The organism is Wolbachia endosymbiont (group A) of Sturmia bella (genome assembly GCF_964030905.1).
GTDB classification, from domain to species: Bacteria; Pseudomonadota; Alphaproteobacteria; order Rickettsiales; family Anaplasmataceae; genus Wolbachia; species Wolbachia pipientis.
In genome coordinates this window covers 114,765-172,435 of record NZ_OZ034988.1, presented here as the reverse complement: position 1 = coordinate 172,435, position 57,671 = coordinate 114,765, and the positions used below count along the sequence as shown (strand labels likewise).

Here is a 57,671-nt window from a genome sequence, read left to right as displayed (position 1 = left end):
TCAGGAAGGACACGGAGTAAAAGTAAAGTGGCAAGGTAAACCAGTATTCATTCGTAGACGCACAAAGCAAGAAATTGAGGCTGCAAGAGCTGTGAATGTGAAGAGCTTGAGGGATCCTCAATTAGATGAGCAGAGAGTATACGAAGGAAAAGACGAATGGTTAATTATGCTTGGAATATGTACACATCTTGGGTGTGTACCGGTTGACCACGCTACAAGAGATGGTAATGGTTGGTTCTGTCCTTGCCACGGTTCATATTATGATACATCAGGTCGAGTAATTGGGGGTCCTGCACCGAAAAATATGGCTGTACCTGATTATTTTTTTCTCAGTGAGAATGTTGTGGTAATTGGCAAGAAGGCTTAACGAATATAAATAAACTCGTTAAAAAAAACTCACAGGATCAACATCTATTATCACTGCAATACTCGAATTCAAGTTACAATTTTTAATCCAATATTTCAGCTTTTTTTGTATGGATAGACTATGCTTATTGTGTATTTTTAATAATACCCTATACCGATACTTATTATTTAAAAAATTTATCGCTGCTGGTGATGGGCCAAGAATTTCAAATTCCTTTTTGTCTACACCTACATTTTTTTCCTGGATACAAATAGTTGAGCTACTTGAATGACAGAGAAGAGATTTTACTATTTCATTCGCTGCTTTTTGTGTTGCAATCTGATTCTTACCACAGATTATAAGCGCTATTAATCTGCTAAATGGTGGCATTTTGGCTTCGCGTCTTGACTTAAGTTCGATTTCATAAAATGAGTCTCTTTTTTGATGCAGCAATGCTTTTATTATTGAACTTTCAGGATTATTGGTTTGCACTATTACCATTCCTTTTTCATTAAACCTTCCTGATCTGCCTGCAACTTGGTGCAATAATTGATACGTCTTTTCCGCTGCTCTCAAATCAGAATTTTCGAGACTCAAATCTGCATTCATTACTCCAACCAAAGTTAATTTGGGAAAATTGTGCCCTTTAGCAATTATTTGTGTGCCGATTATAATGTTCACCTCTTCTTTCAATATCAAGTCAATTACGTTACTAACCGACTTCTGATCGCTGCTTATCATCGCAGTTTTTGCGTTTGGTATTAATTTCACCATTTCTTCAAGCAACCTTTCAATTCCTATGCCGTAGAGGGACAATGGCTGTTCACTTTGGCAATTAGAGCATTTCTCTGGAAATTTTAATTGATAAGAGCAATGATGGCACAAAAGAGCATTTTTTTTCTTGTGATATGTAAGCCAAACAGCACAATTTAAGCAGGAAATTTTATATCCACACTTTTTACAAATTGCCAGTTGTGCATACCCTCTGCGGTTTAGAAAAAGCATAACCTGCTGTTTTTTCTCTATGGTTTGTTTGATGCTTTCAAAAAGCTCAGAGGAGATCCATTGCTTGTTGTTCCTCATATCTACTACTTTAATGAGTGGCAATTCTGCACCACCAAATCGTTTAGTTAGCTTTACATGATTGTAATTCCCGTTTTTAACATGATGAATCGTTTCAAGCAGTGGAGTAGCTGATGATAAAATAATCGGAATATTTTCAAATTTGGCTAAGATTATCGCCATATCTCGAGCATTATATATAATTCCCTGTTCTTGTTTAAAAGATGAGTCGTGCTCTTCATCAACGATAATCAATTTTAGGTTTTTATAAGGCAAAAAAAGTGCTGATCGTGCACCAGTAATTATCTGCGCATTTCCACTTGCTATATTGAGCCAATTATTCCGGCGAGTTTTTGGAGTGAGTCCTGAGTGCCATTCAACTAAGTTTTTTGATATCTGACCGCGAACACGATTTACCAATTGTGAAGTTAAAACAATTTCAGGTAGGAGGATTAAAATTTGTGTATTACCTTCTCCTGATGTCATTTCAACATATTCTGGTGTCATACTAGTACGTGGCAAAGACGGTATGCTAAATGTTACAGTGGGTTTTGCCTTGAGTATAAAGGTGTCATTCCAGCGCTTGACACTGGAATCCAGGAATTTTGATTGTAAATTAGGTATTGGTTTTAAGTTAAAATAAACATTTGTAATGAGGTTATATGAAAAACTGGATCCCAGTGTCAGGCTACTCGGATAACACCCTCTTGGTAGACCCAAATCACAATGTTCGTACAGTTGTGTCTCTGGGCACTGGGATGGTAAAGTCTGAGCAGCATTTGGAACGGCAGTGTAATTCTTAATCAATTGTGCAATCACAGAGAGATAAACTTCCGTTTTTCCAGATCCTGTCTCACCATCAAGCAAAGTCACTGAATACTCATTCAAACTGCTGATTATTTTATCACTAGCTACCTGCTGTTCAGGGCTTAATTGGCAACTTATTTCACTTATTTCCTGCTTCTGCTTAGCACAAACCAATTTATCTATGTGATTTACTTTTAACACTCCTCCCATTATCACTTTGGCAAGCATACCAACAGGTATTAAGTTATACTGCGCAACCCACTCTGCAAATGCGATCAATTTTGGTCTAATATTTGGTAAATCAATTTTTTGCTCAATAAATTTTAATTCTCGGTTACTTTTATCACTGTATTTCCAAACTATTCCGATTAAGCGTTTTTTGCCAAATGGCACCACTACGTAATCTCCAAGTAAAATCTCAGTATTTTCCTCAATTGCATATGAAAATAACTGATCAATTGGAAGTGGTAGTAATACGTCAACTGTTTTTGCCATAGTGATTGAGTTTAACATTGTTTTAAAGAGCTTGTAACTTTATTAAGCTTGGCAATATAGATGAATCGGTACAGAGAAAATCTTAACGTTTAACACATTTTTCATAGTACAGACCGTATGATTGATAAATAAAATGATTTATAGAATTTGTGGAGGCTACCAATGGTCAACGACAAGATTACTTTGAACTTTGAAATAGAAAAAGGCGAACCTATAGATCGATACTACTTTTCTGCACATATAAAGCTTACAGATGAAAGCAAAAATCTTTTGCGCGAGAAGCTTGGCAGTACAATTCAATTCGATAATCTAGATGATCACTTCAATCTTAACCATGAGAATTTTTATATCTACTACAACAAATATAGTGAGCACAATGGTAGAAGTGAGCTACACGTTAGGGATGATAACGGTAAATATTTAACCTCCAATCTTCCACTTAATTACTATGGATTCTCAATGGAACTATCACCTGACGGAGCGTCAATTGCAGATTATGGTTTTTATCCTCTGTATGCAATCTATAACCCAAATCACTATGATAAAGCAAAGGAAAAAGTATTTGATGATCACGGTGAATTGTCACCAATTGCATCAAATGTGTTAGATAATTTTTTAAGCAACACAAATAGCTTAACCACACAAGATATATTACAAAATGTATTCTCACAACTGCAGAAGAAAGCTGATGAAGAAGCAGAAAGATTGGCAAGAGAGAGAGAAGCAGAAAGACAAAGGGAGGAAGAGTTAAATGAAAAGAACGAGGAGTTAAAAGAACTTGTAGAAAAGGATGAGATTAAAATATTCAAAGTGGTAAAAGGTAATGATTTAGGTAATGGGCATTCAGCAGTAGTTTTACAACTTGATGGGGAAGAAGGTGACAAGATACCTCTCGACTCTAGTAAATACTACATAGCAGAGTATAGACACCACCCAGAATGGGAAGGCGATGAATATTTAAATTTTGTTAGCCCTGATAGTGATATGCTGGTTAATTATGAAAACTTATTTTTTGTGCTCAATCAAAGCTCCTACTCAGACTTTGAAAGTGGGTTTTATTCAGAAAACAGAACCGATCCCCATAATTATGCTAAATATTCAAAGGAACCATATTTGAGTGGTGACCAGCTATCTGAAAAATTATCTAATGAATTGGAGGAAGATAGCAATCAGATAGGTACTGAATTTACAATTGATGATGAGCAAGTAGACGAAGAAGTTGTGGTAGAGAGTGAAGCCAAGTCTGGGGAGAAAGGAACGGTTGGTGAGGATAACGCAAAAAATACTATACAGGAAGAAGAATCTAACTATATAGATCAAATGCAAGCGGATGATAGCAGCAGTTATAAACCAGCTTTGCAAAGCAATCGTGATGATTATGCTGATACGAAAAAAGCTCTGCAGGAAAAATTGCATGGAGATGAAATACACAAGCAAAGTAATGAGAAAGCTCAAAAAGATATAGAAGTAAAAAAAGTAACTGTGGAAACTGACAGTAGCAGTAATAAGACTGAAAAACAAACAAAACCAACAGAAGATAAACAAGAAACTGTTATGGCAAGTGTGATAGAAAATATGGATAAAAATTCTGATATTGAAGCAGAAACTTCTAACAGTGTTGCAAATTCACAACATCCCTTAAAAATAAAGACAGGAAGTCCTCTTGAAGTGGGAAAGTATAAGGTGGAGCTGCAAGTGACATATGATGATGTAAAGAATTTTTATGATACCGTACGTGGTAAATATCATGCTGGCGATGGATATAACTACGAACAAGTAATGGTTTTATATAATGAAATTGTTAGGCCCGCTCACAATCATCATTACGAGCTGTTTACTCTTGATGAAGCACATGTTGCTAATGATCACCTGTTTATCAAGGGTCAGGATTTTGGAACTCTAAATGATTTTAATGAGATGTTCTATAAAAGTGATGAGTTAATGTGATGTAAAAAGCAAGATTCAATCTGGTGAACGAGAGTTAACTGACAGAGGAGATTGACACGTATGCCTTTATCTTTAAGATTGTTTATCAAGTATAGACATCAGCTCGCCCCATTCTCTTTTACCAATATTACTTTCTTCTCTAGTAACGTTTTCCCCTTTAATTAATTTGCGAATTATTTCTAGACCAGTTCTTGAAATACAGGCTGATTCTAGGCAATATTCAACAAAGGCATTGTAGGCCAGTGGAACCCATTTTTTTATTATATCCAGCATAACTTCTGCATAAACTCTGATTTCATATTGGGCATGCTTATCAGCTCTAAGCTTCAAAAAATGAAGGAGATTATGCAGATCTATTTTCCAATAAAATTGCGTGTAGTAATTAAGCATTAGGTTAGTTCTGGCAATTTCTCTTGCAAGCCCCTGCTCAATAAATTTTTCATAATGAGAATATACTAAATTAGAGTCATTTATTAGAGAATCTATTATTTCCTTTGAGGTATCTGGATCAAAAGCTTCCCCGCTACCTTGTTTATTATTGTCAGATTGTTTTGCAACTTGTTCTGGTTTAGGTGTATAAAATTCATTATCAAGTATTGAATACCTTGCTGAATATTCATTCACATTTGCAGTTCTATGCCTTACCCATTGCCTTGCAACAAAAATTGGAAGTTTCACGTGAAACTTAATTTCACACATTTCAAATGGAGTTGTATGATGATGTCTCATTAAATACTTTATAAGTGCTTCATCCTGACTTATCTGTTTTGTTCCCTTGCCATAAGAAACACGAGCAGCTTGAACTATAGCGCTATCAGAGCCCATATAATCCACTACTCGAATAAATCCATGGTCTAATACCTTATGTTCTTCATATAAGATTGCATCTATTTCTTTTACTATAGTTCGTTTGGTTGCTTCATTCATAAAATATCCTCAAGACGAAATGGAGATATCAGCTCCACATGAATTGAGTTTTTCATGCATTGCTTCATATCCTCTCCATAAATGATGTGAATTGTTTATTATAGTTTCTCCACCGGCTACCAAAGAAGCAAGCACCAAAGCTGCTGTTGATCTTAAGTCAGTAGCATATAGATTAGCTCCAGATAAGCTTTTTATTCCACTTATAGTAGCTTTGCTTTTCTCGATGCTGATATTAGCACCTAACTTTCTCAATTCATCTGCATGTGTAAATCTGTTTTCAAAAATGTTCTCTTCAATTACTGATATCCCATCAGCGATGCACATTGCAGACATCAGTTGTGGTTGCATATCACTGGGAAAATTGGGGTATGGATCTGTCGCAACGTTAGCAGACTTAATAGAGCCATTTTTTCTGGAAATAACAATGCCTCCATCATACAGTTCAACCATAGCTCCTATAGTCTCCAACTCATTTGTAATACACCTTATATCAGATAGATTTATTCCTTCCAACTCCAACTTACCACCGGTTATTATAGCAGCTAGTGCATAGGTGCCTGCTTCTATGCGATCTGGTATTATTTTATGAACACATCCATTTAGTGCTTCAACTCCTGTTATTATGACCTTTGTATTATCAATTTCAATATCAGCACCCATTTTCTTCAGAAAATCTATTAAATCAAGAACTTCCGGCTCAGTTGCAGCATTGTTTATTGTTGTCACTCCTTCTGCAAATGTTGCTGCCATTATTACATTTTCTGTTGCGCCAACACTTATTTTCTCAAATGTGATTTCTTTTCCTTGTAGCTTTCCTTTCACTGTTGCAATTATATTATAGCCGTCAATTTCAATTTTAGCTCCCATTTCTTCTAATGCTTTAATATGCATATCAACGGGACGCTTTCCAATGTTGCATCCACCAGGAAATGCTGTTCTCGCTTTGCCAAATCTGCTAAGCATTGGACCCAATATTAGAAAAGAAGTTCTTAGCTTACTTGCGGTTTTATATGGCATCACGTGATTGTTGATATTGCTGCAGTCAATTTTCAAAGTATGGTTCGCTTTATAATTTTTATTGTGCATAAAGTTCACTTCTGCTCCAAGACTTTCAAGCAACTTAGACATTAGATGCACATCAATTAAATCAGGTACATTATGCAAAATTACCGGGGAGCTACTTAATAGACTTGCTGCCATTATTGGTAAAACAGCATTTTTTGAGCCATTAATCTTGATTTTTCCGACCAAAGGTTTGTAGTTATTTCTTATTAATATCTTGTGCATTTAATTAGATATAAAGTATAATTCATTAGTTTATTGAAGTCTTACTAAGTATAATAGATTGACCGTAAAAGGCAAAATTTGCTTTTTCTTCCTCATCATCCCAGTGTCATGCTACCTGCATGACACCTGATGCGAATTGCCCCCGAAATTTTATACTATGAATTACTTAAATGACGCTCTCGAGCTTTATCAAACCAAATAACACCAATTGCAACAATGAAATAACCAGCTGCTCCTAATGTAAGGCGAATTACTGCATCGAAAGTTGACAGAGGAGGAGACGGCATTAGAATGCTCAAAACACTATACACAAGATTATTTGTTGCATGAGCAATAGTTACTGGCCAAATCGAGTTGTCTTTTTCAAACAACTAGGTAAACATTATAGACATTGCACAAATATAAAGGGTATAAGCACAAATAGTCGGGAATGTAAAGCCATCCTTCCACAAAGCTGAGCCAGCAACCACATAAGTTGGTATGTGCCATACTGACCAAATAATACCGACAATAATTGCTCTGATATAAAAATTTGATATTTTGCTTTTAAGATTTTTCAAAAGATAGCCACGCCAACCGATCTCTTCACCAAGAGACATAATGATCCACATCACAAAGGTTGATAATAAAACAAATAACATCACTAATGGACTCAAAACTGCACTCAAATCCTTTACACGGTCTAACGTAAAAGACTCTCGGAAAAATGAAAAACCGCAATAAATTGACAAAAGACCATTGGAAATTAGCATACTTACCAGAATAAGTATAAACCCTAATAGACAGTTTTTTGGCGAACTAAGTTTAAAAAGATCCCTTACCTTCTGTTTATTATAAATGGTTAGCAAAATTGCAACTGAAGCCGGAACAAATGTTGTTAATAATGTTATGTCTTTGAAAGGTAAGCACCAAGCTATAATGCACGTCAAAAAATATGTAATTACAACAAATAATGTACAATTAATAGTGGTTAAATTCATGCATACGCCCATCAATTCCTTTTCTGCATTATTGATCTTTATTCATAAATTGTCAATAAAATACTTCTTCAGGGATGAATAGAATATTTTTTCTTTTTGAATTGCTATTGATAGTTTAATTTTTATATGTATTCCCTTTCACAACCGTTTGTCATCCCAGTGTCACGTGCTGGGATGACAGTAGGAGAGCTGCTTGCATGACAAGAGGAGGGTACTGGAATGACAAGAGGAAGACACTGGGGTGACATCAACTAAACTTGTCCAAATATGAGCGATGCATTAGTGCCACCAAAACCAAACGAATTAGAAAGTGCATATTGAATTTTATGCTCCTGAGCTTTAAACGGTACAAAATTTAAATCACATCCTTCTGAAGGCTTGTGTAAATTTAAGGTTGGCGGAATAATTCCATTATTTAACGCAAGAATACTGAATATTGCTTCAACGCTCCCTGCAGCACCAAGTAAATGTCCTATAGAAGATTTAGTTGAAGAAACAGGTATTTTATAAACGTAGTCACCGAATAACTGTTTCATTGCTATTACTTCAATTTTATCTCCAAGTGGCGTTGAAGTTCCATGTGCATTGATATACCCTACTTGATTGGGATTAATTTGTGCGCTCTTTAAAGCAAGCTGCATTGCCTTAAATGCGCCTCTTCCTTCTGGATGTGGTGCTGTAATGTGGTGCGCATCTCCTGTGAGTCCGTACCCAACCAGTTCAGCATGTATTTTTGCCCCCCTTTTTTTCGCATGTTCGTATTCCTCCAGCACCAATATACCTGCTCCTTCACCCATAACAAAACCATCGCGTTCTTCATCCCATGGCCTTGAAGCTTCTTCCGGTTTATCGTTAAATTTAGTTGATAACGCCTTCATAGATGCAAAACCTGCAATTCCAACTCTACACAGTGCACTTTCTGCTCCACCTGCAATCATAACATCCGCTTCACCAAGTTTTATAGTTCTTGCTGAGTTTATGATTGCATGCGCACCTGTTGCACATGCGGTTACTGCTGAATCGTTTGGACCTGTAAATTCGTATTTAATAGAAATATGGCCAGATATCAAATTTATTAGACTTGCAGGGACAAAAAATGGACTGACACGTCTGGGCCCTTTTTCCTGCATGGTAATAACATTTTCCTGAATTGACGGAAGACCACCTATACCAGAGCCAATAGTCACACCAACACGTTCCCGATTGATATTTTGGCTTTCCAAAATTAATGAATCATCTACTGCCTGAATAGCTGCTGCAATACCGTAATGGATAAAACGATCTGTCCTTTTTGAGTCTTTCTCAGAAATATAATCTAGTGGATTGAAATGGTGCTCAATGTTGTCTGATTGCAACGGCACCTGCCCTGCAATTTTGCAAGCAAGATCAGAAGAGTCAAATCTATCCGTATTGATTGCTTTTATGCCAGACTCACTTTTTATTAGCCTTGACCAAGTGTTGTCAACATCTGCCGCTAGTGGAGTGATTAAACCAACACCAGTGACTACTACTCTTCTGCTCATTTAACACTAACTATTAGCCTTTTTTATTATTAATGTACTCAACTATTTGCTCCATAGTTTCCATTTTTTGTGCGTCTTCATCTGGAATTTCTATTCCAAACTCTTCTTCTGCTGCCATGATGATTTCAACTGCATCTAAGCTGTCTGTACCATGCTCCGAAAGCTTTGAAGAGCTGTTGAATTTCTCTACATCCTTACTAATATGCTCTAGTATAATCTTTTTCACTTTTTCTTCTATGTCTTCTCTAGTGCTCTTTGCTAGTTCGCTATTCACATTTCTTACCAAAAAAATAACCTATTCTTTGATGTTATAAAAAATTTTTATGTTTGCAATATCTTTTATAACTGGTAAACTACAGTAAAGTTTTCTACTGCCCTAGCTGGCTAGCGTTACGTGCTAAACAATTAACAATTCAAAAATGCTAGACGAAACAACAAAAAATTTGCTTATTGTAGAAGTAAATAAACTCTTACCCGAAAATAGCGAGAATAAGCTTATATCAGCTATGCGTTATATACTCCTTGCTCCTGCAAAACATATACGCTCCTTTTTAGTCGTAGCTTCATCGCGAGTGTTTAACGCGGAAGCTAAAAAAGTAATATCAGTTGCTGCAGCAATTGAATTTGTTCATGCTTACTCTCTAATTCACGATGATTTACCGTGCATGGACAACAGTGATACTCGCAGAAGCCAGCTAAGCTGCCATAAAAAATTTGATGAAGCAACAGCAGTGCTTGCCGGAGATGCACTACTTACTCTGGCTTTTGAGGTATTATCTTCGTTAAATGAGAAACGCTGTGAGATCATAAAAGTTCTTTCTCAGGCAATAGGAATTAGGGGAATGGTGGGAGGACAGGCTTTAGATATTAACAGTGAGCATATAGATTTTAGCCCCCAACCCTCTGTCATTCAAGTAGCGGACACTGGGATCCAGAAGGCTTTGCCTACAAGCATTTCGTGCAAAAAGCCATGCGATAGTGGAGCTGAACATGAAATGGATTCCAGTGTCAGCTACTTGCATGACACCCTTTCTACCTTAAAACTACAACATTCGTACGGCTGTATGTATGACGCTGGAATGACGTCGGGCCAAGCTGATAAAATAAAAGAAATTCATTTGATGAAAACCGCAAAACTATTTGCAGCTTCATGTGAAATAGGTGCTATAATAGGGGGTGCTACAGACAAGCAACGTAAAGCGTTATATAACTATGGAATAAATCTAGGGCTTATCTTTCAAGCTAAGGATGATATTGAAGACTACGAACAAGATAAAACAAATAATCTTATGTCTGTGCTTGGTAAAAGTGAAGTAGAGGACTATATAGACGGCCTCTTTAAACAAAGCTTGGATAATTTGAGTGCGCTTTCAGGGGATACTAATTATTTATATGATTTATTGAATCAAGTAAAGAAAGATGGTTAGAAAAATTATATTACAAATGCTTATTTCCGTAGTAATGATTCTCACTTTAACTTCTGCTTTTGTGTTTACTATTGTCTATATAAACAAAGGTAAACCGGAAAAAAAGGACAAGCTTTATGAGATAAATGCCACGCATGGTGGTTTGATACAGACGATAGCACATTACCTAGTGAAGCCAATACTTGAATCAGCACTTGACCGCTATATTGAAAAGCATGGGCTGACAGAATATTTAGAAGAAATAACGCAGCAAAAGGAAGAAGATTCAATAAATTTTTATGAAATTACTGAAGGCAGTGGCAGCAAGGCTTTTTGTGGCCTGGAAGTCCTATTGCAAATATATAAAATTTCTAATAATAACTCAGCAACACTCCCTAGCAAAGTTTCTGATGTTACTTTGAAAATAGGTCAAGATGACCTAAAAGAAGTGAGTTTAGGGGTAATAGGTATGAAAGAAGGCGGAGAGCGTGTAGTTACTATTGCCAATGAGAACAAAATGAATTTTAATTCTTATTACGTCAAACTGATCGAAGTAAAGGATAAATATCCCGACTCAGTAAATAATCTGATGGTTTTTAATGACTTAATTAACAAGACTGGAAAACAAGTAAGGTGCGGTGATGAGATATCGGTTAAATATAGCGTAAAGGAGCATAATGGGGAATATATAGTCAAAGATCAAACAGTGCAATTTAGGGTTGGCGATAAAAAAATACCACTTGCTATAGAGCTTGGAGTTGTGGGAATGAGAGCTGGTAATAAAAGAACTATTCTTTCTCCGCCTGACCTTTTGACTATTACTGACGATATGTTAATAAAAGACATAGATTATGATGAAGAAAATATCTCAATAATTGACTTAAGCTTAGATGTTAAGCAAGAGGTCGCAGCACACCATTCTACTGTTGAAAAACAGCCTAAAGAATATAGCTGAAATTTTAGGTCTACTGGCTAATCTTCTGAACACTCTCTATACTACTTAAAGTAGGCTTTTCGTTTTTCCTAAAGTATAAACTTAGATAAATCAAGCTGCTTCGAAATTGACTCAAGTTTATCTTTTACATACTTGCTGTCTATAATGAATTTTTCGCTATTTTTCTCAGAAGCAATGAAACTTATTTCATCTAAAAGCTTCTCCATGACAGTGTGAAGCCTTCTTGCGCCTATATTTTCCACTTGCCTATTAACTGTAAACGCTATTTCAGCTATAGTTTTTATACCATCATCAGTGAACTCAAGTGTCACATTTTCTGTTTTCATTAAAGCTATGTACTGCTTTAACAAACTAGATTCTGGTTCCTTTAATATTCTTATTAAATCCTCTTGAGTAAGTGCCTTAAGTTCTACCCTGATCGGTAATCTGCCCTGCAATTCCGGTAAGAGGTCAGATGGTTTAGACTGATGAAAAGCACCAGATGCAATAAATAATATATAGTCTGTTTTTACATGGCCATACTTAGTTGTAACAGTTGTTCCTTCAAGTAATGGTAACAGATCGCGTTGCACTCCTTCTCTGTTTACTTCACCTTTTACTTCTGTACGCGCTGCAATTTTGTCTATTTCATCCAAAAATACTATACCGTCATTACTAACAAGATCAATGGCTTCTTTGATTATCTTATCTTCATCCATTAGCCTTTCACTTTCTTCATTAATTAATATTTCACGCGCTTCTTTTACCTTCACCGTAATAGTTTTTGTTTTTTTGCTCCCGTTAAACATCTTGCCCATTATTTCTGTTACATTCATCACACCAACTTGCCCACCTGGCATGCCTGGTATATCGAAAGTAGGTAACATACTCTTGCTCTCTCTGACGTTAATAGAAACTTCTCCGTCCTCAAACTCTTTATTCCTCAACCTTTCTCTAAAATTTTTTTTACTCTCTTCGGTTGCATTTTCGCCTACCATAGAGTTTACTATTGTTTTCTCAGCTAAAATTAAAGCCTTTTTAGCTAAGGCTTTACGGGCTTTCTCTTTAACTAAAACTATTGCTGCATCAACTAAATCGCGTATTATCGAATCAACGTCACGTCCAACGTACCCTATTTCAGTAAACTTCGTTGCCTCAATTTTTATGAACGGTGCACCGGCAAGTTTTGCTAAGCGACGAGCTATTTCAGTTTTACCAACCCCTGTATGACCGATCATCAATATATTCTTAGGTATGATTTCATCACGCAATGGAAATGGAACCTGATTGCGACGCCAACGATTTCTGAGCGCAATAGCAACAGCACGCTTTGCATCATCCTGTCCGATTATGAATCTGTCCAATTCTTTAACTATCTTCTGTGGTGGCAGGTCATCTAACAAAACTTGAGTGCTGTCATTAACTTGAACATCGCTGTCATTTGAATCAAAACCACTCTTAGTATCTTTATAGAGGTTATCTTTTTCATCGTAGGTGTCGCTACTACAAGACCGCCCTTCTGAAAGGGTTATGGGCTGATTGGAAAAATTGGTGCATAAAGTTTTTTGCTTGGAAGACATATCACTCCTCTATCTTTTCAATAACTACATTATGATTTGTATAAACACATATATCGCCAGCTATCTTCATAGCCTTTTTCGCAATTTCCTCTATTGATATTCCTTTAATGTCAATTAAAGCTCTTGCTGCAGATAGAGCAAAATTTCCCCCAGAGCCAATAGCTGCGACTCCATCTTCAGGTTCAAGAACATCACCTGTTCCCGTAATTACTAATGAAATAGATTTATCTGCAACGATCATCATAGCTTCTAATTTCCTCAGATATTTATCCATTCTCCAGTCTTTTGCAAGTTCAACACATGCTCTCATTAATTGCCCTGGGTGCTTGTCAAGTTTAGATTCTAATCTTTCAAAAAGAGTAAATGCGTCGGCTGTTGCCCCGGCAAATCCAGCAATTACGGAATCACCAGAAAGACGCCTAACTTTTTTTGCTCCAGATTTTATAACAGTGTGGCCCAGTGAAACTTGTCCGTCACCTATTACTACTACACTTTTATCTTTTCTAATTGATAATATAGTAGTGCCATACATTTTATTGTTATCGTGTTGAATCATTTTTCTATCACTTTAAATAAGAATCTCATTATACTTTAATCTTTAGTCAAATTTACTAAATATGTTCAACTATAGCTTATAATATAATACCTTCCTTATAACATTTAAAGTGCAGATGCAAAACATAATTCACCCAGATTTGGAAAAAAGTATAAATAATTGGTTCGAAGCAAAATTTAATGGCCTTACATCGCCATTTTATAGCTCTATAGATCTTAGAAACTCTGGCTATAAAATCGTTCCAGTAGACGCTAATTTATTTCCTGCGGGGTTCAATAACTTAAGTGAAGAATCAAGAACGATGGCAGCAAGATTGATAAAAAGCTATTTTAAAAGACATCAATACAAAAAGGTTCTTATAATACCGGAAAATTATACACGCAATAAAATGTATATAGAAAACGTATTTGTTATAGAGAAAATACTACAACTCGCAGGTTTTGAGACTAGAATTGGCCTTTTATATAATGAAGTATACAATTTAATAGAACAGTATGAAACTGTTGTGAAAGAAAACTCTCTGCTAAAGACAACTTCAGGATTTGTGCCTGATGTTATTATACTGAACCGTGATATGACGAGCCACATTCCAGACACGCTGAAAGACGTAAAGCAAGATATAGTACCAAGCCCACTATACGGTTGGCATAGCAGGCAGAAATTTAAGTATTTTGAAATCTATCAAGAATTAGCATCTGAGTTTTGTGGCAAATTTAAAATAGACCCATGGCTAATTTCTGTGCTTACAGAGAGCTGTGATGGAGTTGATTTTGATGATGATTTGTCACTAGGAGCAGTAGCAACTAAAGTTGACCAAATATTATCTCTAGTGCAAAAAAAATACGAAGAATATAAAATAAAAACACAACCTTACGTTTTTATCAAAGCAAGCAATGGCACATATGGGATGGGCATTATAACAGCAACAAGTGGAGAGGAAATATTAAACCTCAATAAAAAAAAGCGTCATAAAATGAAAAAGATAAAAGAAGGAATAGCAATCAATAGCGTTATTATACAAGAAGGTGTACCAACCATTGACATGTTTAAAAGCAGTTCTGCAGAACCGCTAATATACTATATAGGAGATACTTCAACATGTTACTTATACCGATGTAATAGCAGAAAAGATGTATATTCTAGCTTGAATGCCACTGACTGTGAGTTTCATGATGTTAGCCAGGTTGTAGAAGGTAAAATTCTATCACTTTGGAGTATTGTTAGCAAATTAGCAGTACTAGCGTTGGCAGTAGAAATAAAATCTTTTCATCCCTAATTCTTATACCTCTACAGTGCTGTCATTAGAATGACCGTTTATATTATGAACATCATCAAGTTCAGTGGAAGGATCATCATTGACAGGTTGATTAAACAACTTATCAAGTTGAACTGCAAGAAATACTGCACTATATATTATGCTGACTGTTACGCTTAAGTTGAAATTATAGATTATACCACTACCCAAGTTTATTGGTATAGTTGGAGTTTCTATCCTTCTTAATATGAAGTTTAATAAACCTAACGACAAAGTTAATGTGCTGATAATAAGGTCCTTCTTACACTTAGCAGACTTTTCAGGATCCTTATTATCCAGATATTTCTTGCATGTATAATAATAGCTTATAGGTTCTGAAATGAACAAAAATAGGATCGTTGATGTTGAACTAATATAACTTGTTACATCTGCATTACCTCTAGCCAAAAAATGGATGACTTTCAACATCATCAATTCTTCTATGTTGCTGCTTGCAAGATTAGCCGATTTACCCACAATTTTTGCCAGCTCTTTTTTACTCTCAGGGTTTCTGTAATCCTTAATTAGATCCTGTAGAGTAAATGCAGAATGGGCAATGTATAGAATAGATGTCGGAAACTTTACTAGTCGAGCAACATTCCGTATAAGAAAGATATTGGATCTATTATTGTCAATGAACTCGCAGCAAAATTGCAGTGAAATCTTACACAATAGGGCTGTTAAACCTGTTGTGATGCAGATTACCTTCCTGAAATCATGATCATAAATATCATGCACCCTTTGTGCGAGTATGTTAGATTTCTTTTTTAGCTTGTTTGGCATGAAATAGTTAATAACTTCCTGTTATTCTATCACATAAAATCCTAAAAGAAAAGCCCTATGAATCAGGACTTTAAGGGAGATTTATGCACAAATCGGCTAAGCATTTTATAAACAAGGGATCGGTACTGAGAGTTGGCACACGAAAGTAATATCCATCCTTGATAATTGCTTTATATTCTATATCAAGTTCAACTAGAGTTTCTGAATGCTCAGAAACAAAAGATATAGGTGATAGAACTACAGGTACACCATCAGCTTTTGCGCGTAATAGCTCACTTTCAGTGCTTGGCTCTAGCCATTTTACAGGACCAATCTTACTCTGATAACATATTGACCAATCTAAGTTATTGATAGCTAACTTTTCTACTATTAACTCTACGCTTCTTTCTACCTGTGAAGCGTAAGGGTCGCCCTTTTTAATGATACTAAGAGGTAAGCTATGGGCTGAAAATAGGACTCTTGGTTTACCGATTTTTCTAGCCAATTTATAGTACTTAGCTATCAGATTAGTGTGAGCTTCAATAAAATCTTGGTTATCATAATAACGGTGAATCATTTTTGTATTGCATTTTAGGCCATACCGTTTAGCATTTTTTTGCCAATTCTCGATGGATGACAGAGTTGTGGTAGTTGAATATTGTGGATACAGTGGCAGCAGAATTACTTCGTCAGGATCAAACTGTTTTACACTTTCAATAACTTCGTCAGCAAATGGACGCCAATAGCGCATGCAGATGAATACCTTGTGTACATGGTTTCTATTTTCGTTTAATTTTAGTTCTGAAGCATTAGCTTGCATTTTTGTATTCTCTAGAATTGGCGATTTACCTCCAATTTCCTCGTATATTTTTCGTGCAGTATTTTCTCGTTTCGCAGATATAAACTTTGCTAAAAGAAACCGAAAGGGATTCGGTAGATTGATTATTCTCCTGTCATAAAAAAGGTTGAATAAAAAAGGACGGACCGCATTTAGTGAATCAGGCCCGCCAAGATTAAATAAGATAACTGCCTTTTTCACCTACGCACTACTACAACAAGTTACTTCTGGGGTGCCTATAAAATTAGCTACACACTCATCAAATTTAGTTATAGGCACTAAATTTCTTACACTGGCATACAATAAGTGGCCTGATCTCTTCAGGTTACTCTTGGTGGATGTGAAGTGCCAATCGAAAAATGTATCGACAAAAAGACTTGGTACCGTTTCAAGAAGTTCAACAGCAGCTAAAGATAGCATTATACAACTTTGCAGGACATTCAGAAGAACCTTGAGGGGAAAAAGTAAAACTTTAACGAAAAGAGAGGTGCTACTTGTTTCATCCAGTAGTCGCCCTGAGTTAGGCGAATTATACTCGGTGTGTTTTCTATTTTGATCAAAGATAGGAAATTTTATAGTATCTTTCTTAAATTCCGCGTCTATTTCTTTTCTACTATGGTTAGTGATTTTTTCCATTAACTTCTCACGCAGATGAAAAGTTCTGACAATAAAACATGTGGCAATCATTAAGGAAGCACATAAAAGTGCGCATTGCATGAGGCTCATACTGCCTAGCATAGCTGGCAGTGCAAAACAAACAAGCGGTGCTATGATTGTCATTTCAAGAAATGGAATAGTGTTTCTTTTCATTGCAAAGGCAGCACCTTCTTTTAATTTTGTATTATGATGTGAACTATATTCCAAATAACTTAAAAATGCCAGACTAAAAGTCAAAAACCCTTTTGTTCCACAAAAAAGTGATGACTTAAAGTTACTTACTAATTTTTTAGTAGTAGATTTAGCTTGTTTTTTAGTGGTAGGCTCAGCTTGTTTAGTAGTGTTATTTTTACAACATTCACCCATACAATACCTCCTTGATGGTTTATTCTTAACTATAAATAAAAAACTGCTTTTATCAAATCAAAATTTACAATAAAATAAATCCATAAATATACTATTTTATATAAGGAAATAATATGGCAATTGAGAGAACACTTTCGATATTAAAACCTGATGCAGTAAAAAATAATATTACAGGCAATATAAATTCCTACATCGAACAATCTGGGCTGAAAATCACAGCACAAAAAATGATGTTACTAACAAAAAAACAAGCAGAGCTGTTTTATGAAATTCATAAAGATAGGCCTTTTTTTGGGGAATTAGTAGAGTTTATGACCTCTGGTTCTGTGGTAGTTCAAGTTTTAGTTGGTGAAAATGCAGTAAGTAAATACAGACAAATCATGGGAGCTACCGATCCAAAGCAGGCAGATAAAGGCACAATCAGGGGTGATTTTGCTGATGATATTAGTGAAAATAGAGTTCACGGCTCAGATAGTCTAGAAAATGCTCGTAAGGAGATAGCTTTCTTTTTTGCTGAATGTGAGTTGGTGTAGTCAACTCAGATTGGCGTCATCCAAGTAGCTGACAACATAGAAACGAAAAAACTTCCTTGACAAACCTCGCCAGCCCCCTTATCATGAAACTGAAGCTATTGTATTTGCTTTCGCCAATCTGCAGATTAAAAGGTAAGGATTACTTAATGTATCGGCGTCTTATGTTCAATTTTTTGCAGTATATAGATACTGCATGTCTTTACAAAACTTCATCTACATCTAGATTTTTATCTAAATAAGCTGAACGCGCTTATAAAGCGTTACAAGACATCAAAAAATGCCAATACTCGACAGAGATAGTAAAAGACTAGCTAACTCGGGGATTCTTTGTCTTTTTTTCTGCTTAGTAAATTTCTTAAACATTTGCAGCGTAAGTTAGTTGCAATTAAAAGCGGCTGAATCTCGCTTGTCAAGCGTTTAAAACATAAAAAACGCCAATATTTTAAAGCGGATAATAACCCCAGGGCTTCTTTTGCCTTTTTTTTCATTTGGTAAATTTCTTAATATTTATAGCTAAAGTAATTTAAAAGTCCGTGAAGGGTGTCATGCCAGTGCTTGACACTGGCATCCAGTTTTCCATATAATCTCATCAAAAATGTTTATTTTCTAGCTACTTTTATACTTATCAACCCAGTATGCTTACTTACAATTAAAATTTCTGGATCCCAGTGTCTGGGCACTGGGATGACAGCTAGCCTGACAACCGTCATCCCGCTACGTGTTAGCGGCTAAGAGATACCGCGAATGAATCGCGGTATGACGGTTCGCGGCAGTATGAGGTAGAGCTCACGTTAGCTATACTTTTATGCTTACAAACTTAATAAAATTCCTGGATCCCAGTGGGCTTTGTTGCATCGCTACTTATGAAAGGCTAACTATAATTAGGATTATAAGCAACTTATTGAAAATCTTGTTTTTTTTGCAATCAATCTGATCAAATTTAAGAATAGTAACTTGTTATTTATATTAATAAATTTAATTCTATTGAAAATAGCTAAAGCATTGAAATTCTTGAATTTTAGCCGGATTAGTGAGTGGTAGTGAAATTTCTTTTACTCAAATTTAGGTATTCACTGACCGTTCTTGTTATAAATACCAGAATAATAAGCTACTGATATTCTCCACCTTTTTTATCTTTAATCCATCATAGCTAGCGATGCAACAAAGCCATCCCAGTGTCTGGACACTGGGATGACAAAAAAGGAGGCACTAGGATGACAAAGGAGAGCTACTCGGATGATACCTTTTTTCTACTTAGTTTGGATTATGCAAGAAGTCTATTATAATCAGGCTTTAAGTGTGCGGAAGTAATTTTTTGCGTTAGAGTAAAAAATTTTTTCTATAGCTAATCAAAGTGGGATCAAGAGAAACTTACCACTTTCTTTACAAAGGGTTTGATGTTACCATTTGACTGCCTATTCTGAATTTATTGAATGAACGTTAACATAAAGAATCTAGTTCATGCTTTCTCTAAATTGCCAAGTTTAGGGCCATCATCATCACGCAGGTTAGTTATACATTTACTCCAAAACAAAGAAAAAGTTATGCTACCACTTGCATCTTTGATTAAAGAGCTAGCAGATCTTATAATAGAGTGTGAAGTTTGCGGAAATCTAGATACTAAGTCACCTTGTTCTATTTGTACTAACCCAAAACGTGACACTAAGTTACTGTGTGTAGTAGAAGAATTAGGTGATCTATGGGCGTTTGAAAAAGGAAATATATATTCAGGTTTATACCATGTTTTGGGTGGCAGATTGTCTGCAATAAATGGCATAGGTCCAAAAGAACTCAACCTTGACACTATTCTGAAAAGAGTGACAGAGTCTAAAATTGAAGAGATAATTATCGCAATTAATCCGACATTAGAGGGCCAAGTTACTGCACAATATATAATTGAATTGCTAAAAAATTTGGATGTGAAAATATCACGCCTTGCTTGCGGCATACCAATGGGCGGAGAAATTGACTATCTTGATGAAGGAACGCTGAGGATAGCACTTACTTCAAGACAAGAATATGAGTTAAATATAAAATAAGACATGTGCTTAAAAAAACTTATATCGCTAATAACATTCAAAAAGAAAAAAATAGTGCCACCACTTAAAGTGGTGGCTTGGGAAAATAACCACCTAAACTATAAGCAATTTTCAGGTAAATTCAACACTATAATTAAAACAATTGATCAGTCTTTTACAATAATATCTTTGGAAGGATATGATGGATGGGGCAAGACGTTTTTTTTGAAAGAATGGGTAAAAGAGTTAAAACAGCAAAATGAAATTGCAGCTTATTATAGTGCATGGGATATCAATGCATTGGACCAACCACTGCCTTCTTTTTTAAATTTCCTATTTGAAGATTTATTTGTATCGTATAAAGTAAAAAGAAGTGTTATACAACAGTTCAAGAACATAAACCAAGAGCTATTTTCTCTAAACACACTAGGAAAGCTGATCAGTAAATCTCCACTTGCTATGCTTTCAGTATTTCTTGATGCTGCAAAAGAGGCTGATAAAAAAGACATAGGTTTTGTCTTGAGTGAATTAAGTCTTCTCCAAAGAAGAAAAGAGAGTACTAGAGATTTTAAAACACAGTTAGCGGATGTGGTTAATAAAATCAGAAAAGACAAAAACATTTATATAATGGTGGATAATCTTGATGTGTGCCGTCCTAAATTCGTTGTCGATTTTTTGGAATCTATAAAGTATATGCTTGATGTGGAGGGGCTGGTTTTCATTATTTCTGTAAGTAAAGATAAGAGTAATGTACAAAGAGCAATCAGCACAATACTTGGACCAAATTTTGACCTAAAATCTTTTACTGATCTCTCTTTACATTTGCCAAAACAACCGATAGAAAAATTTACAAAAGAACTATTTGAAAATATTAAATTACCGAAAAAGTCAAAAAATTTGATTGTAGATAGTTTTATATTTTATGCAGAAAGCCTGTCACTATCGTTAAAAACAATAGAATACTGCGTAAAAAAAATAAAGCTGTGTCTTCTGAATCACACAAGAGAAGAATTACCTGATCCGAATTTGTTTTCATTTTTGGTAATACTGCAATCGATAAATATTGATATATATGAGGAATTAGGTTTTTCATATCAAAGAGCATTGGAAAAAATTGAAAATAAATATAAATCTTTAGTTCTAAATGGTCAAGAAGAATGGGAAAAACTTAAAACCTCTCTAGAAACTGCTTTTGCAGAGAGGGAGTCAAAAATTAACAAAGCTATAAAGGATATACTATTTTGAAAAGATACCCTACCTTTACATATACAAAGATAGGGTAACATTTGATTAACGCCCTTTTACTATGTCATTACCTTGTTCAAACTTTCTGATTAATTCGCTTACATTGACATTAGATAATTTTTTACCTGCAGATTTGTCATTATGTGAAGCATCAGGTTTACGAAGGTCTTCCTTACTGTTACTCCTAGTAATATTACATCTAACAATGTTTGAATTATTAGACTTATCGCTTACATCTGAAATATTGCTTTTTTCACTACATGAAGACGAATTACTCGACATATTGCCTAAGCTAAAGAGCTTTTTACCTTGATAGATTGGATTCCAATCAAGTGGATTATAAGTTTTTTTGCTAGTCTCAACCTTTTGGTTATTTTGCTGTTTAGGAGAAAAACCAAGTTTTTCTCTTTCTTTCTTGCTTAGCGTTTTGAGAAATTTTACGGTTTCTAATTCATCAGTTGCTTGTACTTTATGTAAATCAAAGCTTTTTTGATGGTTATCCTGCTTAACATTTTCCATCATTTTATCTTTTATTGTTCTATCCTCATCATCAGAAGTGCTGCTACTAATACCACTGATACCACTATCCCCTGAATTGCGGCGTTGTTTGTTAGGAGTGCTATGAATGTTGTCTTCCATGAGTTTTTGCATTGTTGGGCCAAATGTTCTTCCAAGATTGCTACTCACTGTTTTATTACTATCATTTGCTTGAGAATGAGGTACATTTCGCTCAAAAATTGCTTTTATTCCAGCAAATTTAGCTTGGGAAGATTTCGGAGGAACAGGTGGGGCAACCATGCCTTTTGAGTTAATCTTTCCTTCATTTTGAGGAAAAATTTTTGGATTATTTTTTTCTACTGTAGTATTCATTTTTTTACCTCTAAACCTATTAACTAATAAAAGTATAAACTTAGAGGTATTAATTTTGTAATAACAATGCTAATAGATTACCGCAGTTTCAATAAGCATCACCAGAGGATTCTCTATATAATGCTTAAAGGCATTTAAAAACTTTGCTCCGAGTGCCCCATCAACTGCTCTATGGTCAACAGAGAGCGTTACTGTCATTATTTCTGCTATTTCTATTTTCTCATTCATAACAATTGGTTGTTTTTTAGATGCACCAACTGCCATAATGCAAGATTGCGGCGGATTGATTATAGCACTGAAGGCTTTTATACCAAACATCCCTAAGTTGGAGATAGTAAACCCTCCTCCTTGAAACTCTTCAGGTTTCAATTTTCCAGATCTTGCTCTGCTTACTAAATCTTTCACTTCTTTTGATATAGATAAAATACCCTTTTTATCAGCATTTTTTACTATAGGAGTAATTAGCCCATCTTCAAGTGCCACAGCGATTGAAATATCTATATTTGAATATCTCAGTATTTTATTATCTATCCACGAAGAATTTATATCAGGAAATTTTTTCATGCTGAAAGCTGCAGCTTTTATGATTAGATCATTAATTGTTACTTTATTGTTTTCATCTGCTGAGTTAATCTCGTTTTTTAACGATATTAACTTATCAACCTGGCAGTCTACAGTTAAATAAAAATGTGGAACATTCTGTTTTGATTCAGTCAGGCGCTGTGCTATCACTTGGCGCATGTTGCTTACTTCAACTATGGTATCTTTCTCAGGACTTTCAGTATGTATACCACTGCCTAAAAACTCCAACACATCAGCCTTAATTATGCGACCATATGGTCCTGTACCTTTTAATTGCTGCACATTAACCCCTTCATTTTGAGCTATTTTCTTAGCTAATGGGCTTATTTTTGTTCTACCTTCTGCATAACCCTCTGTCATCTGAGTAGCTGACACTGGGATCCATTCTTCTTTTCTAGATCCCAGTGTCAAGCACTGGGATGACATTGAGGGGTTGGATTCCAGCGTCACGCGCTGGAATGACACCGAAGAATGACTTATTGGCTTTCCGTTTAAATCTTGGTGTTCTGATTTTTGATTATCAACAGCACTTTTTGTCACTTCCTTTTTAACTGCACTATTGATGGAAGTTGAAGTATAGTTGTTAAGTGCACTTTCATCTTCTCCTTCTTCCAGCATTAAAGCTATTGGTTGATTTACAGGCACGCCACTTGTTCCTTCTGTTACTAAAATTTTTGCTAAAACTCCTTCATCTATAGATTCAAACTCCATTATGGCTTTATCAGTCTCTATCTCAGCAATTACGTCGCCTACTTCAACTTTGTCTTGTTCTTTTTTATGCCACTTTACAATTTTTCCTCCAGTTTTGCTCATTGTTGGTGAAAGAGCAGGTATTAATATTTCTATAGGCATTGATTTTGCATTTAAAGATCTATTCAATTTTTAATTTACTCTTTATCTTATGTCAACCTAATCGTGAATTATGATGAATAAGTCTGTTACACTATCCCTCACGTTATCCCAGTGCGTGACACTGGGATCTTGGTTCAGTACTATTATCCTATTGTTTTTATTATTTAGCCATAGCTTGTTTGCTAACAACTTTGTTTCAACCAAATCAAATAAGATCAACATGAGAACGGGGCCAGGGTTTCACTATCCTGTAAAATGGATATACACTTGCAAAAATCTGCCCCTGAAAGTGATAGAAGAGTTTGAGAGTTGGAAAAAGGTCTGCGATATAGATGAAGACTGCGGATGGATAAAAGGCAATCTTCTTAGTGATAAGCGCTACGCGATTGTAAAAGAAGATACTTATGGATATCAAAAACAGAGTGTAGACAGCAAGATTACTATGAAAATAGACAAGTTTGTTGTGATGAAGATAGAAAAATGCAACGAAGAATGGTGCTTTCTTTCCACCCCAAAACGCAAAGCATGGGTACAAAAAAAACATATATATGGGGTTGATTAGGTTGACAAAAGATCTGAATTAACACTAGTTTCTGGGCCTTCTGTAGCATGCTCTTCAGATGAAGCAGAGGGTTCTTGAGGCTCTGGAGACTGTACAGGGCTATCACAGAAACTCCTTAACATCTCCTCAGCGGATGAATCTAAAATTTGTACAATAGACTTTTCACTCTGCTCTTTTAGCGATTGATCCACTCTAGAAATCAACTCAGAAAACTCGCTACCTGATTTTTCAGCTTCACTTTTTATTTTACTTTCTATGCTTGCAATATTACCTTGGTCAATTTCTTCTTTTGTTATGTTGAATGACTTTGCAACATCTTGATATCCAATCTTGCAATTTCCACAACCAATTATGCAAAAAGTAATAGAATCAGATATTTCGCTTGCAGCCCAATTATGTATAGTGTAAGCCAAATAATTGTCATGGTATTTAATGCTAAATTGTTGTTCTATTAACTCAGAAATTTTATTCTTTAGAGACATAAAGCACCCTCCTACATTCGTTATACCTTTTTGTTAAGATACAGCAATTACACCATTTACTACATGCTTTACTTTAATTAATTATTAAAACAAGAGCATCATTTCCAAAGCTATATCTTTTTACCTTGATAATTCTTTTTTGACTTCCTCTTTAATTATCCCTCTTATATTCACGTTAAGATCCCCTACCCAAAAATCAGTCATAGTTTCAAGATCGTATAGATCCTCTATTACTTTTTTAATAGCAGCATTTATTTCTTCTTCGTCAAATTCCTTTATAATAGGTCTAATCTTCACATACCCTGGAGAGCCTTTACCATAAATTCCTTTGCTTTTATTAATGCAGCCACCTGCACCAGATCTACTGCTTCTCAAACCACTTCCACACTCTACTGTTTCATACTTGATTTCACCATTTTCTATATATGCTATTTGATTGTCTTGTGTAGACTCCAGTTTATCTGCCTTTACAATTTTCTCCTCTAGCTTTAAATCTTGCTTATGAATTACTGTTTCCTCATAACCCTTACCACCGTATGTTCTATACTCACCTCCACCTGCAACAGTAATCAGTTGCTGGCAATGTTGCTTCTGCGAATTGCACATTTCTATGAAAACAGGTCCCCGTCCTTATCTGAGAAGTTACTTTCCTGGTTACCCCCTCCCTCTGTGACTTGCACCTTAATTATAGGATAATTAGGATCGATTTTCAGTTTAGCTTTAATATAATCTCCTGGCATCCCTACTCTGCTTTCAGTAGAATGGCATTTTTGATTGTCACAGCCACTACCTTGTATATGACCTGCTTCACCACTTCCCCACGCTTCTATTTTAATACGATCAAATTTTATTGATAAGTCATCTGTATAAACATCTTTATTTTTATGATCATAGGATTTTTCATTATTTTTTTCAAGATCTGGTTTCTTATTTTTCAGATGTTCCTTGATTATCTCTTTTAATTTTTCTTTTAATTTCTTTTTGAGACCTTCTAAATCGAACCTACACAATTTATCAGCGTAAAAAACCTCTGTTCTGTTTGCTTTAATCAGTTGATCTTTTAATTGTGTACACTTTCGTACTTCATTTTTTTCATCTCTTAATACTTTACCATCCTTATCTTTACAATCCACTTCCTCATACCTTAAGTAGAATGGCTTATCATCTTCATTTTTATTCAAATATTGTTTTGAACGGCTACACTTTCCATCAAAGCAGATGCAACCATCATCACCTTGCTCACATCCTTCTTTATGCTCTACATCCGTCAATTTGTATACTACTTTCAGTCCTTCACCAGATTTTAATTTTTCGTCTATTTTGCTATCTTTCTTCACACAATAACTGCATTCTTCCTTCTTCTGCTCATTTTCATCAGGGAAGAAACCATACTCTTGCTTATTAAATATTATTTTATCCAACCTCTCTTGAGTTTCTTTCAAAGGGTAAACTATTTCCTTGCTTGGAAGATAATAGAACTGATTTGATTCCTTGGAGTAAACAGCATTGTATTTAGTATATCTTGTTCCCATTAATTTTAGTGGTATTATTTTATTTTCTCTTTTAAGAACAAACTCCTCTGGTTCTGGCTGCCATCCAGAAAGACAAAGCATTTTACTGTTAGAATTTCCTTTATACTTTACTTCTATTTCCGGCTGCCCAGAGTTATTAAATTCACATTGAATAGATTTGTCTTTTAACTTTTTCTCAAAATCATTAAAACTATAAAAACTTCCGCCTTTAGAACATTTAATTTGCACATCAGGAACATAGCCATATTCTTTCAGAACTTTAAATTGTTGCGGATTACTTTCTAATATACCTTCTATAATATTATCAATATTACTATCAGTTGTTTTTGCTACTATTGCTGGTTTTACTACTTTTAAAGATAGGGGGCCAATGTTTATAGGATGGTTGAGGTCAGTATTAACATTAAAAGTACAGGAACCATTACTATAGGTTCCATGTGCTTTAGCACAAGTGCTCTCACTCATCTTCATTTCTACTTTCAATGTATTTGCATTTACTATCTCCACTATCTCAGGTTCTGGAGCAGGTGGTGCAGGAAAACAGCGGATGAACTGTGGATTGTTTTCATCTATACTTTGAGTTCCAAGGTATTCAGCGCAGAGCTTATCTTTTTCTCTATAAGTTTTGAAGTAGTACGTGATGCCATCTTTGTCTAAAATAGAGCGCCACTCAGCTTTATTTTCTCCATACCCTTTAGGGAAATCTAATTTTTCTCCAATCTCTCCGTCTCTTCCTTTCAGATCACCAATGATTACCTTAACCTTAGGATTAAAGTAATCATTGTCTTTATCTGTTATAGGAACAATTCTAACTTGTGGAAGCGACATTGCAAGTTGTTCACAAAATGGAGGGGGGCCAGGTGCAAGTGGAACAGGAGCACATTTTACTGCCGTTTGGTAGCAGGTATCACAGACTTTTTCCATCTCCCCAGGACGGAAAATATTCTCACCCGAAAATACTCTAGAACCCCATGAAGAAATTCCTGACATACAAGCCACTTTTTGACTGCAAGCACATATTTTAGGAGAGTTAGCGAATCTTCTTTTTTCCTCATCAGTAACACCGTCTGCCCATTCCCATTTAAGACCCCGAGCAATTTCTCCTCCAGCTTTTGTTTTATCTCCTTCCCAGTCGATAAAAGCTGCAGCAGAAACTCCAGCTCCTGTACCTTGCGTTCCATATATCTGGCGGCAGGATTCCCCACTTTGTAAGTCATAACAATAACTTTGTCCATCATAAGCACATACTCTAATTTTGGGATTAAAGTAACCATCAACTCCTTGATCTTTTATTGCTTGCACCTTAATTTCCTTTACCAAATCTCCACCAACTATTGCTTCCCACCAAGTATTACTTTCTACAAATGTTGGACAATCAGCATATCCTTGATACGAAAGACCAAGTATCAAAAAAAATATCAATAAGAAATTAAGCCTTACACTTCTCATAAAATACCGGTAACCACTCATTAACTTCTTCTCCTTTTTCTTTTATTGCCTCATACATATACTTTATAGTCTCTTTGTTAGCTGAAAGTACATGTATTTCTTGCATATCCTTCAAATCCAGATTTAAGGTTACTAATCCTTTGTACTGTTTTATCAAAAATAAACCTTCCTGTGTTGGCGTCTGCAGAATTATATTCAGCTCCTCTTTCGATAGAGAAAATGCCTTCATGTATAATCTATTTGCATTGACGTTCGGCATCAAGATTCTTGTATCAACATGTTTATCTAAATATTGAGTAAATTTGCTAGCAAATGCGAGATTTAAATTCTCAGTACTTAGGATTACTACAACATTTAGTTCCGTCATTCTTTGCATCCAGTTATCAAACTCTTTCTCTGTAGGAAAAATATTACTTATCTCCCATGCTTCATCCAAAACAAGTATTGCAGGCGAGCCATCACATTTTGCCTCAAAAGAATATAAAAAATAGTAAAGTATCACGGACATACATTCCTTTTGTTTTGTAAGGTTTGCGGTGTTGAGAGATATAATTTTTGTTTCCCAGTCAATATCTGATTCATCACCATCTTGAAATAAGTAAGCAAAGTCACCATCGTCACACCATCTACTTATCTTACCCCCAAGGAGCAAGAGCACCTCAGAAATTTGTGAAATAGAACGTGATTCCTTGGGTATAGCAAATATAGAATCCACAATTTTTCTTATCTTTTCTTCTACGTCCACCAAGCTCGTATCGGCTACCATTCTTCTGATCAGTTCAACCAACATATTGCGATTGGAAGCACTATCTTCAATGTTTAGTGGATTAAATTTTAGGCTTTTGTCCTTATATTTTGGATCGATTATGTAATATTTACCACTCACTGCTTTAGTAAAAATTATTGATTTTCCAGTGTTATCCAATATGACAATTCTTGGGTTAAACTTTCTTGATTCTGATAATAGAAAATTAATGAGTGAAGTTCTGCCTGAATTTGGAGCTCCGAGTATCGTAGTATGGCCATTATTTCTTTTTCCATGAAAATTAAAGAAGTAAGGATTTCCTTTTTTTGAAAAAAAAATCATTACCGCTTCTTTCCACCTTCTTCCTTTTAATGTACCTGACGTAAAATCGTGCAGAATAGCAAAGCTGCAAGCGTATTTTGTCAAGATATTTTTCGGTTGCGTAATAAAAGCAAAATTGCCTGGAAGTTGTGCCCAAAAATGACTTTCCATATGTAAATCAGTTCTAAACATCATGAAGCCAACTAATGACATTATAGAAGATAAATCACTAATACTTTCAGCTAACTTATTCCTATCATCTGCAAATATTGTAAAAATAATTTTCTGTTGGCAGAAGTCTATACTAGAGGTCTTTTCAAGCTCTATTATTTCTTCAATTCCTGAGCTTTTAAGTAAGGTATTATCCTCACTAATTTGCAGCATGTTGATTTGTTTTTTAAATTCTTTTATTGCTTTGTTATTACTAGTAAATATCATTATTTCTGTAATGATAAATTCAGATTCAAGCTGCAAGCATCTATCTATATTACCTAAAGAGATTTCCCGGTATTCTTTTATGCTGAAAATAGAGCCAAATTTCTGTTGATTTTCAAATATTGTTTGAAACGTATTGAAACCAAAAGCTATTTTAAAATTTCTAATATATTGCGACAGGTCCCTTTCATGTATTGGATAATCTTTGTGCGTTAATGTAACAATATAGTGGAGAAATTCTATCATTTCAGAATATATTTTACCTTCACTAAACCTTAGACTCAGTTTTTTAGCTCCAAAAGGTCCTAAATCATTTTGAATTACGTCAGTTATCTTTTGCAACTCCTGATGGCTTTCTTGTAAAGACAACTTATGCTTATTCTTTATTCTATTGAAAAAAAACGAATTATTAGTATGCTTGCCAAAATCGCTAAACAATATTACAATGTATAGTTCATTTATATACTGTAATTTACTATCAGTTAGTTTATTAAACCACGTTGAATGTAGGTTGTCAGAGAAGTCTTCAGTTTTATTCCATTTCAAGCTCAGTTTATTGCGCTTTCTAACGGTATGAATCCAAACGGTAAAACACAGGCTATTAATATTTTTTGATATGCTTTTTCTAATTTCAGTTCTGAGGTCGCTGTAGTTATCAACAGAAGAATAATCTTCTAACTTGATTATTTTTAACAATTCTCCCTGTTTTGTTAGTATGGTTTCTTCATCGTAATGACAAGCATAAGGAACAAAATCTAAATCAATGCTTTCTAGTAATGCTAAGTTGTTCTTTTTTTTAAGCTTAGAGTTAACTGTTGGTACTTTTAACTGCATATGCGTATTCAATAAAGATAATTAAAAAAGATAAAAATACTATCTTAATTTTTATCTTTTTTTTCGCTATCGGATTGTAATTTTATATCTTTTGCAAAGTTAAATTTTTCTTTTAAGTAGTCTGTTGCCTTTTCTGTACTACCGAACATCAGGACCAATACACCAAACATTATCATAAAAAAGATTAGACCTCTGAACACTACTGCAAGTATCACTGCAGCTATACACAACCCTATGATTGTTGAAGGACTCATATTTTCTACAGTATCTTTAACTGAAAATGAAGAAATAAAATTTTTTACCGTTTCTTGTATACCCTTTAATTCATCACTCGCCGAACTTGCTTCGCTAGAATATGATGCAAAAATGAAACTTAATAAGGCTATAAAAACCAAAACTTTATTCAATTGAATGCGCATCAACTAAATACCTTTTAAACATTTCTTAAATATAACAACTTTTATATCAATAGGCAAGAACTGAATTCACTTATCCACTACAAGTAACACATATTTAATTTTTACAGACGTGAACATGCTGTAAGCTCTTTATCATCAACAAGAGGACTCACATTAATGGATGTTAATTTACTTGATAGGAAGTTTGAATGCAATTCAGCTACTGCTGCTATAGCAAACACTGCAGCCATAGCAAGTAGTCCTGCTCCTATCAATCCTGATGTCATTGCTCCTGCAACAATGCACCCTATTGTGGAGAGAGCACAACCTGCTACAAGTGCAACGTGAAGATTTCTGTTATTGGGTTGGTTTTTAAGTAGGATATCTTTCTTAACTTGATCTGGATTTGCTTGACCATCTGAGTTTTCATTTTCTTGCATTTTTGGCTCTTTTTTTACAGTCTGCTCTGGCTGCACTTGAGTCTCGTTTTCTTTTGGGGATTCCAAATTTGATTCTAATAACTCAGTTTTTTCTCCACCCTCTGGTTGTAAGCCATTATCTCCTTCAACAGAGCTCAATGTTGAGTTTAAACTTTCCTCAGATGAAGTGCTTGTTACTAAAGTTAAACTGCTCCTTCTGCTACTTACTGGTGATTTCAAACTTTCTTTACTCGTTCTAGGTGAGTCTATTCCACTATCTGAGTCATTGCCACTACTGAGTTTAGAAGTTTTCTTCTCCTCTATTTCTTTCACAACCTTGCTATATTTTTCAAACACTTCCTCTGCAACATCTGAATTACTAAGTATTTTATTATCACCACTTTTTTTCTCAGCTACATTCAAGGGTATTTCTTGTGTGTTGTTTTGCTCTTCAATATGTTTTAGCTGCATTTGATCTTCAATATTTTCTTCAACAGCATTTGGTATTGAGCTTACACTGCTGCTCCTGTTAGTAATATCCAAAATTGTTTTTACTATTTTTCCTCTTATTGTTTGTGGTCTTTGTGATTGTTCTCTTTCATTGTTAAATACTGTAGGTACAGCTAGTTCTTCTGATTTTATTACTTCATCTTTCAATGCAGGAAGAAAGTTTTCGATATAATACTTATAATGTTTTTGATATTCCTCTTGTTTTTCTGGTGATTTTTCTAATTGTTCTCTCAGCGATTTTTCTAATTCAGTTAATACCTCAGGACTAGCTCCTTCCTTGAACAACTCTATGCATTTTTTGATAGTTCCATCTCCCTTTTGTGTGCTTCCATATTTATGATTTTCTTTTGTTACCTTTTTGTATATAGTGTCGTGCAATTGTTGGTTAATATCTTTTTTAGAACTTAGCATAGACTCCTCCATACATAACAAAATGTATAGATACCTCTTTAGCGTTAATTTTACATTAAAACTGGGCAATTATGCCATATTATAAATAATTGCGGCAACTTGCTTATTGGAAGGTCGCTTAACTATTTGCTTTCTGGGCTTTCTACTTATACAGATTTGCTATTAATATGATTCTTTGCTTGTTGAACTAACATATCCACTACTTCTTTTACAGGCTTTTCCTTATCAACCATGCCAACACTTTGGCCAGCCATTAAAGATCCCGTTTCAACATCTCCATCAATTACTGCTCTTCTTAAAGCTCCAGCCCAGAATTTTTCTATTTCAAGCTGCCCATCTTCTTTTGAGATCTGTCCCTTTTGGTATTCATCAATAACTTCTTTTTGACGTTTCATAAAGTCATCGCTTGCTTTGTTGGCTATAGCTCTTACTGGAATTACAGGAAAATCAGCACTTATCTGTACAGAAGGTATTGCATTACGTGCGGCCGATTTAATAAACACTTCCTTAAAATTTTTGTGGGCAATTGACTCATTAGTGCAGACAAATAATGTACCTATTTGACAGCCACTTGCTCCCATTTCCAGGTAATTAACTATCATTTCACCTCTTCCTATTCCACCTGCAACAAACACTGGTATTTGTTCATTTTTAAAATGAGGCAATATCTCTTGTGCAAGAACAGAAGTGCTAACTGGACCTATATGCCCACCTGCTTCCATTCCTTCTATTATTAATGCATCTACTCCCATTTTTACTAACCTTTTCGCAAGGCTTAATGCTGGTGCAAAGCACATAACTTTAATGCCTGCACCCTTGATTTTTTCTATATTAGGCTTTGTTGGCAGTCCACCGGCAAGCACTATATGGCTCACTTTCGTTTCAATACACACATCTATCAACTCACTCAACTTTGGGTGCATAGTAATTAGATTTACACCAAATGGCTTGTTAGTTAATTGCTGCGTCTCTATGATTTCTTTTTTTAGCAAGTCTGGAAACATTGCACCACATGCAATCACACCAAAACCACCAGCGTTTGAGATTGCTGAGACCAAGTTTCTCTCTGAAACCCAGCTCATAGCACCACCCATTATAGCAAACTCACTGCTAAGAAAATCTGTTCCTTTTTTCCAGAGGCTACTTAACATATAACCTATATCATACGTTTAAAAATGTTTTGTTTATCTATAAATGTGTGTTTTAAGGAGCCAAGTATATGTAAGATTATAAAGAGTACCATAAAATATGCAAGCATCGAATGTAGCTCGTTAGCCGTGTTAGCTAGATCTTTGTTTTGATTAATCAACAAAGGGATATGAAAAAAATATTTGATCTGTTTGCCAGAAGCAGAAGACATGACATAGCCAGATAGTGGCATTAGCACCATCAAAGAATATAAACCAAAGTGTACTGCTTTACTTATATTGATTACAAACCGAGAAAAATTTGCTGGAAGTGGTGGAACATAAGTAAAGACGCGAAAAAATATGCGTACTATGATTAATCCAAGAATAGTGATACCGCAAGCCTTATGAATAGCGTATATGTTGAACTTAACTTCATTGCTAAGTGGCAGGCTTTTCATATAAAGTCCAGAACAAAGCATACCGATAATAAAAACAGCCATCAACCAATGGATAACTCTTAAACCTAGGCTATATTTATCGTCTTCCATTTTGATTACCCTAAAGTAGCATTTATATAATAGAAAAACTATTTTTCAATCAAAATCATTAAAGCAATTTAGATTTACCGACAATGTAGCTATACAAATTCGACCCAGCCGGAAGTCAAGGGCACCTAAATCAAGAAACGGATTAAACGAAAAACTTACTTGACAAACTCCGCCAGCCTCCTTATCATGAAACTGAAGCTATTTATTTATCTTCTCTGTACAGATTAAATGACAAAAAAACTCAACGTATCTGGCCTCTCATGTTTAATTTTTTGCACTATGTGCACTCTATGTCTTTATCAAATTTCTAGGTTTTTACCTATACAAGCTGAAATACGCTTATAAAGCATTTAAAACATCAAAAAACGCCAACTTAAAAAATGGATAGTGAATAATTAGCTACCCTAGGGTTTCTTTTGCCTTTTTTTCTGTTTAGTAAATTTCTTAAATATTTATGACTAAAGGTTAGTTGCATTAAAAAGCAGCTAAATCGCGGTTATTAAGCGTTTAGAATAAAAAAACGCCATACTTGAAAGTATAATGTAAGTAATTAGCCAACCACGGGGCTTCTTTTGCCTTTTTTTCTGTTTAGTAAATTTCTTAAATATTTATGGCTAAACGACAATCGTCATCCCTGTAAAGGTCAAGTATCCCGCTACGTGTTAGCGGCTAAGAGATACCCGGCGGTATGACGGTTCGTGATGGCATGACGATAAGGTTCCAGTGTCAAGCGTTTGGCATGCAAATTTCCTTAAACGTTCGTAAGCTTAAAACTTTACTTTAGATCAAACTGCTGTATAGTGACTTTATAGCTTCAATTTTGTAATGAATATACCTAGTATAGAAAATTGTGATCTTCACAATAAAACCGTCTTACTCAGAGTTGACTTCAATGTTCCTATAAAATATGGAGAAATTCGTGACGTCACTCGTATTTTGAGAGCATTGCCTACTATTCAGTATTTAGTGAATGCGAGTGCAAAGATTATTATTATATCACATTTTGGACGCCCAAAGGCCAGAGACAATAATCTGTCGCTAAAAAATGTAATTGACACTTTATCGCAGTTACTAAATAAAAAAGTGAAATTCATTGACGATTGCTTTGGTGAAAAAGTACAAAGAGCAGTAAGTGTTATGGATGCAGGAGATATAATATTACTAGAGAATCTAAGATTTTATAAAGAGGAAGAGCAAAGTGACTCAAATTTTGCCAAACAACTAGCATCTCTAGCGGATATATATGTAAATGATGCATTTTCTTGCTCTCACAGAGCTCACGCTTCTATTTCACGCATTACAGAATTTTTACCCTCTTATGCAGGGTTTTGCTTGCAAGATGAGCTAAAGTATCTTGAAAAAGCTGTATCGTTTAAAGCTAAACCTATTACTGCGATAGTTGGGGGAGCTAAAATATCAACTAAAATAAAAGTGCTTATGAAGCTAACAGAAAAGGTTAATTACCTAGTTCTAGGTGGTGCAATAGCCAATAATTTTTTGTCATTTAGCAAAGTAAATATAGGGAAATCTTTCTTTCAAAATGGTGTTGACGACCTTCTGCATAATATTCTTGAAACAGCAAATAAAAACAATTGCAAAATAGTTGTGCCAGAAGACGTTCTGGTTGCAGTAAACTCTGATTACAGCACTAGTATTTCAAGAAGAACTGAGTCCATTTTGGACGGTGATATAATTTTGGATATCGGACCACAAACTTTGAGTACAATAAGCAGTATAATAGCAAGCAGTAAGACTCTGCTGTGGAATGGACCTATTGGTGTTTTTGAACATTCAGCTTTTGCAAGCGGTACAATAGGGGTAATGAAAATCGTAAGTGACTTAACGCACAAAGGAAAGTTAACCAGCATAATAGGGGGAGGCGATAGTCTATCTGCAATAAGCGCTGCAGGCCTTGCCGATAAGGATTTTACATATGTTTCCACTGGTGGAGGAGCATTTTTAGATTGGTTAAGTGGCGATGAAATGCCGGGAGTTGCTGCTCTGCAAAAACGATTAGATTAAAACTTTTTTAAATTATTTCTTATAGGCTAGCTTTTTTGTGAACGTGATTATGTCAAAGACAGTTAAACTAATTTTGTGTTTAATAATACCAATAATAGGATTTATTTTTTATATTAAGGATCATTATTTTCACACCGGCTATGTAGAAGAAAATGTTGAAGTCAATTTTGAACCATTTTTCAGTTCACAACCAGCCACCGTTTCAGAATTAACTGACTTCGATAGAGGAGTGTTGAAAGTTTGTGGAGATTGGGGAGCACATCCAGATAAAGAAGATTTCAAAATTTTACTTAGTTGTCCGCAGCATCAAGAAGTAGTGAAAGGAATATATAAGTGATTACGCCAGATGCGGATTTGGAGTTACTTAAAGATGAACTGGCTAACATTTGGTTTACAAATAGTGGAAGTGAAAAAGAAACTATAGGGTTTGGACATATTTTTTGTGGTGAGCCAAACGATAAATTAGGTGGTATGCATTTTGTAGGTAGATATGTTGAAGCTCAAGAGGATAAATGGGCAGTTGGAATCCTGTGCAATGAATCAGATATTAAGCCGCCGGTTTATACATTTGGAATGAAATATTTGGGTAAGGATGGGGAAGTGAAAGTTAAATGCCCAAATGGATACGCATATAACCTTCATGCCGATAATTTCTGCAACTAAGGCGTTTAAGGAATTAGGAAAAGATGGAATGTGTCTATATGAAATGGAAGATGACAATTATCAATCAGTGTTTGTAAGAAAGAATGATGCTATACTCACGTTCTATCCTGACTTAACACCAAAATGTGATGATAAGAGTACTTATTGTAGTTGCGGTAAATCTTAATTTCAAAACCAATAGGGTGAACAAATGATAAAAATGCTATAGGGTGTAGCAAATCTAAATGAGTTAAAATTTTGATTAAAGGGTTTTGTGAATAATAATGAAGAAGGGCATTATTCGTCTAATAAAAGCAATTCAATACTCTTGTGAAGGAATAAAATCAGCTTTTATATCAGAAATTGCGTTCAGACAGGAGTTACTGCTTTTTATAGTATGTGTCTCAATTTTGTTTGTTTTGGATGTAAGTAATCTAGAACGTGCAGTAATGATAAGCAGCCTATTCCTGGTGTTAATTGTGGAAATTGTTAACACTGCTTTTGAAACGACAATTGAGCGTATTTCCAGTGAACAACACATACTTTCAAAAAAGGTGAAAGATCTAGGTAGTGCAGCAGTTTTTCTTTCATTAATTAACTTCCTGATAACATGGATGATAATATTGATAGGTTAATACGAATGTTATTAAGATATGTTGTCAAACTCACCAATTAAAGTTTTTATATCTTGCGGTAAATCAGAGACAAATTCCATGTATTCCTTACTTTTTGGGTGGTATAAGCCCAGTGTATAAGCATGTAGTGCTTGTCTATTGAAATTACGAATGAAACTAGAGTTTTTAGCATATTTTGTGCTTTTACTACTATTTTTTCCATAAACTTGATCACCAACTATGGAATGTCCTATGTGGCTCATGTGGACTCGAATTTGGTGTGTTCTGCCTGTCTCTAAAGTGCATTTAACGAGGCTTACTTGTCCTATAACTTTTTGCACTAAATAGTGAGTGATTGCTAATTTGCCTGTGATTTTTGTTACACACATCATTTCTTTATTACCGCGTTTGGGAGCAATGTTAGTTTTTATCGTGCCTTGCTGAGAAGATAATGTTCCCCAAACTACTGCTAAGTATTCCCGCTTTATTTTGCGATTCGATAACAATTCAGACAAAAAACTATGGGCTGCTTCATTTTTTGCAATTACCATTAGCCCACTAGTATCTTTATCGAGTCTATGAACAATTCCTGGTCTTACATTAAGGTGAGCGATAACTGCGTTCAAAAGCGTATCATTGTTTGTCCCAGCACCTGGGTGCACTGTTAATCCACTTTGTTTACTCAGAACTATAATGTCCTCATCTTCATAGACGATATTAAGTTTTATGTCATAATTAGGCTCAATTGATGTGGATATGTCAGGTTGAACGAGATGCACCACATACTCTTCATCTGGTTTTACTATGTAGTCATTATTAATTATCGGTGTGCCAAGTAATTTCACCTGCTCATTTTGTATCAATCTTTGCGCTTTGCTGCGTGATATGTTGCATTTTTCAGCTATATAGGTGTCTAACCTTAATTTCTCTTTATCATTATTAACACTTAAGGTTATTATTGAGTAATCTATAGTGATTTACCCCGCGCCATTTCCCATGCTGCTTGAACATTTGGGTCTGTAAACATTGTTGCACTAGACTCAATTTGCAGATCACCTTGTTTTTTAATATGGCAAATTGTTTGAGAGCCATCTTTCCAGTAGATTGTAACTTTATTATCAAAATCTCGTAATGTTGCCTCAACCTTTTTTTCTTTATTATCTTTTTCTTCCAGCTTAATAGATTCTAATAAATAATATAAGAATTCACTTGGTTTGCCGTTGATTTTTTCTTTCCATTCATCTGTTTTTTCTTGTTCAGATTTTTTTTGCTCTAACTTTTCCTTCTTTTGCTGCAGCTTATTTTGTTCTGCTTCCAGCTCTAACTTTCTAACTGTGTCACGTAGTTCTTTGACTTTATTTTCTAATACTAATAATTTATTAGTATTATTTCCATTGTTAGCTTCTAAATCAGGCGTACTTGGTTGAGCTTGCTTCTTTTTTATTTCTTCTAATTCATTCCTTACTACGTTTAATTGCTCCTTCAATTCCGTTTTTTCCTCTTCTGTATCCTCTTTTAACTTTTTTAGCATGCTAAGGAACTCGTTATTATTAGACTGCGTAGTTGATTGAAGCCAGCCTACAAAGCGGCTTGGTTCAAATCGTTCAATTTTATCTTCAGCAATTTTAATAGCATTCTCTAACCTAGAAAAAGTACCTTCAATATCTAGTGAATGTGCTTTTTTTGTCAATTCTTTAGTGTTGTTTAAAACTTCTGAAATTTCTGCATGTAGCCAATCTAAATCTTTTTTGATGTCTTCTCTGATTTTTTTTAGGTGATCAAGCGTTTCTTTAATGTTAATATTTGCAGGCTTTAAAAGACTATTATCAAGTAAATCGCAAGCTTTTTTAAGGTTACTGTCAAATGAGTTGCAAAGCGGACTAAGTAGTTTTTTCATTAGAGATATTAGTTCATTTTCCCTTTTACCAAGCTTATTTTCTACTACTGATACAACCATGCCCTTTCCAGACCAGTATGGAAATAGAAGACCTAAAGAACTGTGTTTTCTAATAGTATGATTTTCATGATCCACGCTATTACTTATTAGATTGCTAAGTGTTGATATGATGCATAAAAGAATAGCGACTAATAAAGCTATTAATATTATTGGAGCATTAATGGATTGTGATATTGCTGAAACTACTATAATAGTACCAAATACATATGATCCAGTAAACAAGAGAATCCTATTTCTATTTTCTGCTTCTATATCTTCTAGTATTTCTCTCTGCGTCTTAGAAATTGGTAAAACTATTGAAAGCTTTTCCCCCTTTTTATCTAAATTTGTTACAATTTCAATTTTTTTAGCTTCTTGAGCAATCTGGCTGTACTGTTCATCAACTTGATAGTTTCCTATTTTTTTATCTATTTCATTCTCTTTTATTTTTTGTGTATTTATAAAGTTTATAACAGCAGTAAATAAGAGAACTATAAGAGGAATAAAGGCAAGAGGTGCTGGCGTGAACGCAAACCCAGCAATACTTACTGTAACAGGCTGAATAGAAAAGGCAGTAAATGCTATAAGAGTAGCAATGGTACTTGCTATCGATATAGTACCAGAATACTTTCTTATAGAGCTCAAAATTCTACTGGGCTGGTCAGAAAGTTTTCTAAATCCTAAAAAATCAAAATAGTCTTTGAAAGGATCTTGAGTGTCTGTAACCATAACATTTTTCTAGTTTAAACTTATTTAGGTATACGTTAACCAAACCTTAAAATCAAGTTTCTTAATTTTTCAACATGTGCCAAGGCCTATTGGAGCGCACTGTATTAATCTTTACGTAACGATTTGTTAACCAAACAGAATGTGTGCCATACGTTTCTAGATCAGCATGTTTAATAATTTTAGCGTTGCAAGCTGAATAGTCGAATTCACTTAATTGAATTGTTAAATCAACTTTATCACAATTTTCTGAAATATCTTCTTTTTTATAAGCTAGCAGCACTAATTTATTATTTCCTTTATTATATATGCAGCCATAATCGTTACACTTTAGCCTTTTATCTGAGTTATTGTATTTTTTATGATTCAAAATTTGGTTCTGCCCATTTTGCTTCGCCCATGTTTTGACAACAAAGTTCCTATTTTTTCTGGTGAGAGAATATAGTAAGTTATCACTCTCCTTTGCAGCAACATTATCAGCATTTATCAAGATATCAGGAGTTCTATACATAGCACTAGAGAAAATACCCAGCACAATAAAGAAAATTCCGAAGAAACGCCAATTTCTTTCCCACAAGCACAGCCACAATAACCCAAATGTTATTATAATAATTGATGAGGCAGGAAAAGTACGAATGGGAATAACCAAATACTGAAGACTAGCGATTGCATTTGTTATATACAAAATGCTGTCAATTGGGCGCTCTATAAATGGCGCTATAATCCATTCAACACCCAAAGGAATCAACAAAACATAGATTATTCCAAGTGGAATAATAATTAATGTAACTATTGGTATAGCAACTAAATTTGTGATAATGCCACTAATTGAAAAATAATTAAAATTATATATCGTATACGGAACAGTTGCTAAACTTGCTATTACTGAGCTTATCATTATCGACACAAAATATTTCATTATTTTTATTTTGAACAACTTATTAGCATTAATTTGATAACTGGCAACCAGTGCCAAAACAGCAGAAAATGACATCTGAAAGCCAGGCTTTAAAATTGCTTCTGGTTCTACTGAGAGTATCACTGAAGCAGCAAACGCAATTGCTATTAACCCTCGATATTTTCTCTCTATCATTATTGCAACGAGTACTAAAATCACCATAATGTAGGCACGCTGAGCAGAAATTTGCATACCGGTAATCAATAAATAAAACGTGGTTGGCAAGATAGTAAGGAATGCAGATATTTTCTTGGTGTTATACTTAAGAGTCAAAGTTTCAGATATTGCGAATAAATTAGGAAACACTACAAAAAACAGACCAGCAACAAATGATAAATGCAAACCAGATATGGCAAACAAATGTGCTATACCTGAATCTCGTATCGCGTCCATAGTTTTTTGATCTATGCCATCTTTTTTACCGATCAGTAATGCAGAGATTATATACGCATGTGGTTTTTTGATATTTTGCTGCAGGTTTTCATAAATGTATTGACGGAAAGATTCTATATACTCTAGAAATTGCCTTGCTTCAGCCTTTTTGTGTAGGGCTATTTTGCTTGTTGCAAAACCTGTTGCACTTATTTTCTGGTAATATGCTATTCTTGCAAAATCGTATGCATACTCCGAAGGCGCAATCTTTAGAGGGAAGAGTTTTGCTGATAATTTTACTTGATCGCCTATTTTAATGCCTTTTTCCACTTTGGTTCTAACTGATATTCTGATGTTATCTAGAGCTCTATCCGGTGTCATTCCAGCGCGTGACGCTGGAATCCATATCTTTTTTTTCTGGATCCCAGTATCAAGTACTGGGATGACAAAAGGGGGCGCTGGGATGACAGGAGAGGATTTTGAGATAGTAGGGGATTTTTCAACAGAAAGCAGAAATTGTTTATATGAGCCCCTGTCGTTAATATCCTTCACTGTAGCAACGATATTTTTTACATACCTCTCTTTATCAAGAATTTGAGTATCAACTAAAGCTGTTCTTAATTTACTGGCTGTAAATCCTATGAGCACTGCAATTAAAGCAATGCATAATATTGCGTACTTTCTGTATAATATTGCAATCAAAATTAGTGTGGGTAAAAGCAAAAGAAAAATAGATATGCAGCTTGGTTCAAAACTTAGGGAAAAATATGTTAAAATTCCTGCACACTGAAGAACAGGAAACCACAGTATCAAGTTATATTGTTCATTGCGCAGATTGTTACGTATATAACTAACTATTATGTCAAGAAAAGTTAATAAGTGTGTCGATATTTGCATGTGGTGAAATTTTATTTTTCTTTTTTCATTATTTGTATATATAATAACTAAATAAGCAACGACGCGGGATGGAGCAGCTCGGTAGCTCGTCAGGCTCATAACCTGAAGGTCGTAGGTTCAAATCCTACTCCCGCAACCATTTTTAAGGATATAGTTGTTCCACTTTCCAATCGCTTCCCTCAACAAGAGTGTATCTAAATCTAATATGCTTCCTATATTCACCTTCTTGCCAAAATTCAATTACTTTTGGGATTACGCAAAATCCCACCCAAAAATCAGGACGAGAAACTTGTGTATTGTGAAATTCTTTTTCCTTCAATTTTATAGCTTGCTCAAAATCTTGCCAATCTTTCAGAATGCTCGATTGTTTTGAGCACCATGCGCTAATTTGACTACCCAGCGCTCGAGAAGAGAAGTATTTGTCAGTTCTTTCATCGTTTAGAAGTTTAACCTCTCCTTCAATTCGCACTTGCCTAGCAAATTCTATCCAATGAAACACTAACGCAGCTTTGGGGTTCTCAGTCAATTCTTTCCCTTTTTTACTGTTTACGTTAGTGAAAAACACAAAACCTTCTTTGCTATATTCCTTTAGTAATACCACTCTTGCAGATGGAATACAGTCTTTGCTACAAGTTGCTAGCGTCATTGCAGTTGGTTGTTCACACGGAGAATTAAGTACTGCTTTGTACCACTTTGAAAACAAATCAAATGGATCTTTTTCAAGTGAAAATATCATATCAAAAAATAAAATCTTAATTCTGGCACGCGTTGCAAAAATAAGTGCTACGGCCATTTTGTCGTATAAGTGTTATGATATTATTGCAAATCTTGCAAGGTTTTTGAACTTTACCATATACGTAAAAGTTATTTTGAAAGTATCCAGCAGATCCAGATGGCTGTGCATAATCTTTCAGTGTTGAACCACCTGCAGCAATTGCATCACTCAGAGTATTTTTTATTTCAGCAGCAAGTTTTTCGCACTCTCTATAGGTCAAGTTTTTTGCTGACCTGAGTGGTGATATACGGGCTCTAAACAAGCTCTCAGAAGCATATATGTTGCCTACGCCAACTATTGATTTATTGTCCATTAACGCTGATTTGATATTCACTTTTTTGTTTTTCAGCAACTCCTGTAAATAGTCTCCACTGAATTCATCCGTGAGGGGCTCTATTCCAAAATCGCTAAAAAAATCCGTTTCTTGTTCTTTATTTAAAACGATAACTAATCCAAATCTTCTTGGGTCATTAAAAATTATTGAAGTATTGTCAGAAAATAAAAATACCACGTGATCATGCTTATTCCGCATTTGATCGTGGTCAGCATATATAAGCTTTCCGCTCATGCCAAGATGTATGATTACAGCCACACTACCATCTGTATTCCAGATGGTATACTTACCTCTACGCTTGATGTTGCGTATGACTTTGCCCTTTAGCATATCATCAATATTTTTTGTTATTGGGGCACGTAAATTCCAATTATTCACTATAACATTACTGATTTGCTTGTTTTTAATTTTATCAAGCAAAAAATTAGAGATTACTTCCACTTCCGGTAGTTCTGGCATGATACCTCCTTCAAAACTTAAGTTTCTGATGGTAATTTTGTCGTTCTCAAATACATTCGAGTATTCTGCGGTGCTTTCTCCTAAAAATTCCTCACCACAAACGAGTTTTGAAAGGGTTCTCTGTCTACTCTGTTGCTGCTTTTTTCTTTTCAAAATATTTTGCTTTAAAGCTTTCGCTAATCTTTTTTTCTCCTCTTCTTTTTCCTTATTCTTTTTTGTGTTATTCATTATCATAATATATAAACTTGCCGTTGTAGCTCAGGTGGTAGAGTACGTCATTGGTAATGACGAGGTCCCAAGTTCGAGTCTTGGTAACGGCACACTGATTATACTTATAATATTGCATAACTTGTAAGCAAGGCTTAGAAGAAAGTTACAGAGGTAAGTTGTCATGCTTTTTCCATATCCTTTCTACCTTCTTGTTTTTGAGTAGCTCTAATGCTTTACAAAAGTGATACCTTGTTTTACTTGGCACTATAATGTCATCAATGTATCCATATGATGCAGCAAAAAATGGGTTAGCAAATTTTTCTTTATATTCTTTAATTAACGTTTGCTGATCTTTTTCGTGTCGAAATATAATCTCAACTGCACTTTCAGGGCCCATCACAGCTATTTCAGCAGTTGGCCAGGCATAATTTATATCACCTTTTAGATGTTTCGAATTCATAACAATGTATGCACCACCATACGCTTTTCTAGTGATAAGGCTAATTTTCGGCACGGTCGCTTCAGCGTAAGCGTAAAGCAGTTTCGCTCCGTGTTGTATTATATTATTGTATTCTTGATTTGTACCCGGCAAAAATCCTGGAACATCAATAAGTGTGATGATCGGAATGTTAAATGCGTCACAAAACCTTACAAACCTCGCAGCTTTTCTTGAAGAATCAATATCCAAACATCCTGCAAGGTGCATAGGTTGATTTGCAACAATACCGACAGTATTTCCTCCAATTCTACCAAAACCAGTTATGATATTACGAGCAAAATCAGGTTTCAGTTCAAAGAAATTCCTTTCATCACAAACTTTTTCAATGAGTTCATACATATCATAAGGAGTATTAGGATTGGTAGGAATTAGAGTGTTTAAGGATTCATCAATGTCGTCAACATCATTACAGATTGGTGCAGATTTTGGTGATTCTTGATTATTTGCTGGTAAGAAAGTAAAGAATTCACGCATTTTTAGCAGCATTTCAACATCATTATTGAATGCAAAATCCGCTACTCCTGTTTTGCTTGTATGAATTTTTGCTCCACCGAGGTCTTCGAAACTTACATCTTCGTAGGTAACCTTTTTTACTACATCTGGCCCGGTTATAAACATATATGAACTGTTTTTCACCATGAAAGTAAAGTCAGTTAATGCTGGGGAATAAACTGCACCTCCTGCACATGGGCCCATAATTAAAGAAATTTGTGGTATAACACCCGATGCATTTACGTTTCTTTGAAAAATTTCTCCATAACCAGCAAGAGAATTTACTCCTTCCTGAATTCTGGCTCCACCAGAATCATTTAGTCCGATAATTGGAACTCTGGCATTAATTGCCATATCCATAATTTTGCATATTTTTTTTGCATGTGACGCACCAAGTGAACCACCAAAGACAGTAAAATCCTGAGAATAAACAAAAACTTTTCTGCCATAAATAGTACCATGACCAATCACTACCCCATCACCTAAAAAATTAGCATTTTGCATGCCAAAATCATTTGCATGATGTTTTACGAATTTATCGTATTCTGCAAAAGAACTTTCATCGAGCAATATACTGAGCCTTTCTCTAGCAGTTAATTTCCCTTTTTCATGTTGTTTGGTAATCCTGTCAGAACCGCCTCCTTTTTCAGCTTCTAGTGCTTTGGTTTTTAGATTTTCTAGTATTTTAAAGTCTTGCATACAATAAAGTAGTTTTCAAATTAGTTGTAGACTTTATTAAGTTTACAAACCCTACTAACTATACACATACACTATTGCTATATGCAACAATGTATGTATGATAATTGTTAATGCTCTGGTGATTCATGGTCACTACTTTGAAAATGTTGCGATGTGTCAACTCTTTTCATATTAGAAAGAGGTGGACTAACTGCACTGCTTTTCGTTTGTGCAAAACTTTTAGCAGCTTCAACAACCTTGCTTATACGAGGTTCTTTTTCTAGCTCTTTTAGGTACTTTGAGAAGATTTCACAACTTTTGTCATCCATATGTACCATTATTTTACCAAAATTTTCAGCTTTTTCAGAAGATAAAATCATTTCGATCTTTTCATCGCCTACCCTAAAGGTCATTTTTACTTTGCCTTGCATATCATGATATTGCCAGCTTTTTATTCAGATTAGATTATCTCCTTCTCCTATTCGCAATGCACCATATTCTAAGTCCTTAAATTCCGGGGAGTTCATAAATTTTGCAGGAGTGATCACACTTTTTTCTGGACACTGTACATAATAAAATTTATTATCTCTTTCTACTACAATTCCTTTTTTTTGTCATTTTCAATACTATCACTTACAATTTGTTTTAGACGTGACAAATATTCGCCGCGTTCTTTCAGTATATCTTCTGGCAATAATCTCCGAACTTCTTGGCTCACATCAGTGCCTGTTGAAACTAGATTAAACATTTCTAACATAAGAGGCCGTAGTTTTTCTTTTCCAGTCTCAGTAACATTTTTATCTTGCTCCATGAGGTGGTATAAGATCAGTATCGAATAATCTATTATTGATGACTTTTTTCTCCTTGGAATACATCAACACTAAACATGACCTTGTGCTTTTTTGCATCGTCTATAGATTTTTGAAGTCTCTTTGCTATGTTTTCGATAGCTTCATCATTAGGTAAGTGTTCAGGCAATGGCGTCAACTTAAGGAAAAATATCAGCGATAGTATATAAAATTTCTCTCCAAATTTTTTATCATTAAATTATCCAAAGAGTGCAAGGGACAGCACTTTTGTTTCTGTTTTATTTCAACAAAGAAGTCTAAAATGTGTCCTTTTTAGGTGAAATATGCAAAAAGGAAAAAACCTTATTCTACAAATTAAAAATATAATATACTCGAAAACTTTTCAGAAAATCCATTGTGTTGAGTTTTACACGAACAAGAAAACTTCCTTTTTCGACAGTATTTTCTATGATTTTAAGTTAGTTAAAAAAAGTTTGGGAATAGAATGTGAACTTATGGAGCCATTGACATGTACCCTCAAAGCAAGCTTTTTCTAAAGCAAGATATAAGATTTGCCATACAGGCTTTCAAGAATTTAAGCATCCAAACAGCCTATCAGGATGAACCTGAGTTGGAGAGGCTATAGACTTATTGCAGCAGATGGTTCTGGTATGAGATTACCCAGCTCTGGGGAAATTGTATCCGAGTTTGAACCAAATGGAACAACAGGCACCATTGGCAATTTGTTTGTTGATTTGTGTACTTCATTGATTTGCAGTGCTCGTCTTGCAGCTTGGAATATAGGTGAACAAACGTTGGCGGCAGAGCAATTACCCGAAGTTATCACTCAAATGCGTTTATTAAATCAAGAGAAATTATTATTTATCTATGATCGTCTTCAGTAAAATTCATTCAGCAGCATTATAATTTGGAAGTAGATTTTATTTTTCGCTTGCAAAAAAGAAATTATAGTAAGCTATGGGAACGCTGGCGAATTAGATTTTGATTTTATATTAGAAAATGAAAAGCTAAAAAATAAAATGAAAGGACAGAAAGTAAGAGTTATAGTGCTGACATTAGCCAACTGAGAAACAGAGTTTTTGACCGAGACTTTGGAGCAAAGCTTATGTGTTAAGGTGGCACATAGAGGAGTGCTATAAACGACTCAAAGTAGGAGCAGAGTTAGAGAATTTTTCTGGAGAGGCTGTATTACAAGAATTTTGGGCAAACTTGGTCATGTGCAATATATTATCGCTTCATATATGTGATGCACAAGGGCCTTGGAACCCATATCAAATTACTGAGTATCGTTTAAATTTTTCAGTTTTATTTGGTGTAATGAGACAGAAACTCTATCAGGTACTTATTGCGCCAAAAAACTTTCAAGCCCTTTTTAAGTATACGCGCTAAAGTTAAAATCCGACCGGGACAGCCGCAATAAAGTAGATAAGCCTAAACGCCATCATGTCTTTAGGAGAGTTTGCTAATGAAAGTTCTTAAGTTGACGCCATTGGCTGTTCCGATTCGTTATATGACATAAGAGCATCATATATTTCATGCAATGTATTTGAGATGTTTTTTTCCATATGTTGATTAATATGCCCATATATTGTCGTCTCTTCCGAATACTCTGTATCTTTATGTATATGATTTTGTTGCTTTAATTCTTCTCTATCTACACTCTCTATTTGCTCTGACACTAGCATAACTGCCCCATATTTTACATAACGAAATAAAAAAATTCTAACTGTAGTATGCTTATATAATCTACGAAGTCAATAGTTAAATTGAAAAGTTTCGGTTATAATTTACTTCATATAGAACATGCCCTTGAATTATGCTAAAAATCGCCATAGTAGGCCTACCAAATGCTGGAAAATCGACCCTATTCAACAGATTAGTAGGAAGAAAAGCAGCAGTAGTGAGTAACATTCCAGGAGTGACAAGGGATAGGCGAGAGGGAATGGGGAGAATTAGCGATTTGGAGTTTAAAGTTATAGATACAGGAGGATGGAACGACCAAACTAATTTTTCACTACAAGTTATTGAACAAATCGAATTTTCTTTATCCAATTCAAACATAATTTTCTTTCTTGTTGATGCAAAAGTGCAAAATGAGCGAAATGAAGAGTTTGCAAAGTGGCTGAAGAGAAAAATAAATAAACCTGTAATACTAGTAGCAAATAAATGCGAGAGTCATAAATCCGAAAATGTTGATTATTTGCAGTTTTTTGATTTTCTTGGCCCGGTGTATATCTCTGCCGAGCATAATCTTGGTATGGTTGATCTTTATGATGCATTAGCTGGTGTTATTGAAAATTTTAACGAGAACACTGAGTTACCTAACAATGAACTGAGTAGGCTGAGGATCGCGATCATCGGCCGTCCGAATGTTGGAAAATCAACTTTTTTAAATGGTTTACTTGCAGAAAACAGACTAATAACAAGTTCAGAGCCAGGTACCACACGTGATTCTGTGGATATTACATATGATCATGATGGAGAGTTAATTACTCTAATTGACACTGCCGGAATCCGCAGAAAGGCGAATGTTGTAGATGGCTTAGAATCAAGATTTGTTGAGAAAAGCATGGAATCAATCAAGCGCTCTCATGTGGTAGTTTTAATGCTAGACTCCCTAGTTGGTATTGAGCAGCAGGATTTATCAATTGGTGAAGCTGCAATTAAGGGAGGGAAAGGGATTATTGTTGTTTTAAATAAGTGGGATTTAATAGGTAAGGATGACAGAAGCAGGTTAATAAAATTTGTCAAACAACAGGAAGTAACCAGGTTATTCTTGGAAGTGCCAACTATAACAATTTCTGCGTTAAAAGGCATGCGCTGCGGTGATGTGATAGATAAGTGTCTTGAAGTGAGTGAATCCTTGAACAAGAAGATCAGCACTGCAAAACTGAATAAGTGGCTCATAGATGCTGTAGGAAAACATTCTCACCCTCTTGTAAAAGGCAAAGCAGTTAAAATGAAGTATATCGCTCAAATTGGTACTAAACCTCCAGCTTTTTCTTTGATATGTAACATACCTGAAAGTGTTGATGAAAGTTACAAACGCTATTTAATTAACGATCTCAGAAAAAATTTCTTTGCAGACGGTGTGCCAGTTAGATTGCTTTTGAAAAAAAATAAAAATCCCTATGTAAAATGAATACTCTGCTTTATACTTTCAGGGATAATTTACTTAAAGTTATGTGTAATAATTCCAGAATTCCTGCAATCTTTCTGCTGTCGAGTGCCGCTGCTCTAATTTTTGCATATGTGCTAGAATATTTTTTCAACATGCTGCCATGCAAGTTATGTACATACGAGCGAATAGTTTACTATATCGCTGGATTACTTGCAGTAGCGTGCATGCTTAAAGACAACAAAATTCTAATCTATGCAATGTTTTGCAGCTACCTCATAGGTGCAGTAATATCTTTTTATCATATAGGTCTTGAACTTCACTTATTTCATGATGTTTTAGGTTGTACAGAGCAAGCAAGTAGTAACGTTAGTATAGAAGAGCTCAGAAATAATCTACTAAATCCTAATTACTCTCCATCTTGTGACAGACCTCATTACGTTCTAGGTGTTTCCTTAGCAACATGGAATCTAATTTATCTCATAGTAGCTCTGTTCGTATCAGGTAAGGTGTATTGTGGAGAAAGAAAGAAATCTAAATAATTTAAGGTACAGCAACAATCAGTTCTTGCAACAGGCAATTAGAGTAGATCACGCTGGAGAATATGGAGCTATTTGCATTTATTCTGGTCAAAAATTTATTCTTAAGAAATCTTCTATAATCAATGAAATAATTGAAATGGAAGAGCAGGAAAAAAAGCATTTTCACTATTTTAATGAGAAAATCAAAGAGCAAAAAGTTCGTCCTACTGTTTTGTTGCCTGTTTGGCGTGTTTTAGGAGTGTCGCTTGGCGTTGCAACTGCCATTATGGGCAAAAAAGCTGCTATGGCTTGCACTGCTGCAGTTGAAGAAGTTATCGGGGAGCACTACAAAGAGCAAGTTTCACATTTAGAAGATGGGGAATTAAGAGAAACTATAAGTAAATTTCGCGACGAGGAGTTAGAGCACAAAGATATTGCAATTCAGCACAATGCTGAAAGCGCATTTGGCTACAACATTTTATCATCATTCATAAAAACAGGCTGCAAAACTGCTATTTACTTGTCTAAGTTAATTTAACTAAGCAGCTTTCTTAAAGTGTTTTAAATGTTCTGATAACAACAGAAACCAGGAAGGAATTCAAGTGTAACAATTATTTTATAACTATATTTACATATCACCATTATTAATAAATAATTAGTATTTGTAAATTAAATACATCTAAAGTATAGACTGCAAAGGAGGCAAAAGTGCGTTTAAATTTAGAAGAGGGAAATGCTCTTATGTAATACCTGCCACAGGTTCACAACTGTACGAACATTCATTTTTGAAGGTAAATTGCACAGCAAATGGTGTCATTCCAGTCTGGAATCCAGAAATTTTGCTTATAACTGAGCTGATAAGCTAAAGGTAATTGTCTTACACTAAAACAAACGTTTTTAATTAAGTTGCATAGAACCAGTGTCTGGGCACTGGGATGACACCCCACTGGTGGTCCAAACTACAACGTTCGTACAGTTGTGGATTCCAGACTGGGATGACACCCTACTGATGGGCCCAAATCACAATGTTCGTACAGTTGTGGGTCAGGCTATAGGATGACAGAAGTTGACTTTATTAGCTATAGGTGGTATGACACTTAGTCAATTTAAGTAAGCAGATGATCTTAGCTACAAAAGTATTTTTTACCTCATTTGTTTTTGGGTTTATTCTTTTTCCCTATTTTATAAAGCTTCTAAAAAAAATAAGCAAAGATGGGCAACCAATTAGATCATGTGGACCAGAAAGTCATTTAATAACAAAAAAGAATGTACCACCTATGGGCGGAATAATAATACTGATTTCTTCTTTATTACCAATTTTACTCTGGGCTCAGTTAACACCAGAAATTTTGCTGCTGATATTGATAACTCTATTTTTTGCTCTACTTGGATTTATTGATGATTATTTAAAATTGAAGACAAATCACTATCGAGGTTTAAGTGCAAAAACCAAAATACTTATTCAGTTTATTGTTGCTCTGGTTGGTGTGTTTATACTTAAGCTATACTCTGCTGAATGTTTTACAAAAACGTCCCTATTTAAAGGAGTAATAATAGATTTTGGCTATCTATATGTTCCGTTTGCTGCGTTTGTAATTGTCGGCTCTTCTAATGCTGTGAATCTCACAGATGGTTTGGATGGCCTTGCTGCAACTCAAGTTATCACTTCCTTTGCTTTTTTGGGGCTAATTGCATATATAACTCAGGCAGATATGAATATTACTTTATTCTGCATTGCATTTATAGGAGCTATTCTAAGTTTCTTGTGGTTTAACACACATCCAGCAAAAATATTTATGGGTGATGTTGGTAGCTTGTCGGTAGGTGCGGCTTTAGGGTTAACTAGTGTCCTAATTAAAAGAGAAATGCTTCTTGCCATTATTGGAATAATCTTTGTAATAGAGACTCTATCTGTTATTATTCAGATATCATATTTTAAATATACAAAGTTTAAATATGGAGAAGGAAAAAGAGTTTTTCTTATGGCACCAATACATCATCACTTTGAGAAGAAGAGATGGTCAGAAAATGTAATCGTTATGAAATTTTGGATAATTTCTATTATCTGTTCAGTTTTTACTATAACTTTCTTATTATAAAAACCTATGAAATACCCAGACTTTACATTAGAAAATAAATTATCAGGAGTGATAGCAGGAGTGGATGAAGTTGGAAGAGGTCCGCTAGCTGGTCCAGTAATATCCGCAGCCGTAGTGTTTATTGATAGAAATACAATTATTGATGGAATCAACGACTCGAAAAAGTTGACTCCTCAATGTAGGCAAGTCCTATATGAAAAAATAACATCCGTTGCAAAATTTGGTATAGGAATGGCAAGCGTAGAAGAAATAAATTCATACAATATCTTGCAAGCAACAAAGCTTTCAATGAAACGTGCGTTGATAGAATTGGACCTAGAATTAGATTATGTACTAGTTGATGGTAATCAACCACCTGAAGTGAAATGGCAAGTGAAATCCATAGTAAATGGTGATAATTTGAGTACATCAATTGCAGCAGCTTCAATCGTTGCAAAAGTTACGAGAGATCGGCTTATGCAAGAATTGCATAATAAGTATCCTGAATATAATTGGTATAAAAATAAAGGATATGGGACAAAAGAGCACCTTAACGCTATTGGCCTTTATGGAATTACAGAACATCATAGAAAAAATTTTGCACCCATATCTCGGGCATTATAGCCTTTACCCTTTTTTGAAAGGTATGGTTTCATTAAATAGGCAAACTGTACTCGATCCATTCCTTAAGGTAAACACTGAACTTACCCTTTCGATTATCAGGTAGTTATCAACTGTACGGAAATTTACTAAAGACTCATATCCTGCAGAATCAACCATAAAAACTGCCGGAAAATCAGAGTTTATTTTATTGAATTGTAGATATGTAAATTTTCCGTCATCAAAAACCTTAATTGGTATTATTGACTGACTACCTTTGACGTGCGAGATGGAATAATTAAAATTTAATCCCTTCTTTACAACTTCAATATCATTGATATCAGGAATAATGGTATGACTAGCTTGTTCGAAGATATCACCGTTATTTGTTGTGTAAATCTCATCACTGCTAAATAGTGGATAAAGAAACCTTACTTCATATGCTAATCTTGGATCATCTAGTCCAGTTGCTTCTTCAGCATGAAGTTCAAAGTAATAAACTCTTTTATTGGTAATTATAGTTGCATTAGTATCGGCAATATCATCTATAGGCTTAATAAACAATCTATTACCTTGAGGAAGGAGTTGCCAACCAGTTGAATCACCCATTGAAAGGTTTTGTATTACCTCCCCTGGTTCAAACAATATACTGGACTGATAACCATAAAAACCCGTATACTTATGTATAGCTTGTGGGTTATAATTTATCACCTTTATGTGATTATCTCCAGCTATTGAACGTGGCTCCTGTTTTGCAAGTGCATCACTACCACAGAGGAACAACAGTACGGCAAACAGTAAACCAATCATAATATCAAAATAAATTAATTTTCATTTTATCATTGATAGACATGCACTGCAACTATTAAGGCACTTTCTATACTATAAACCCCAAAGCAAGCGGTAGAAAAGGCAAGAAATAAGGCAAACTCCTTAAATACTTTAGAACTACAGGAGGCTTTACCTGAACGGATATACTTGGAATCCTGCCATTTTCACTTTGTAAACATACCAAGAATTCTGTCCATTATTCCGCCCATATTTGCTTCAGCTTGAGTATACTCTATTTTACCACCATGCAAGATTAGTTTAATATCTGATCCAGGTGATATATTAACAAATTTACTGCCAACAACTCCACTGCTAGTGATCAGAGCTGAACTATCAATTGGCAATTTTATGTCTTTGCTTATACACATATCGATTCGTGCTACGTAGGTAGCTTTGTCAAGTGATACACCAGTTATGCTTCCAACATCTACACCAGAGATCTTGACACTATCACCAACTCCTATACCGTTAGCGTTAGCAAAAAGACCATATATTTTATTGCAATCCTTATAGTTTTTCTTTATGTAAGATAGCTTATCAATAGCAAAGAAAATCAGAAAAATAGTGAAAATTAATACAAATAATCCAGCGGTTATTTCAAGTATATTTGACCTTCGCATCTTTAGTTATCAGGACTCCAGCTTTTATAGTAATTTTTCACTTTTTGGTTTGGATAGTATGCATCTTTTGTACCCGTTAAATTAGGAGTATGTTTTACTTTTCTTTTTTTATTATTAACTGGTACTACATTATCAGTATAGTGAAGCCATATATGCCATTCCGGAGGCACTGTTGTAGGCTCAGAGACACTGCTATACATAACCCACCTTTTTCCTTTACTTGATTCATAGTAAGAATTTCCATTTTCATCTCTTCCTACAAATTTATCTTCTCTTCGTAATAGGCGTTTTATTGCGTTACAAATTTTAGATAACATAAGGGTATTAAAACAAAAAGTATTATATATACTAATACTTTAACGATATATTAACAACAATTTAATGCAATTACCAATCTTACAAGTTATTATACCAATAATTGCATCAATGTTTTGCTTTCTTGCCAAGAAACACAAGGTATCTTGGTTTATTTCTTTTATTGCAACAACAATCACTCTTATCATTTCATCAATACTACTCATTAAAACATATAAAGGTGAAATTATAACTTATCACCTTGGAAATTGGGTTCCTCCGTATGGAATAGAGTTAAGAATCGACGTGTTAAACTCCTTGATTCTAACTTTGGTGAATTTTATAGCGCTGATTAGCGTGCTTTATAGCTTTTATATTAACGAAAAAGAAATTAGCAAAAACAAAATCACTGGTTTTTACTCTCTATTTCTACTGTGCTTAAGCGGACTGCTCGGGATTCTAGTAACAAACGACATATTTAACCTTTACGTTTTCTTGGAAATTTCATCTCTTTCTTCTTATGTATTAGTTTCAATGGGAAGGGATAAAAAAGCCTTGGTTGCAGCATTTGAATATCTAATTAGTGGAACAATAGGCGCAACATTTTATTTATTTGGCATCGGGCTCTTGTATTCAATGACTGGAACGCTCAATATGTCTGACATGGCTGAAAGAATAGTTCCATTACACGATAACAACATCATAAAACTTGGCACGTTGTTCATTTTTATTGGTCTCTCAATCAAAATGGCACTGTTTCCATTAAGCAGGTGGCTGGTTAATGCATATAGTGAGGCGCCAAGTTTCATTAGCATATTCTTTTCAGGCACAGTGACAAAAGTGATGATATATGTTTTCATCAGAATCTTTTATACTGTTTTTCATCAAAATTTCTTCTTATTTAAACCATCACTAAGCAACGTGATAATTATCCTCGCACTTTGCGCTGTTATATTTGGGTCGATATTTGCAATAACCGCAAAAGACATAAAAAGACTGCTTGCTCACTCTAGTATTAGCCAAATTGGTTATATAATTTTAGCACTGAGTTTTAACTCAAAAACAGGTGTATTTGCAGCAATTCTTCACATAGTAAACCACAGCATAATAAAAACATCTTTATTTATGGCTGCAGGATGTATTTCTTACAAATTTGATACAACAAAAATAGAGAATTTATCGGGACTCAAGAAATCAATGCCTTATACAGCACTTGCGTTCACTCTACTCAGTTTAGCATTAATCGGTGTGCCTTTAACAAATGGCTTTGTAAGCAAGTGGTATATAATGAAAGCAATTATCGAATCTCATGCGTGGATTTCCCTTGTAACATTTGCTGCTGGCTCTTTCCTTGCATTGATATATATGTGGAAGATGGTAGAGAAAATGTATTTTGAAAATGATGCAACGTCACGCACTGGAATGACACCGGACAAAATTAATGATGTGCCATTTCCTATGCTTTTCTGTCTATTGTTTATGGCAGTTTTAACAGTAGTAACTGGAATATATAGCACTCCAATTCGGTTAGTAGTTGAGAAGTTGGTTTTTTGATTTTTATCTTTGTTTCATATTTTACTATACTTTAAGGTTATAAGGTCTTTATTGTGGATAGACTGAAGAAGATTCATTGGTTGTTAGTCATTAACGTGATAGCGCTGTTTTGCGTTGGCATTGTTGTTCAATACTCTTCTGCTGGAGGAAAGTGGGTGCCATTTGCGATTCACCAACTGGTCATATTCTCCTTCTTTTTCCTACTTGCTATAGCTATGTCATTCATAGAGCTAGATTTTTATTTGAAGCACGCCTACTTTTTTTATGTAGCAGCAGTGATTTCGCTATTAGTAGTGAATTTTTTTGGCTCACACATAATGGGTGCAACAAGGTGGATAAGAATTGGATCAATTAGTTTGCAACCATCAGAATTTGCAAAAGTAGGCTTAATACTTGCGCTTGCTCGCTATTTTGATAAGCAGAGTGTATATAAAATGATGGAATTTAAAAGATTGCTTAAGGCACTTATAATTGTTTTCTTACCCGTGTTCTTGGTGTTAAAGCAACCTAATTTAGGCACAGCTGTGATAATGTTATTTATAGGGATATCAATTATATTCACAGCAATAATAAAAAGATCTCATTCGGTAATATGTGGAACGCTTGGCATTTTTGCAGTACCGGCTATTTGGCCTTTTTTACGTCCTTATCACAAGCAAAGGATATTGTCGTTTTTGGATTCATCAGTGGATCCACTTGGAATAGGTTATAATGCGCAGCAATCTCAGATAGCTATTGGTTCAGGAGGTTTGCTTGGTAAGGGCTTTGTTAACGGAAGTCAAACTCAACTTGGATTTTTGCCGGAGAAACGTACAGATTTTGCTTTTGCAGTGCTGAGTGAGGAATGGGGATTTTTAGGTAGCATGGCTTTAATTTTGCTTTATACCTCATTACTTGGCATAATTTTCTTTATCGCTTATAGGTCGAAAAATTATTTTTCTAAGTCGATATCTATCGGCATTTTCGCCTTTTTTAGTGCTCATTTCTTTATAAACATCGGAATGACAATGGGCCTCTTACCTGTGATAGGCGACCCATTGCCATTTCTGTCCTATGGAGGAAGTACAACTGCTGCAAGCTTAATATGCATAGGATTATTGCTGGCAATAAAAGCAGATGAACAACAAAATGCTTGTATTTTACCTATGCTAAAGTAAAATTAAATTTTACTTAATAGTTTTTATGCTAGATGAAATGCGTGAGGAATGTGGGTTATTTGGCATAAGTTGCAACCAAAGTGCTGCTTTTAACTCTATACTTGCTCTCCACGCTTTGCAGCATAGAGGTCAAGAGTCTTTTGGCGTAGTAACCAGTAACAACGATAAGCTGCACTCTTATCACTTTCAAGGTCAAGTGAGCAGCGTATTTGATGATATAGATGAAATAAAGAAATCCTTACCTGGAGATTGTGCAATAGGTCATGTTCGATACTCAACAAGTGGTAATAAGTTTGGAGTGCAGCCCATGTTTAGCAAAAGTGGCAAATTTGGGGATTTCGCCATAGCACATAATGGTAATTTAATTAATATTTCTCCGATACGCGAACAATTGATTAAACAAGAGTGCGTTTTTCAGTCAGATATTGATACAGAAGTAGTAGTGCATCTGACAGCAAGCGGTGAAAAAGATAGCTTTTTAGAGAGTTTTATATATGCATTAAAGCAAATACAAGGTGCTTATTCTTTTGTTGCAATCAATCAAGAAGTAGTTATTGGAGTACGTGATTCATCTGGAATCAGGCCTCTTGTTTTAGGAAAGTTAAACGGTTCTTACGTTCTTGCATCTGAAACTTGTGCTCTTGATATAATAAATGCAGAGTTTGTTAGAGAAATAGAACCAGGCGAATTAGTTACCATCAGTTCGGGTAGTAAGCTAGCCTCAATGTTTCCTTTCCCACAGCAAAAATCAAGTTTTTGTATTTTTGAATACGTTTATTTTTCAAGACCAGACAGCATAATGGAGAATAGGTCTATATACGATACAAGAAAA

General features: G+C 34.9%; 51 protein-coding genes, 2 tRNA genes and 4 pseudogenes (2 of these 57 cut by a window edge). 24 read left to right on the top strand and 33 right to left on the bottom strand.

The genetic code is table 11. The features are described 5' to 3' along the window. Window positions 1-367 carry the 3' portion of a ubiquinol-cytochrome c reductase iron-sulfur subunit gene (gene petA, locus ACQH3L_RS00880; RefSeq protein WP_006279828.1) on the top strand. The gene continues 233 nt to the left of window position 1, outside the view, so the window shows 367 of its 600 coding nt (coding positions 234-600); its start codon lies off the left edge, out of view; its stop codon occupies window positions 365-367. An 18-nt stretch (window positions 368-385) separates the two neighbouring features. Here the strand turns inward: petA and priA are convergent, their stop codons facing one another. After that, window positions 386-2,728, bottom strand: a complete 2,343-nt coding sequence (gene priA, locus ACQH3L_RS00875) for a replication restart helicase PriA (RefSeq protein ID WP_425384857.1) — start codon at window positions 2,726-2,728, stop codon at window positions 386-388. Between the two features lie 144 nt (window positions 2,729-2,872). Between priA and ACQH3L_RS00870 the strand changes: the two genes are divergently transcribed. Continuing rightward, window positions 2,873-4,657 carry a hypothetical protein gene (locus ACQH3L_RS00870; RefSeq protein ID WP_425384856.1) on the top strand — a complete coding sequence of 595 codons (1,785 nt, stop codon included), beginning with the start codon at window positions 2,873-2,875 and terminating at the stop codon, window positions 4,655-4,657. A gap of 72 nt (window positions 4,658-4,729) precedes the next feature. Here ACQH3L_RS00870 and thyX read toward each other — a convergent pair whose 3' ends face one another. From thyX to ACQH3L_RS00855, 3 genes and pseudogenes are all read right to left on the bottom strand, one after another. Next, window positions 4,730-5,584, bottom strand: a complete 855-nt coding sequence (gene thyX, locus ACQH3L_RS00865) for an FAD-dependent thymidylate synthase (protein ID WP_425384855.1) — start codon at window positions 5,582-5,584, stop codon at window positions 4,730-4,732. 9 nt (window positions 5,585-5,593) lie between these two features. Beyond that, window positions 5,594-6,871: a UDP-N-acetylglucosamine 1-carboxyvinyltransferase gene (murA, locus tag ACQH3L_RS00860; RefSeq protein WP_006279833.1), complete on the bottom strand. Its 1,278-nt coding sequence runs from the start codon at window positions 6,869-6,871 to the stop codon at window positions 5,594-5,596. A gap of 155 nt (window positions 6,872-7,026) precedes the next feature. Continuing rightward, window positions 7,027-7,800, bottom strand: a pseudogene (locus ACQH3L_RS00855) (CPBP family intramembrane glutamic endopeptidase). Here ACQH3L_RS00855 and ACQH3L_RS00850 point away from each other — a divergent pair. After that, complete coding sequence (locus tag ACQH3L_RS00850) at window positions 7,709-7,933, top strand: hypothetical protein (protein WP_010082031.1); 225 nt, start codon at window positions 7,709-7,711, stop codon at window positions 7,931-7,933. The pseudogene ACQH3L_RS00855 and the gene ACQH3L_RS00850 sit on opposite strands and share 92 nt — an antisense overlap. Before the next feature lie 40 nt (window positions 7,934-7,973). Here the strand turns inward: ACQH3L_RS00850 and ACQH3L_RS00845 are convergent, their stop codons facing one another. From ACQH3L_RS00845 to acpP, 3 genes are read right to left on the bottom strand one after another with little or no spacing between them, the layout of a single operon-like run. Next, complete coding sequence (locus ACQH3L_RS00845; protein ID WP_255322260.1) at window positions 7,974-8,099, bottom strand: hypothetical protein; 126 nt, start codon at window positions 8,097-8,099, stop codon at window positions 7,974-7,976. A 3-nt stretch (window positions 8,100-8,102) separates the two neighbouring features. Next, complete coding sequence (gene fabF, locus ACQH3L_RS00840; RefSeq protein ID WP_010082030.1) at window positions 8,103-9,374, bottom strand: beta-ketoacyl-ACP synthase II; 1,272 nt, start codon at window positions 9,372-9,374, stop codon at window positions 8,103-8,105. 13 nt (window positions 9,375-9,387) lie between these two features. Continuing rightward, entirely contained in the window at window positions 9,388-9,648 is a 261-nt protein-coding gene (gene acpP, locus ACQH3L_RS00835; RefSeq protein WP_006279836.1) for an acyl carrier protein, read from the bottom strand. A 145-nt stretch (window positions 9,649-9,793) separates the two neighbouring features. Here acpP and ACQH3L_RS00830 point away from each other — a divergent pair, with 145 nt between their 5' ends. Both ACQH3L_RS00830 and ACQH3L_RS00825 read left to right on the top strand, forming a co-directional pair. After that, complete coding sequence (locus tag ACQH3L_RS00830) at window positions 9,794-10,801, top strand: polyprenyl synthetase family protein (RefSeq protein ID WP_425384854.1); 1,008 nt, start codon at window positions 9,794-9,796, stop codon at window positions 10,799-10,801. Beyond that, a complete protein-coding gene (locus ACQH3L_RS00825) occupies window positions 10,794-11,735 on the top strand; it encodes an FKBP-type peptidyl-prolyl cis-trans isomerase (protein ID WP_010963087.1) in 942 nt (313 codons plus the stop codon). Before ACQH3L_RS00830 ends, ACQH3L_RS00825 begins: the two co-directional genes overlap by 8 nt. A gap of 68 nt (window positions 11,736-11,803) precedes the next feature. Here the strand turns inward: ACQH3L_RS00825 and hslU are convergent, their stop codons facing one another. Next, window positions 11,804-13,294 carry an ATP-dependent protease ATPase subunit HslU gene (gene hslU, locus ACQH3L_RS00820; protein ID WP_264705848.1) on the bottom strand — a complete coding sequence of 497 codons (1,491 nt, stop codon included), beginning with the start codon at window positions 13,292-13,294 and terminating at the stop codon, window positions 11,804-11,806. Window position 13,295: 1 nt separating this feature from the next. After that, on the bottom strand, window positions 13,296-13,850 hold the full coding sequence (gene hslV / locus ACQH3L_RS00815) for an ATP-dependent protease subunit HslV (RefSeq protein WP_006280198.1): 555 nt from the start codon (window positions 13,848-13,850) through the stop codon (window positions 13,296-13,298). Window positions 13,851-13,965: 115 nt separating this feature from the next. Between hslV and gshA the strand changes: the two genes are divergently transcribed. Continuing rightward, window positions 13,966-15,126, top strand: a complete 1,161-nt coding sequence (gene gshA / locus ACQH3L_RS00810) for a glutamate--cysteine ligase (protein ID WP_010963085.1) — start codon at window positions 13,966-13,968, stop codon at window positions 15,124-15,126. Between the two features lie 3 nt (window positions 15,127-15,129). On the opposite strand, the gene ACQH3L_RS00805 is transcribed toward gshA, so the two are convergent. From ACQH3L_RS00805 to ACQH3L_RS00795, 3 genes are all read right to left on the bottom strand, one after another. Next, on the bottom strand, window positions 15,130-15,927 hold the full coding sequence (locus ACQH3L_RS00805; RefSeq protein ID WP_425384853.1) for a hypothetical protein: 798 nt from the start codon (window positions 15,925-15,927) through the stop codon (window positions 15,130-15,132). A gap of 70 nt (window positions 15,928-15,997) precedes the next feature. After that, window positions 15,998-16,945: a ferrochelatase gene (gene hemH / locus ACQH3L_RS00800; RefSeq protein WP_010082099.1), complete on the bottom strand. Its 948-nt coding sequence runs from the start codon at window positions 16,943-16,945 to the stop codon at window positions 15,998-16,000. Beyond that, on the bottom strand, window positions 16,946-17,767 hold the full coding sequence (locus ACQH3L_RS00795; RefSeq protein WP_425384852.1) for a hypothetical protein: 822 nt from the start codon (window positions 17,765-17,767) through the stop codon (window positions 16,946-16,948). Between the two features lie 113 nt (window positions 17,768-17,880). Here ACQH3L_RS00795 and ndk point away from each other — a divergent pair, with 113 nt between their 5' ends. The 3 genes from ndk to ACQH3L_RS00780 all read left to right on the top strand — a co-directional run bounded on the left by ndk (window position 17,881) and on the right by ACQH3L_RS00780 (window position 21,563). Beyond that, entirely contained in the window at window positions 17,881-18,300 is a 420-nt protein-coding gene (gene ndk, locus ACQH3L_RS00790) for a nucleoside-diphosphate kinase (RefSeq protein WP_010082097.1), read from the top strand. A 1,433-nt stretch (window positions 18,301-19,733) separates the two neighbouring features. Further along, window positions 19,734-20,339 (top strand): recombination mediator RecR, encoded by a 606-nt coding sequence (recR, locus tag ACQH3L_RS00785; RefSeq protein ID WP_010963080.1) that lies wholly within the window; start codon window positions 19,734-19,736, stop codon window positions 20,337-20,339. A gap of 3 nt (window positions 20,340-20,342) precedes the next feature. Then, entirely contained in the window at window positions 20,343-21,563 is a 1,221-nt protein-coding gene (locus tag ACQH3L_RS00780) for a KAP family P-loop NTPase fold protein (RefSeq protein WP_425384851.1), read from the top strand. Window positions 21,564-21,608: 45 nt separating this feature from the next. Here the strand turns inward: ACQH3L_RS00780 and ACQH3L_RS00775 are convergent, their stop codons facing one another. Together ACQH3L_RS00775 and ACQH3L_RS00770 are read right to left on the bottom strand one after the other, a co-directional pair. Further along, window positions 21,609-22,433 carry a hypothetical protein gene (locus ACQH3L_RS00775; RefSeq protein WP_425384850.1) on the bottom strand — a complete coding sequence of 275 codons (825 nt, stop codon included), beginning with the start codon at window positions 22,431-22,433 and terminating at the stop codon, window positions 21,609-21,611. A 69-nt stretch (window positions 22,434-22,502) separates the two neighbouring features. Then, window positions 22,503-23,867, bottom strand: coding sequence for a pyruvate dehydrogenase complex dihydrolipoamide acetyltransferase (locus ACQH3L_RS00770; RefSeq protein ID WP_425384849.1), 1,365 nt, complete (start codon window positions 23,865-23,867; stop codon window positions 22,503-22,505). Window positions 23,868-23,937: 70 nt separating this feature from the next. Here ACQH3L_RS00770 and ACQH3L_RS00765 point away from each other — a divergent pair, with 70 nt between their 5' ends. Continuing rightward, window positions 23,938-24,429 (top strand): SH3 domain-containing protein, encoded by a 492-nt coding sequence (locus tag ACQH3L_RS00765; protein WP_007551030.1) that lies wholly within the window; start codon window positions 23,938-23,940, stop codon window positions 24,427-24,429. On the opposite strand, the gene ACQH3L_RS00760 is transcribed toward ACQH3L_RS00765, so the two are convergent. From ACQH3L_RS00760 to ACQH3L_RS00730, 7 genes and pseudogenes are all read right to left on the bottom strand, one after another. Then, window positions 24,426-24,911, bottom strand: a complete 486-nt coding sequence (locus ACQH3L_RS00760) for a WBM0748 family T4SS-associated protein (RefSeq protein ID WP_010082090.1) — start codon at window positions 24,909-24,911, stop codon at window positions 24,426-24,428. The genes ACQH3L_RS00765 and ACQH3L_RS00760 overlap by 4 nt on opposite strands. Window positions 24,912-25,031: 120 nt before the next feature. Continuing rightward, window positions 25,032-27,892 (bottom strand): annotated as a pseudogene (locus ACQH3L_RS00755) (hypothetical protein). After that, window positions 27,873-30,227, bottom strand: coding sequence for a type VI secretion protein (locus ACQH3L_RS00750; protein ID WP_425384848.1), 2,355 nt, complete (start codon window positions 30,225-30,227; stop codon window positions 27,873-27,875). The pseudogene ACQH3L_RS00755 and the gene ACQH3L_RS00750 overlap by 20 nt, the downstream one beginning before the upstream one ends. A 44-nt stretch (window positions 30,228-30,271) precedes the next feature. Continuing rightward, window positions 30,272-30,646 carry a hypothetical protein gene (locus tag ACQH3L_RS00745; RefSeq protein ID WP_022626145.1) on the bottom strand — a complete coding sequence of 125 codons (375 nt, stop codon included), beginning with the start codon at window positions 30,644-30,646 and terminating at the stop codon, window positions 30,272-30,274. A gap of 101 nt (window positions 30,647-30,747) precedes the next feature. After that, entirely contained in the window at window positions 30,748-31,965 is a 1,218-nt protein-coding gene (locus ACQH3L_RS00740; protein WP_425384847.1) for a hypothetical protein, read from the bottom strand. A 146-nt stretch (window positions 31,966-32,111) separates the two neighbouring features. Continuing rightward, window positions 32,112-33,116: an NAD(P)H-dependent flavin oxidoreductase gene (locus tag ACQH3L_RS00735; RefSeq protein WP_425384846.1), complete on the bottom strand. Its 1,005-nt coding sequence runs from the start codon at window positions 33,114-33,116 to the stop codon at window positions 32,112-32,114. A 5-nt stretch (window positions 33,117-33,121) separates the two neighbouring features. Continuing rightward, entirely contained in the window at window positions 33,122-33,643 is a 522-nt protein-coding gene (locus tag ACQH3L_RS00730) for a cytochrome b (protein WP_425384845.1), read from the bottom strand. Between the two features lie 825 nt (window positions 33,644-34,468). Here ACQH3L_RS00730 and ACQH3L_RS00725 point away from each other — a divergent pair. The 3 genes and pseudogenes from ACQH3L_RS00725 to ACQH3L_RS00715 all read left to right on the top strand — a co-directional run bounded on the left by ACQH3L_RS00725 (window position 34,469) and on the right by ACQH3L_RS00715 (window position 36,942). After that, complete coding sequence (locus ACQH3L_RS00725; protein ID WP_425384844.1) at window positions 34,469-35,665, top strand: phosphoglycerate kinase; 1,197 nt, start codon at window positions 34,469-34,471, stop codon at window positions 35,663-35,665. Window positions 35,666-35,714: 49 nt separating this feature from the next. Beyond that, window positions 35,715-36,494, top strand: a pseudogene (locus ACQH3L_RS00720) (EndoU domain-containing protein). Window positions 36,495-36,591: 97 nt separating this feature from the next. Beyond that, window positions 36,592-36,942 carry a diacylglycerol kinase gene (locus tag ACQH3L_RS00715; protein WP_007549043.1) on the top strand — a complete coding sequence of 117 codons (351 nt, stop codon included), beginning with the start codon at window positions 36,592-36,594 and terminating at the stop codon, window positions 36,940-36,942. Window positions 36,943-36,953: 11 nt separating this feature from the next. Here the strand turns inward: ACQH3L_RS00715 and ACQH3L_RS00710 are convergent, their stop codons facing one another. The 3 genes from ACQH3L_RS00710 to ACQH3L_RS00700 all read right to left on the bottom strand — a co-directional run bounded on the left by ACQH3L_RS00710 (window position 36,954) and on the right by ACQH3L_RS00700 (window position 41,810). After that, the gene (locus ACQH3L_RS00710) at window positions 36,954-37,898 is read right to left on the bottom strand and encodes an RluA family pseudouridine synthase (protein ID WP_038227940.1); all 945 of its coding nucleotides are present in this window, start codon (window positions 37,896-37,898) and stop codon (window positions 36,954-36,956) included. Further along, window positions 37,889-39,586: a hypothetical protein gene (locus ACQH3L_RS00705; RefSeq protein ID WP_010082004.1), complete on the bottom strand. Its 1,698-nt coding sequence runs from the start codon at window positions 39,584-39,586 to the stop codon at window positions 37,889-37,891. The genes ACQH3L_RS00710 and ACQH3L_RS00705 overlap by 10 nt, the downstream gene beginning before the upstream one ends. Window positions 39,587-39,647: 61 nt before the next feature. Beyond that, complete coding sequence (locus ACQH3L_RS00700; RefSeq protein ID WP_425384843.1) at window positions 39,648-41,810, bottom strand: ComEC/Rec2 family competence protein; 2,163 nt, start codon at window positions 41,808-41,810, stop codon at window positions 39,648-39,650. Window positions 41,811-41,872: 62 nt separating this feature from the next. Between ACQH3L_RS00700 and ACQH3L_RS00695 the strand changes: the two genes are divergently transcribed. Beyond that, window positions 41,873-41,949: transfer RNA gene (locus tag ACQH3L_RS00695), tRNA-Met, on the top strand. 3 nt (window positions 41,950-41,952) lie between these two features. Here the strand turns inward: ACQH3L_RS00695 and pdxH are convergent. Next, window positions 41,953-42,546 (bottom strand): pyridoxamine 5'-phosphate oxidase, encoded by a 594-nt coding sequence (pdxH, locus tag ACQH3L_RS00690; RefSeq protein ID WP_022626142.1) that lies wholly within the window; start codon window positions 42,544-42,546, stop codon window positions 41,953-41,955. Between the two features lie 16 nt (window positions 42,547-42,562). Continuing rightward, window positions 42,563-43,378, bottom strand: coding sequence for a bifunctional DNA-formamidopyrimidine glycosylase/DNA-(apurinic or apyrimidinic site) lyase (mutM, locus tag ACQH3L_RS00685; protein WP_010963068.1), 816 nt, complete (start codon window positions 43,376-43,378; stop codon window positions 42,563-42,565). Between the two features lie 247 nt (window positions 43,379-43,625). Between mutM and ACQH3L_RS00680 the strand changes: the two genes are divergently transcribed. Next, window positions 43,626-43,698: transfer RNA gene (locus tag ACQH3L_RS00680), tRNA-Thr, on the top strand. A gap of 53 nt (window positions 43,699-43,751) precedes the next feature. On the opposite strand, the gene ACQH3L_RS00675 is transcribed toward ACQH3L_RS00680, so the two are convergent. The 3 genes from ACQH3L_RS00675 to ACQH3L_RS00665 all read right to left on the bottom strand — a co-directional run bounded on the left by ACQH3L_RS00675 (window position 43,752) and on the right by ACQH3L_RS00665 (window position 46,068). Then, entirely contained in the window at window positions 43,752-45,278 is a 1,527-nt protein-coding gene (locus ACQH3L_RS00675) for an acyl-CoA carboxylase subunit beta (protein ID WP_015589410.1), read from the bottom strand. A 107-nt stretch (window positions 45,279-45,385) separates the two neighbouring features. After that, window positions 45,386-45,688, bottom strand: a complete 303-nt coding sequence (locus ACQH3L_RS00670) for a hypothetical protein (RefSeq protein ID WP_425384842.1) — start codon at window positions 45,686-45,688, stop codon at window positions 45,386-45,388. 164 nt (window positions 45,689-45,852) lie between these two features. Continuing rightward, entirely contained in the window at window positions 45,853-46,068 is a 216-nt protein-coding gene (locus ACQH3L_RS00665; protein WP_233641024.1) for a hypothetical protein, read from the bottom strand. Window positions 46,069-46,389: 321 nt separating this feature from the next. On the opposite strand from ACQH3L_RS00665, the pseudogene ACQH3L_RS00660 reads away from it, so the two are divergent. Further along, a pseudogene (locus tag ACQH3L_RS00660) lies at window positions 46,390-47,532 on the top strand (transposase). Between the two features lie 9 nt (window positions 47,533-47,541). Here the strand turns inward: ACQH3L_RS00660 and ACQH3L_RS00655 are convergent. Then, window positions 47,542-47,751, bottom strand: a complete 210-nt coding sequence (locus ACQH3L_RS00655; RefSeq protein ID WP_010081834.1) for a hypothetical protein — start codon at window positions 47,749-47,751, stop codon at window positions 47,542-47,544. Between the two features lie 131 nt (window positions 47,752-47,882). Here ACQH3L_RS00655 and der point away from each other — a divergent pair, with 131 nt between their 5' ends. The 5 genes from der (at window position 47,883) to ACQH3L_RS00630 (ending at window position 52,407) form a co-directional block, all read left to right on the top strand. Beyond that, entirely contained in the window at window positions 47,883-49,208 is a 1,326-nt protein-coding gene (der, locus tag ACQH3L_RS00650) for a ribosome biogenesis GTPase Der (RefSeq protein WP_010963041.1), read from the top strand. After that, complete coding sequence (locus ACQH3L_RS00645; protein WP_010963042.1) at window positions 49,205-49,726, top strand: disulfide bond formation protein B; 522 nt, start codon at window positions 49,205-49,207, stop codon at window positions 49,724-49,726. Before der ends, ACQH3L_RS00645 begins: the two co-directional genes overlap by 4 nt. Next, complete coding sequence (locus ACQH3L_RS00640) at window positions 49,701-50,243, top strand: demethoxyubiquinone hydroxylase family protein (protein WP_006279362.1); 543 nt, start codon at window positions 49,701-49,703, stop codon at window positions 50,241-50,243. The genes ACQH3L_RS00645 and ACQH3L_RS00640 overlap by 26 nt, the downstream gene beginning before the upstream one ends. A gap of 580 nt (window positions 50,244-50,823) precedes the next feature. Further along, window positions 50,824-51,804 (top strand): phospho-N-acetylmuramoyl-pentapeptide-transferase, encoded by a 981-nt coding sequence (gene mraY, locus ACQH3L_RS00635; protein ID WP_425384841.1) that lies wholly within the window; start codon window positions 50,824-50,826, stop codon window positions 51,802-51,804. A 6-nt stretch (window positions 51,805-51,810) separates the two neighbouring features. After that, window positions 51,811-52,407, top strand: coding sequence for a ribonuclease HII (locus ACQH3L_RS00630; protein ID WP_425384840.1), 597 nt, complete (start codon window positions 51,811-51,813; stop codon window positions 52,405-52,407). Between the two features lie 3 nt (window positions 52,408-52,410). Here ACQH3L_RS00630 and virB9 read toward each other — a convergent pair whose 3' ends face one another. The 3 genes from virB9 to ACQH3L_RS00615 all read right to left on the bottom strand — a co-directional run bounded on the left by virB9 (window position 52,411) and on the right by ACQH3L_RS00615 (window position 54,151). Continuing rightward, entirely contained in the window at window positions 52,411-53,193 is a 783-nt protein-coding gene (gene virB9, locus ACQH3L_RS00625; RefSeq protein WP_010082330.1) for a P-type conjugative transfer protein VirB9, read from the bottom strand. Window positions 53,194-53,378: 185 nt separating this feature from the next. After that, entirely contained in the window at window positions 53,379-53,834 is a 456-nt protein-coding gene (locus tag ACQH3L_RS00620) for an outer membrane lipid asymmetry maintenance protein MlaD (protein WP_010082331.1), read from the bottom strand. 2 nt (window positions 53,835-53,836) lie between these two features. Next, complete coding sequence (locus ACQH3L_RS00615; protein WP_007548590.1) at window positions 53,837-54,151, bottom strand: NADH-ubiquinone oxidoreductase subunit NDUFA12 family protein; 315 nt, start codon at window positions 54,149-54,151, stop codon at window positions 53,837-53,839. Window positions 54,152-54,215: 64 nt separating this feature from the next. On the opposite strand from ACQH3L_RS00615, the gene ACQH3L_RS00610 reads away from it, so the two are divergent. The 3 genes in view from ACQH3L_RS00610 to purF are tightly spaced (at most 53 nt apart) and all read left to right on the top strand, a layout consistent with a single transcriptional unit that may run on beyond the window. Beyond that, on the top strand, window positions 54,216-55,682 hold the full coding sequence (locus ACQH3L_RS00610; RefSeq protein ID WP_425384839.1) for a proton-conducting transporter membrane subunit: 1,467 nt from the start codon (window positions 54,216-54,218) through the stop codon (window positions 55,680-55,682). A 53-nt stretch (window positions 55,683-55,735) separates the two neighbouring features. Continuing rightward, window positions 55,736-56,839, top strand: a complete 1,104-nt coding sequence (rodA, locus tag ACQH3L_RS00605) for a rod shape-determining protein RodA (protein ID WP_425384838.1) — start codon at window positions 55,736-55,738, stop codon at window positions 56,837-56,839. Between the two features lie 25 nt (window positions 56,840-56,864). After that, window positions 56,865-57,671: the 5' portion of an amidophosphoribosyltransferase gene (purF, locus tag ACQH3L_RS00600; RefSeq protein WP_425384837.1), read on the top strand. It continues 579 nt past the right edge of the window; the window shows 807 of its 1,386 coding nt (coding positions 1-807); its start codon is at window positions 56,865-56,867; its stop codon lies off the right edge, out of view.

Excerpts from the sequence above, each read along its gene's own strand:
- priA (WP_425384857.1), bottom strand. The coding sequence starts at position 2,728 with ATGTTAAACTCAATCACTATGGCAAAAACAGTTGACGTATTACTACCA.
- ACQH3L_RS00870 (WP_425384856.1), top strand. The coding sequence starts at position 2,873 with ATGGTCAACGACAAGATTACTTTGAACTTTGAAATAGAAAAAGGCGAA.
- thyX (WP_425384855.1), bottom strand. The coding sequence starts at position 5,584 with ATGAATGAAGCAACCAAACGAACTATAGTAAAAGAAATAGATGCAATC.
- murA (WP_006279833.1), bottom strand. The coding sequence starts at position 6,871 with ATGCACAAGATATTAATAAGAAATAACTACAAACCTTTGGTCGGAAAA.
- ACQH3L_RS00850 (WP_010082031.1), top strand. The coding sequence starts at position 7,709 with ATGGTTAGCAAAATTGCAACTGAAGCCGGAACAAATGTTGTTAATAAT.
- ACQH3L_RS00845 (WP_255322260.1), bottom strand. The coding sequence starts at position 8,099 with ATGTCACCCCAGTGTCTTCCTCTTGTCATTCCAGTACCCTCCTCTTGT.
- fabF (WP_010082030.1), bottom strand. The coding sequence starts at position 9,374 with ATGAGCAGAAGAGTAGTAGTCACTGGTGTTGGTTTAATCACTCCACTA.
- ACQH3L_RS00830 (WP_425384854.1), top strand. The coding sequence starts at position 9,794 with ATGCTAGACGAAACAACAAAAAATTTGCTTATTGTAGAAGTAAATAAA.
- ACQH3L_RS00825 (WP_010963087.1), top strand. The coding sequence starts at position 10,794 with ATGGTTAGAAAAATTATATTACAAATGCTTATTTCCGTAGTAATGATT.
- hslU (WP_264705848.1), bottom strand. The coding sequence starts at position 13,294 with ATGTCTTCCAAGCAAAAAACTTTATGCACCAATTTTTCCAATCAGCCC.
- hslV (WP_006280198.1), bottom strand. The coding sequence starts at position 13,850 with ATGATTCAACACGATAACAATAAAATGTATGGCACTACTATATTATCA.
- gshA (WP_010963085.1), top strand. The coding sequence starts at position 13,966 with ATGCAAAACATAATTCACCCAGATTTGGAAAAAAGTATAAATAATTGG.
- ACQH3L_RS00805 (WP_425384853.1), bottom strand. The coding sequence starts at position 15,927 with ATGCCAAACAAGCTAAAAAAGAAATCTAACATACTCGCACAAAGGGTG.
- ACQH3L_RS00795 (WP_425384852.1), bottom strand. The coding sequence starts at position 17,767 with ATGGGTGAATGTTGTAAAAATAACACTACTAAACAAGCTGAGCCTACC.
- ndk (WP_010082097.1), top strand. The coding sequence starts at position 17,881 with ATGGCAATTGAGAGAACACTTTCGATATTAAAACCTGATGCAGTAAAA.
- recR (WP_010963080.1), top strand. The coding sequence starts at position 19,734 with ATGAACGTTAACATAAAGAATCTAGTTCATGCTTTCTCTAAATTGCCA.
- ACQH3L_RS00780 (WP_425384851.1), top strand. The coding sequence starts at position 20,343 with ATGTGCTTAAAAAAACTTATATCGCTAATAACATTCAAAAAGAAAAAA.
- ACQH3L_RS00775 (WP_425384850.1), bottom strand. The coding sequence starts at position 22,433 with ATGAATACTACAGTAGAAAAAAATAATCCAAAAATTTTTCCTCAAAAT.
- ACQH3L_RS00770 (WP_425384849.1), bottom strand. The coding sequence starts at position 23,867 with ATGCCTATAGAAATATTAATACCTGCTCTTTCACCAACAATGAGCAAA.
- ACQH3L_RS00765 (WP_007551030.1), top strand. The coding sequence starts at position 23,938 with ATGATGAATAAGTCTGTTACACTATCCCTCACGTTATCCCAGTGCGTG.
- ACQH3L_RS00760 (WP_010082090.1), bottom strand. The coding sequence starts at position 24,911 with ATGTCTCTAAAGAATAAAATTTCTGAGTTAATAGAACAACAATTTAGC.
- ACQH3L_RS00750 (WP_425384848.1), bottom strand. The coding sequence starts at position 30,227 with ATGCAGTTAAAAGTACCAACAGTTAACTCTAAGCTTAAAAAAAAGAAC.
- ACQH3L_RS00745 (WP_022626145.1), bottom strand. The coding sequence starts at position 30,646 with ATGCGCATTCAATTGAATAAAGTTTTGGTTTTTATAGCCTTATTAAGT.
- ACQH3L_RS00740 (WP_425384847.1), bottom strand. The coding sequence starts at position 31,965 with ATGCTAAGTTCTAAAAAAGATATTAACCAACAATTGCACGACACTATA.
- ACQH3L_RS00735 (WP_425384846.1), bottom strand. The coding sequence starts at position 33,116 with ATGTTAAGTAGCCTCTGGAAAAAAGGAACAGATTTTCTTAGCAGTGAG.
- ACQH3L_RS00730 (WP_425384845.1), bottom strand. The coding sequence starts at position 33,643 with ATGGAAGACGATAAATATAGCCTAGGTTTAAGAGTTATCCATTGGTTG.
- ACQH3L_RS00725 (WP_425384844.1), top strand. The coding sequence starts at position 34,469 with ATGAATATACCTAGTATAGAAAATTGTGATCTTCACAATAAAACCGTC.
- ACQH3L_RS00715 (WP_007549043.1), top strand. The coding sequence starts at position 36,592 with ATGAAGAAGGGCATTATTCGTCTAATAAAAGCAATTCAATACTCTTGT.
- ACQH3L_RS00705 (WP_010082004.1), bottom strand. The coding sequence starts at position 39,586 with ATGGTTACAGACACTCAAGATCCTTTCAAAGACTATTTTGATTTTTTA.
- ACQH3L_RS00700 (WP_425384843.1), bottom strand. The coding sequence starts at position 41,810 with ATGCAAATATCGACACACTTATTAACTTTTCTTGACATAATAGTTAGT.
- pdxH (WP_022626142.1), bottom strand. The coding sequence starts at position 42,546 with ATGATATTTTCACTTGAAAAAGATCCATTTGATTTGTTTTCAAAGTGG.
- mutM (WP_010963068.1), bottom strand. The coding sequence starts at position 43,378 with ATGCCAGAACTACCGGAAGTGGAAGTAATCTCTAATTTTTTGCTTGAT.
- ACQH3L_RS00675 (WP_015589410.1), bottom strand. The coding sequence starts at position 45,278 with ATGCAAGACTTTAAAATACTAGAAAATCTAAAAACCAAAGCACTAGAA.
- ACQH3L_RS00670 (WP_425384842.1), bottom strand. The coding sequence starts at position 45,688 with ATGCAAGGCAAAGTAAAAATGACCTTTAGGGTAGGCGATGAAAAGATC.
- ACQH3L_RS00665 (WP_233641024.1), bottom strand. The coding sequence starts at position 46,068 with ATGGAGCAAGATAAAAATGTTACTGAGACTGGAAAAGAAAAACTACGG.
- ACQH3L_RS00655 (WP_010081834.1), bottom strand. The coding sequence starts at position 47,751 with ATGCTAGTGTCAGAGCAAATAGAGAGTGTAGATAGAGAAGAATTAAAG.
- der (WP_010963041.1), top strand. The coding sequence starts at position 47,883 with ATGCTAAAAATCGCCATAGTAGGCCTACCAAATGCTGGAAAATCGACC.
- ACQH3L_RS00645 (WP_010963042.1), top strand. The coding sequence starts at position 49,205 with ATGAATACTCTGCTTTATACTTTCAGGGATAATTTACTTAAAGTTATG.
- mraY (WP_425384841.1), top strand. The coding sequence starts at position 50,824 with ATGATCTTAGCTACAAAAGTATTTTTTACCTCATTTGTTTTTGGGTTT.
- ACQH3L_RS00630 (WP_425384840.1), top strand. The coding sequence starts at position 51,811 with ATGAAATACCCAGACTTTACATTAGAAAATAAATTATCAGGAGTGATA.
- virB9 (WP_010082330.1), bottom strand. The coding sequence starts at position 53,193 with ATGATTGGTTTACTGTTTGCCGTACTGTTGTTCCTCTGTGGTAGTGAT.
- ACQH3L_RS00620 (WP_010082331.1), bottom strand. The coding sequence starts at position 53,834 with ATGCGAAGGTCAAATATACTTGAAATAACCGCTGGATTATTTGTATTA.
- ACQH3L_RS00615 (WP_007548590.1), bottom strand. The coding sequence starts at position 54,151 with ATGTTATCTAAAATTTGTAACGCAATAAAACGCCTATTACGAAGAGAA.
- ACQH3L_RS00610 (WP_425384839.1), top strand. The coding sequence starts at position 54,216 with ATGCAATTACCAATCTTACAAGTTATTATACCAATAATTGCATCAATG.